Here is a 57671-nt window from a genome sequence, read left to right on the forward strand (position 1 = left end):
AAACGGCTCGCGGCAGCTCAAGCAGCGGTACAGGGCCTTGCAGGCGGTGGAGCCAAAAGCAGACAGCTTTTCGGTCTGCAGGCTGCCGCAGCGCGGGCAGGCCAGCTGGCTCAGCGAGGCGCGGTGCACCAGGCGAATCGGCTGCTCGGCACCCGCCGCCACCGGACCCGGTGGCGCAATGCCGTAAGCGCGCAGCTTCTCGCGGCCCTCGGCCGTGATCCAGTCGGTGGTCCAGGCCGGCGCGCGCTGCAGGGTCACCTGCACCGAGCCAAAAGCAGACAAGGCCGTGCGCACATCGTCCTGAATCAGCTCGGTCGCCGGGCAGCCGCTGTAGGTGGGCGTCAGCACCACCTCCAGGCCCTCGACCCCGTCCTCACGCAGGCGCAGATCGCGCACGATGCCGAGCTCGCAGAGCGAGATCACCGGCACCTCGGGGTCGGGAATCTGGCGCAGCACCTCCCAGGCGGCTTCCAGCCGACCGCAGGCGCTGCTTGAAGGCAGACTCATTACCACTTGCCCCCGGGGTAGGCGCGCTGCAGGTACTGCATCTCGGCCAGCAGATGGCCCATATGCTCGCTGTGCACGCCACGGCGGCCGGCGGACACGTAGGCGCTGGGCTTGGGATGGGCCAGGGTGGCGTCGGCCAGCACCTCGTCCATCTGCGCCTGCCAGTCGGCACGCAGCTCCGACCAGGCCGGGCCCAAGCCCTGGGCCACCGCCGCGGCATCGACCGCATCGGCGTCGAAGAGCTCATTGAACAAGGGCCAGAGCTGTGCCAGGGCTTCGCGCATGCGGGCGGCGGATTCATCCGTGCCATCACCGAGGCGCACCACCCAGTCGGCGGCATGCTGCTGGTGATAACGCGATTCCTTGACGGCCTTGGCGGCAATCGCCGCGACCTCGGCATCGCTGCTGGAAGCCAGGCGGCCCCAGAGCAGCTGCAGCCAGGTGGCGACGGCGAAGTTGCGCACCTGGGTGAAGGCGAAATCGCCGCGCGGCAGCTCCATCAGCACCGGGTTCAGGTACTGGCGCTCCTCGCGCAAGAAGGCGAGCTGGTCTTCGTCATGGCCCTGCCCGTCGAGATGCGCGGCATGGGTCAGCAGCGCGCGCGCCTGGCCGATCAGGTCCAGGGCCATATTGGCCAGGGCCAGGTCTTCCTCGAGGATGGGGCCGTGGCCACACCACTCGCCCAGGCGCTGGCCCAGGATCAGACAGCTGTCGGCGATGCGCAGCAGGTACTGCACTTGCGGGCTGGCGCCCACTTGAATCGATGCTTGCGTCATACCAGCGGCTTCTTTACATGTGGTTGATGGCATCGGGCAACTGATAGAAGGTCGGGTGGCGGTACACCTTGTCTTCAGCCGGATCGAAGTACATGCCCTTCTCGCCCGGGTCGGAGGCGACGATCTGGTTGGAGAGCACCACCCAGATGCTGCAGCCTTCCTGGCGCCGGGTGTAGACCTCGCGGGCCATCTGCACCGCCATCTTGGCGTCGGGCGCGTGCAGGCTTCCGCAATGCTTGTGGTCCAGGCCGGCCTTGCTGCGCACGAACACTTCCCACAGCGGCCATTCCTTGTTGATCGAACTCATGCGGCTTGCTCCTTCTTGTTCATGTGTTTGCGGGCGTGGGCCAGGGCGGCTTCGCGCACCCAGGCGCCGTCGTCCCAGGCCTTGACGCGGGTGGCCAGGCGTTCGCGGTTGCAGGGGCCGTCACCGCCAACCACGCGCCAGAACTCGGCCCAGTCGATGGCGCCAAAGTCATGCTCGCCGCGCTCTTCATTCCATTTGAGATCAGGGTCCGGCAGCGTGATGCCCAGGATCTGGGCCTGGGGCACGGTGGCGTCAACGAACTTCTGGCGCAGCTGGTCATTGCTGATTCGTTTGATGCCCCAGCGCATCGATTGCTCAGAGTTGGGCGAATCCTTGTCAGCCGGGCCGAACATCATCAGAGACGGCCACCACCAGCGATTGACCGCGTCCTGCACCATGGCTTTTTGCTCGGCCGTGCCTTCCTGCATCATCACCAGCAGGGACTCATAACCCTGACGTTGGTGGAAGCTCTCCTCGCGGCAGACGCGAATCATGGCCCGGGCATAGGGCGCATACGAGCAGCGGCACAGCGGCACCTGGTTCATGATGGCCGCGCCGTCGACCAGCCAGCCGATCACACCGACATCGGCCCAGGTCAGGGTCGGGTAGTTGAAGATGGAGCTGTACTTGGCCTTGCCACTGTGCAGGGCGTCCAGCATCTGATCGCGGCTGGTGCCCAGGGTCTCGGCGGCCGAGTAGAGGTAGAGGCCATGGCCGCCTTCGTCCTGCACCTTGGCCAGCAGGATGGCCTTGCGCTTGAGCGTGGGCGCGCGGCTGATCCAGTTGCCCTCGGGCAGCATGCCGACGATCTCGGAATGCGCATGCTGGCTGATCTGGCGCACCAAGGTCTTGCGGTAATGCTCGGGCATCCAGTCCTTGGCTTCGATGAAATCGCCTGCATCGATGCGGGCCTCGAAGGCGGCTTCGCGGGCCGCGTCCTCGGCGCTCTTGGCCTTGGTGGCCACATCCTGCGGGCCGACGCTCATGGCTTGGGTGTACATCTGCTTTGCTCCTGAAAGAGGCCGCCGCGGGGCTGAATCAGCGCGGGCGCTTGTCAATCACCCGGCGGGCTTTGCCCACCAAGGTGCGTTCAATCGAATCGGGCGCGCCGACATGGACCTTGGTGGACACACCCACCAGGGTCTTGATGCGGTGCTGCAAGGACTTGGCCACCTGGGCGACCTGGCTGCCATCGGCGGCTGCGGCGGCCGGCTGCAGCTCGCAGCGCACCTCCACCTCGTCGAGCGCACCTTCGCGCGAGACCACGATCTGGTACTGGCCCGAGAGCTGCGGCTCCTGCAGCACCAGTTCTTCGATCTGGGTCGGGAACATATTGACGCCGCGGATGATGAGCATGTCGTCGCTGCGGCCGACGATCTTGCCCATGCGCCGCATGCTGCGCGAGGTGGGCGGCAGCAGCCGGGTCAGATCGCGGGTGCGGTAGCGGATGATGGGCAGGGCCTGCTTGCTCAGCGAGGTGAAGACCAGCTCGCCCTCAGCACCATCGGGCAGCACGGCACCGGTCTCGGGGTCGATGATCTCGGGGTAGAAATGATCTTCCCAGATCACCGGGCCGTCCTTGCTCTCGATGCACTCGCTGGCCACGCCCGGGCCCATGACCTCGGACAAGCCGTAGATGTCCACCGCGTCGATGCCAGCCTTGCCCTCGATCTCGCGGCGCATGGCCTCGGTCCAGGGCTCGGCCCCGAAGATGCCGATGCGCAGCGACATCTCGCGCGCATCCAGGCCCTGGCGCGCAAACTCCTCGATGATCACCTGCATATAGCTGGGCGTGACCATGATGATGTCGGGCCGGAAATCCTGGATCAGCTGCACCTGCTTTTCGGTCTGACCACCAGACATGGGGATGACCGTGCAGCCCAGCTTTTCGGCGCCGTAATGCGCGCCCAGGCCGCCGGTGAAGAGACCATAACCATAAGCCACATGGACCAGATCGCCCGCGCGGCCGCCGGCGGCGTAGATGGAGCGGGCCACCAGACCGGCCCAGGTGTCGATGTCCTGCTGGGTGTAGCCCACGACCGTCGGCTTGCCCGTGGTGCCCGAGGAGGCATGGACCCGCGCCACCTGCTGGCGCGGCACGGCGAACATGCCGAAGGGGTAGTTGTCGCGCAGGTCCTTCTTGGTGGTGAAGGGAAACTTGGCCAGGTCGGCCAGGCTCTTCAAATCGGACGGGTGCACACCGGCCGCATCGAAGACGGCCTTGTAATGCGGCACCTGGTCGTAGGCATGCTGCAGGCTCCAGCGCAGGCGCGTCAGCTGCAGGGCTTGCAGCTCGTCCTGGCTGGCACTCTCGATCGCGTCCAGGCCGGGACGCGATGGCGTGCTGTTCGTCGTCACGTTCATGCCTCACCTTCCGAGGGTTCCAAATCCGGGGCCAGGGGCGAGAGCACCACCGGCTTGCCCTTGATGCGGTAGCTCTTGCCGCGGAACACGGCCACCAGCTGATCGGCCTGGTTCTTGACCGTGATGTCGTAGACGCCGGTGCGGCCGGCCAGCGAGACCTCGCGCGCCACCGCGGTCAGGCGGTCACCCAATCGGGCGGGCGCCACGATGTCGATGCTGAAGCCCGAGGCCACGGTCAGCTCGTTGTAGGAGTTGCAGGCGAAGGCAAAGGTCGAGTCGGCCAGGGTGGTGATCAAGCCGCCGTGGCAGATCTCAAAGCCGTTGAGCATGTCCTCGCGCACGGTCATGGCCAGGGTGGCGCCGCCGGGCGCAATGGCCAGCACCTCCATGCCCAAGCTCTGACTGGCCCGATCCTGGGCCCACATGCTGCGCTTCACGGCTTCAGCAATCTCTTGTGCATCCATGCTCATGGGCGGCTCCGTCTTGATGCTGGCGCTGGGGTTCTTCAGCGGTCGCTGAACTTGGGCGCACGCTTTTGCAAAAAGGCCGCGGCGCCCTCCAGATAGTCGGCCGAGAAGCCGAACTGGCTTTGCGTCACCGCCTCCAGGCGCAGAGCGTCGTCAAAGTCCAGCAGGCCGGCTTCATCAAACGCCATGCGGGTCTGGGCCATGGCGCGCACCGGCATCTGGCTGATCTTTTGCGCCAGGGCCTGGGCGCTGGCGGCGAGCTCTTCATCGGGCACGGCCTTGTAGATCAGGCCAATGGCCTGCGCCTCGGCGGCCGGCAGCTTCTCGCCCAGGAGGGCCAGTTGCAAGGCCTTGGCGCGCCCCACCAGGCGCGGCAGCAACCAGCTGCCACCGCAATCGGGCACCAGGCCGATCTTGGCAAAGGCCTGGATGAAGCTGGCGGAGTTGCCGGCGAGCACCAGGTCGCAGCCCAAGGCCAGATTGGCGCCAGCGCCGGCCGCCACGCCGTTGACGGCGGCGATCACGGGCACCGGCATGCTGCGAACGCGCTGGGCCAGGGGGATGTAGAAGCCGTCGAGCAAGGCACCGATGTCCTTGGGCGATTCGCCAGGTTTCAAATCGGGGTTGACCATGGGGTCGCTGAGGTCCTGGCCGGCGCAAAAGGCGCGGCCAGCGCCGGTGATCACCACGCAGCGCACGCTGGCATCGCCCGCGGCCGCATCCAGCGCCTCGCGCAGCTCGGCCAGCAGGCCCGAGGTGAAGGCATTGAGCGCCGCCGGGCGGTTCAGGGTCAGGGTGCGGACGGCACCGTCCTGCTGGCTCAAAAGTTGCGGTTCTTGCATGCGGGCCTCGGGGCGATGGAGCAACAAACAGGCTTGTGACACGGTCGGTGGGTGCAGCAAAACACTATTGACCGACCGGTCGGTAGATCGTAAGGTCCGCCTTGACTTGGCGCAAGACGGCGCCGATCAGCGTAAACCCTTGGAATGCAGTGAACAAGTGAATGGGTGAACAGGTGAATCAGCCACACTCGTCTGCATGCCCCACCCGTTCACCCGTTCACCCGTTCACCATCCCACCCCCGCCCATGCCCTCCTACTCCATCGACGGCGTCATCCCGGTCGTCCACCCCAGCGCCCATGTCCACCCCACGGCCGTGCTGATCGGCGATGTCCACATCGGCCCGGGCTGCTATATCGGCCCCCTGGCCAGCTTGCGCGGCGATTTCGGCCGCATCGAGATCCACGAGGGTGCCAATGTCCAGGACAGCTGCGTGGTGCACGGCTTCCCGGACTCGCTGACTGTGGTCGAGCGCAACGGCCACATCGGCCACGGCGCCGTTCTGCATGGCTGCATCGTGCGCCACGACGCCCTGGTCGGCATGAATGCCGTGGTCATGGACGCGGCCGAGGTCGGCGCCAGCAGCATCGTGGCCGCCTGCGCCTTTGTGCGCGCCGGGCTCAAGCTGCCCGAGCGCTCGCTGATCGCCGGCCTGCCGGCCAAGGTCATGCGCGAACTCAGCGAGGATGAAATCCGCTGGAAGCGCACCGGCACCGAGACCTATCAAGACCTGACCCTGCGCTGCCAAGCCAGCCTGCGCGAGGTTCAGCCACTGCCCGAGGCGGAAAGCCAGCGGCCACGCCTGCAAGTGGGCTCGCACCGGCCCAAGCAAGCCACCGCGGGGCCTGCGCCAGACAAGGCCTGAGGGAAACGCCCGTGGCGCGAAGCGCCGAGATCCTGGCCGCCATGCGAGCCTGCGCCGGTAGCCCAGCCTCAGCTCCGCGCTTAGATCCGAGCGCTTGGAACAGGACGTAAAGATTCCGCCGCCGCGCCATGCATGCGGGTAGACTCGAATTTGACAAACGTCAAGATAGGCGGGGTCGAGACTGGCGCTTGTGGCTGTCGTTGGTTCCCAGGGAGGAGCAGGCATGCAAATCGTTTCGTGTTCGAACCCAATGCCAACTTGGCGCCTGCGGGCCTCGTTTTCGCCGCATCCGGCCGGCGACCTGCCCGGCCGCTCGGGGTCTTCAGCGTGAGCGGGCCCACCGACAGCGCCGTGCTGGACACCTTGTTCGCCAGCGATATGCCGGTCGGCCTGGCCGTACTCGACCGCGAGCTGCGCTATCAACGGGTCAACCGCGCCCTGGCAGATTTCAACGGCGTGCCGGCCGAGCACTTGCTGGGCCGCAGCGTGGCCGAGGTCCTGCCCGAGGCCTATCCCCATCTCCAACCCTTGCTGCACGCGGTGCTGCACCAGGGCCAGGCGCTGGAAAAGTTCCGCATCCAGGTGCGCGTGCCCAGCCATCCGGGCGAGCTCTCGGAGTGGGAGGCCAGCTACCTGCCGCTGCGCGATGCAGAGCAGGCCATCGTGGGCATCCTGGTGCAGGCAGTCAACCTCAGCAGCCAGCGCCGCGCCGAAGAGGCCTTGCGCGAGAGCGAGGCCCAGTTGCGCCGCGTGCTGGACGGGCTGTTCGCGTTTGTCGGCCTGCTCAGCCTGGACGGCCTGCTGCTGGAGGCCAACCGCGCCCCCCTGGAGGCAGGCGGCATCGAGAAGGACGAGGTCTTGGGCCGCCCCTTCTACCAAACATATTGGTGGGGTCACGACAACGAGCTGCAAGCCTGGCTGCAATCCGCCATCGCCGACGCCGGGCGTGGCCAGGTGATCCGGCGCGACATCGTCGTGCGCATGCGCGGAGACACGCGCATGACCATCGATTTCATGCTCGCCCCGCTGCGCGACGGGCAGGAGCGCATCAGCCATCTGATTGCCTGCGGCATCGACATCTCGGACCGCGTGCACAGCGAGCGAGCGCTGCGCGCCAGCGAAGCGCGCTTTCGCAGCGCCTTCAACGCGGCGCCCGATGGCATGGCCCTGGTCAATGCCAACGGCCGCATCTTGCTGGCCAACACGGCCATGGACCGGCTGTTCGCCTGCCCCAGCAGCGGCTTGCAGGACAGTGATATCAACTCCCTCGTGCCGCTGGCGTCGCGCAGCGGCCACCCGGCTCTGATCAGCCATTTCTTCGGCCACCTCCAGACCCGGCCCATGGCCAAACGCCGTTCGCTGCAGGCACTGCGACGCGACGGCAGCCATTTCAATGTCGAGGTGGGACTCAACCCGATTGCCGACAGCGATCCGCCCGAGGTGCTGGCCACCGTGACCGACATCGACGAACGCCTGGCGGCGCAAGCCCAGGTCGAACGCGCGCTGCAAGAGAAAACCGCCCTGCTCAGCGAGGTGCACCACCGGGTCAAGAACAATCTGCAGATCATCTCCAGCCTGCTGCGCCTGCAATCGCGCCATGTCGACGAATCGGTCAAGTTGGTGCTGCGCGAGAGCAAGAACCGCATCCGCGCCATGGCCCTGACCCACCAGCTGCTCTACGAACGCAATGACTTCACCGAGCTGGAGCTGGGCCCCTACCTCAAGCGCCTGGCGGCCCTGCTGCGCGAAAGTTACAGCGATCCCCAACAGAACATCCAGGTGCGAGTGCTGGCGCCCGAATGCGGCCTGTCCATCCATTTGCAGGAGGCCATTCCCTGCGGACTGATCGTCAATGAGTTGGTCACCAATGCCTTCAAGCATGCCTTTCCCGAAGGCCGTGCCGGCAGCATCGAAATCCGTGCCGAACACGAAGCCGAAGGTCTGCTGCATCTCGATGTCTGCGACGACGGCATCGGTCTGGCGCAGCGCCCCGATTGGAAAGACAGCCGCACACTGGGCTTCCAGCTGATCCCCCTGCTGGCCGAGCAGCTCGACGGACAGCTCAGCCTGCTCGATGGGCCCGGCACCCGCATCCGCGTCCGCTTCGCCAGCCAGCCCGACCGCGCCTCGGCCATGCCGCCCAGCGCACCCTCACCGCTCACCCAGGTCAGCCCGGAATGAACGAACTCCTGAACCCGCCGCCACCCAGCCCGCCGACGCCCACACCACGTCTGGCCCGCATTCAGATCGTCGAAGACGAGCGCATCGTCGCGCTGGATCTCAAGCAGGACCTGGAATCCCTGGGCTACATCGTCAACGGCGTGGCGGCCTCCGAGCAGCGCGCCCTGGAGTTGGCCCGCAGCGATCGCCCCGACCTGGTGCTGATGGACATCAATCTCGGCAAGGGCGGCGACGGCACGCGCGCCGCACAGACCTTGATCAGCCAGCTGCGCATCCCCGTGGTCTACCTGACCGCCTATGCAGAGCCGGCCACGCTGGAACGGGCCGGTCTGACCGCGCCCTATGGCTACTTGCTCAAGCCCTTCGAGCTGCGTGAGCTCAATGCCACCATCCGCATGGCCCTGGCGCGGCGCGAGGTCGAACGCCAGGCCGAACGGGCCGAGCAGCGCTACCGTCTGGCCCTGGACGCTGCCCAGCTCGGGGTGATGGAGTTCCATCCAGAATCGGACCAGATCGAGCTGAACGGCCATGTCGACCCCTTGCAGCTCTCCACGGCACGCGGCTTTGCACTCTCGCGCCAGGCCTTCATGGCCTGCATCGAACTGTCAGCACGCGAGCAGCTGGCCGCCCTGCTGCAACCGGGTGGCTCGGCCCATTGCGTGACGCGCTGGAAGCCCGCCCAGGAACCACCGACCTGGCTGGAGATCCGCGCCTGTCACTTCAGCGAAGGCGTGCCCGGCGACGGCAAGATCATCGGCGTGTTCCGCGACATCAGCGTGCAGCTCGAGACCGAGGCCCAGCTGCGCCGCGCCGCCGTGGTGTTCGAATCCGCGGCCGACGCCATCGTCATCCTCGATACCCAGCACCGCGTGCGCGCGGTCAACCCTTCGTTCACACAGATGACCGGCTGGGCCCTGGAGCAGGTGCTGGGCCAGGACGTGCGCAGCTTTCTGCCCGCCCAGCGGCAGAACGATCAAGCCCCCTTCCATGCGGGCGCCAACTACACCAGCACTGATGAAGAGGGCAGCTCCGCGCGCGCCGCCGTCTGGCATGGCGAAACCATGTGCCGGCACCGCGATGGCCGCCTGTTTCCGGCCTGGCAACACCTGGCCCCGGTGCTCGATGCCCAGGGCCGGCTCAGCCACCAGGTGCTGACCTTCACCGACATCTCGGCCCTGCGCCGGGCCGAGACGCAGATCCAGCATCTCGCCTACCACGATGCCTTGACGGGCCTGGGCAACCGCCACCACCTCGAGGTCTGCCTGCGCCACTTCATCGGCAACGAGGGGCAACGTGATCGCGAGCCTGCGCGCTTCGCCCTGCTCTTCATGGATCTGGATGGTTTCAAAACCATCAACGACACCCTGGGTCACGGCGTCGGCGACGAGCTGCTGATCCAGATCGCGCGCCGGCTGGAGCTGTGCCTGCGCCGCTCGGATGTCTCGGTGCGCCTCGGCGGTGACGAGTTCATCATCCTGCTCAGCGACATTCACCGCACGGACGACGTCACCACTCTGGCCGAGAAGCTGCTGGCCCAGATCCGCCTGCCGGTGGAGCTCGCAGGGCGTGACCCGGTGTCCGTCTCCGCCAGCGTGGGCATCGCGCAGTTTCCGGAGCACGGCCGTTCGGCAGACGCGCTGATTCAAGCCGCGGACGCCGCCATGTACGAGGCCAAGTCCGCGGGCCGCAACCGTTATGAAGTGTTCAGCGCGCGGCTGTCCGACAAGGCTGTGGCCCGGCTGCAGATTGAACAAGGCCTGCGCCGCGCGCGCCTGGGCCAGGAGTTGATGTTGCACTGGCAGCCCATCGTCGACATGGCCCGGCAGCGCGTCATCGGCGCCGAGGCGCTGATGCGCTGGCAGCACCCGGAGCTGGGCGCCATCAGCCCCGATCGCTTCATCCCGGTGGCCGAGGACATCGGTCTGATCGAGGACTTCGGCCGCTGGGCCCTGGATCAGGCCTGTCGCCTGGGCGTGCGCTGGCTGGCCAGCGGCCGGCCGCTGGAGCGTCTGGCCGTCAACATCTCGGCGCGCCAGCTGCAACGCCCAGGCTTTGTCGATCTGGTGGCCGAGGCGCTGAAACGCCACGGCCTGCCGCCGGCCTGCCTGGAGCTGGAGATCACCGAATCGACCCTGCAGTCGGTGGACAGCGGCCGCGTGATCCTGGGCGAGCTGCGCCGCTTGGGCGTCAAACTGGCCATCGATGACTTTGGCACCGGCTTCTCCTCGCTGTCCCTGCTCAAGCATTTCCCGCTCGACCGGCTCAAGATCGACAAGAGCTTTGTTCGCGACCTGGAGCGCGAGGGCCATGATCTGGCCATTGTGCGGGCCATTGTGGCCCTGGCCAGCACCCTGGGCCTGGAACTCACGGCCGAGGGCGTCGAGACCCAGGCGCAGCGCGAGGTGCTGCTCAAACTCGGGGTCAGCGATGCCCAGGGATGGCTCTACAGCCGCGCCCTGCCCGAGGCCGATCTACTCAGCTTGCGTGAAAGCCTGGCGCCAAACCCTGCGGGCAGCGCTTGACTCAATCCGGCTTGATCTGGCTCAAGGGCTGGCCACCCCGGGCTGGCTAGAGTCGCTGCATTCCAATGACGGCTTCGTCCGCACGCGCGCCATGCCCATCGAACTGTTCCACCAGGATTCGCACCGCTGCCTGATGTTCTCCAAGCTCAGCGTGGAGGAAGGCGAGGCCGTGCAATCCAATCAGTTCCTGCTGGTACACGGCAACACCGGCGCCATCCTCGACCCGGGCGGCAATATCGCCTACAACGAGCTCTACCTGGGCCTGACCCAGTACATGGCGCCGCACAAGCTGGCCGCCATCCTGGCCTCGCATGCCGACCCTGACATCATCGCCTCACTGGACCGCTGGATGACGGCCAGCAGCGCGCCGGTCTACATCTCGCGCATCTGGGAACGCTTCGCGCCGCATTTCTGCAAGCCCGGCAAGACGGCCGGCCGCATCATCGGCCTGCCCGATTCCGGCCAACGCCTGCGCTTGGGCCAGGGCAGCGCCGACAGCTTCGAGCTCTGGGCCCTGCCCGCGCATTTTCTGCACGCCGAGGGCAATTTCCAGTTTTACGACCCAGTCAGCCGCATCCTGTTCTCGGGCGACCTCGGCGCCTCGCTGGGTGCCCAGCTCGACCCCGCCAAACCGGTGACCGAACTGGCCGGCCACATCCGCTACATGGAAGGCTTCCACCGCCGCTACATGGTCAGCAACAAGGTCATGCGCCTCTGGGCAGCCATGGTGCGCGAGCTGGACATCGCCATGATCGTGCCCCAGCACGGCAGCCCGATGAGCGGCCCGGCCGTGCAACAGTTCATCGCCTGGGCCGAGAACCTGGCCTGCGGCATTGACCTGATGGGGCCGGCCGACTACCGCATTCCGGATTGAGCGCAGACGTCATCCCGGTCCACCCCGGGCCGAGCCGGGCAGAATCCCAGCCCATGGACGCCACCGAACTAGCACGCGCCTGGATCCGCCAGGAGATCGCCGCCATCCCCGCCCCGGACGAAACCAGTGCGCGCGACCTTGAGGCCGCGCTGGCCTGGGTGGACTCGGGCGTCGAACTGTGCCGACGCGTCAAGCCGGCCACCCCTCCCGTGCATCTGGTGTCCTACTTCGTGGTCAGTGATGAAGCAGCCGGCGCCCTGCTGCTGGTAGACCACAAGAACGCCCAGCTCTGGCTGCCACCCGGCGGTCATGTCGAGCCCGGCGAGCATCCGCGCGACACGGTGCGCCGCGAGTTGCAGGAAGAGCTCGGCATCGCCCTGCCCCACGACCTGGGTCCGCCGCTGATGTTGAGCCGCAGCGACACGGTGGGCCGAACCGCCGGCCACACCGATATCTCGCTCTGGTATTGGCTGCGCATTCCACGCGAGCAAGCGCTGCAGTTTGACGCCGAGGAGTTTCACGGCCTGCGCTGGTTTGCACTCGATGCCTTGCCGCTGGCACGCAGTGACCCGCACTTGCCCCGCTTCGTGCACGCGCTGAGCACCCATCTAGGGCACTCCGCGTCCATGCTCACCCCCCCGTTTTGAGCAAGGCCCGGGCCGCCAGGGTGGCGACCAGGGCTTCCGAAGGCGGGCAGAAGCCGGCTGCGCTGCAGGCCGCGGCTTCTGCCGCCACGGCCCAGCGCAGGTGCTGTTGCACCGGCGCTTCGCGTTGGCGCAGGCAGCTGAAGATCAGCCCGGCCAGGCCCGACTCGCGCGCGCCCACAGGGTCGACCACGTCGTAATCGGCTATCTGCGCATGCCACTCCTCGCGGCCGCGGAACAGCGTGGCATGGCCGGCCACGCCGTGCTGGAGCAAGAGCATGGCGTCCGGGTTCCAGGCGCTGATCTGGGCCAGACCGACGCGGTAGTCCTGGGCGCGGAACAGACCGCGCAGCTCGACCTCCGAAATCTGGATCACATCGGCCAGGCGGCACATGCGCTCGAGGGTCTCGTCGTAGCGCGAATCCATCTGCAGGCTGAACTCGGGCGCATAGCTGAGCGTTTTGCCTTCGGCCTTGAGGCCCTCGGCCAGCGCCAGCAGGCGCAAGCCCAGAGGCTGACGCACCAGGCTCAAGCCCCCGAAATGGGCCCAGCGTAATCGCTTGAGCCAGCCGCTGGGCAGGCCCTCGGGGCGGAAGTGCAGGTCGGCGCTGTCCTGGCCGACAAAGAACTGCGGCGCCTCGTCGGGCCGGCTCAAGGCCATCAGCGGCGGCTTGGGCAGCTGCTGGATGAAGCGCAGGTCGAGATTGGCATCGCTGCTGTCGATCCAGATTTCCTGGCCGAAAGCATCCTGGCTGATGGCGCCGGCAAAGGCGCTGAGTTCGCCCAGGGTCGAGAGGGCCACCGCCACCTGCCAGGGCGCGCCGCGGTTGACGCTGCGCCAGAGGTCGGGGCCGCTGCGTTGCAGCTCGGTGTAGGCCGCACCGAAGGCGATGAAGCGAGGGAGGTCAGGATGGAGCACGCCGGTCATGTTGCGCATTCCAACTGCTGCAGGCGCCCAGGGCAAGCCCCCTCTTGTGGTGATAGTCACGGCCGTGCGAGCGCCGCCCCGGGCCGGGCCGGGCCGGGCCACGGCGCAAGAGGTTTTGTCGCTGGAGGCACAATCGGACGCATGCCCCCGCTCAAGAAGCCCGTGATCCCGATCGCCGACCAGCGCCAGCTGAGCGCCTTGCCGCTGCCACTGGACCCCGCCGAGCCCGCGCTGCCGCCGCGCGACCAGCTCGGCCGGCCGCTGCGCGATCTGCGCATTTCGGTCACCGACCGTTGCAATTTCCGCTGCAGCTACTGCATGCCCAAGCAGGTCTTCGACAAGCACTACGAGTTCCTGCCCCATGCCGACCTGCTCAGCTTCGAGGAGATCACCCGCCTGGCGCGCCAGTTCGTGGCCCTGGGGGTCGAGAAGATCCGGCTGACCGGCGGCGAGCCCCTGCTGCGCAAGAACCTCGAACGCCTGATCGCCATGCTGGCCGAGCTGCGCACGCCCGCGGGCCAGCCCTTGGACCTGACGCTGACGACCAACGGCTCCCTGCTGACCCGCATGGCCCAGCGCCTCAAGGACGCGGGCCTGGGCCGCGTCACGGTCAGCCTGGACGGGTTGGACGACGCCGTGTTCCAGCGCATGAACGATGTCGGTTTCCCGGTGGCCGAGGTGCTGGACGGCATTGCCGCCGCGCAAGCCGCAGGCCTGGGCCCGATCAAGGTCAATATGGTGGTCAAGAAAGGTGTCAACGACGCCGAGATCCTGCCCATGGCACGCCATTTCCTGGGCAGCGGTGTGCGCCTGCGTTTCATCGAGTACATGGATGTGGGCAGCAGCAATGGCTGGCGCATGGACGAAGTGCTGCCCTCGGCTCAGCTGCTGCAGCGCTTGCGTGAAGCCTTCACCGTGGAGCCGCTGAGCCGCAGCGTGGCCGGCGAAACCGCCGAGCGCTGGCGCATCAGCCAGGGCGGGCTGAGCAGCGAGATCGGCCTGATCTCCAGCGTCAGCCAGGCCTTCTGCGGCGACTGCAACCGCGCCCGCCTGTCGACCGAAGGCAAGCTCTACACCTGCTTGTTCGCCCACCGCGGCACCGATCTGCGCGCCCTGCTGCGCGGCCCTGCCAGCGATGCGCAGATCGCGGCCAGCCTGGCCGGCCTGTGGTCGCAGCGCAGCGACCGCTATTCGCAGCTGCGCGGTGCCGGTATGGGCACGGATGGCCAGGGCAACGCGGACACAGGCGAGCGCCGGGTCGAAATGCACTACATCGGCGGCTGAGGGCGGCGCACCGATGTCGGCCCCCGCCCGCGAGCAGATCACCGGCCTGGTGCTGGCCGGCGGCCGAGGCAGCCGCATGGGCGGCGTGGCCAAGGGCTTGCAAGTGCTGCACGGCCGGCCGCTGCTGGCCCATGTGCTGGAGCGGCTGCAGCCACAAGTCGGCCCGCTGCTGATCAATGCCAACCAGGAGCTGGAGCGGCATGCCCAGTTCGGCTGGCCCGTCATTGCCGACAGCAGCGATGACTACCTCGGCCCCCTGGCCGGCATCCTGGCCGGCCTGCGAGCCTGCGAGAGCGACTGGCTGCTCTGCGTGCCCTGCGACAGCCCGCGCCTGCCGCGCAATCTGGCCGCGCGCCTGTCCCGAGCCTGCACCGAAGCCCAGGCCGATCTCGCCTACGCCGTCTGCGAGGGCCAGGCCCAACCGGTGTTCTGCCTGCTGCGCCCTCACCTGGCCGACAGCGCGGCGCAGTTTCTCGCCGAGGGAGGCCGCAAGCTGGAACGCTGGCAGCAGATGCAGGCCCACTGCGCCCTGCACTTCGATCAGCCCGGCGATGCTGCAGCCTTCATCAACCTCAACAGCCTGAGTGAGCTGCACGGCCTGAATCCCGAAAGCCCAGAGAACCCCAACCATGGCTGAACCTTTTGCATCCAGCATCGCCCCGCGCATCGACTGCCAGATCCGCCTGATGCGCGAGGCCGATCTGCAGGACTACAAAACCCTGCGCGACGGCATGCTGGCCGGCCACCCCGAAGCTTTCACCTCGGACGCCCGCACCGAGCTGCTGCGCGATGCAGAGAGCTACCGCGGCCGTCTCAGCGGCGGCGACGGTGGCGCCAACCTCTTCACCCTGACGGCCTGGCTGGACGGACAGCTGGTGGGCGCCATCAGCTGCGAGCATGAGGCTCGCGTCAAGGTGCGCCACGTCGCCCACATCGTCGGCATGATGGTGCGCGACGAGGTCCATGGCCGCGGCATCGGCCGCCAGCTGCTGCAGCGCGCGCTGATGCTGCTGGAAGGCGAGCCGGTGCTGGAGCTGGTGACACTCAGCGTCACGGCCAGCAACCATGCGGCCGTGCGCCTCTACGAGAGCTGCGGCTTCATCCGCTACGGCCGCCTGATGGGCGCCATCAAGATGCCCGACGGCCGCCTGGTCGACAAGGATTTGATGAGCCGGCGTTTGCGCTGAAGTTTGCGCTGAAACATGCGCTGAAACATGCGCTGAGGCCGAGGCTTCAGCGCCCGCGCAGATCAAACTCCACCAGCAGCTCATCCCGCACCGCCAGCAAACCGCCGGCGACCGAAAAGGGCTGGAGGCCGAAGTCACTCTGGCGCAGCACCCAGGCACCGGTCACCCGAACCTGATCGGCCGACAGCTCGACGTGCAAGGGCACCTCGACCGTGCGGGTCGCGCCGTGCAGGCTCAGGCGCCAGCGGCCGATCAGCTTGGGCGGCTCACCGATCAGGCTCAGGCCCTGGATGCGCAGCTCCGGGAAACGCTCGGCCTGCAAGCCCTGCTCACCCAGCATATTGCGCCGGGTGGCGGCCACGGCTTCGGGGCTCAGCACCGAAGCCCAGCCAGGGCCGAGCGCCGCACGCAGCTCGGGTGGGTCCACCAACAGCTCGTCCAGGCGCAGCTGCAGCTCGAAGCGGGCCTCGCTACCGCCGCGTGGCTGCGGCAGCGCCTGCTCGTTCAGCGGCCACCAGAGCAGGCCCTTCAGGCGCGGTGCGTTCAAGACATGGTTGTGGCCCAAGGCCGCCGCGCGCCCGGCGCGAAACACATGGATGCGCAGCTGGCTGGCCTCGGCATCGAGGCGGTACAGGCGCCCGCCCACCTGGGCTCGCAGATCGCGCTCGGCCTCGGCAAACGGCGCCAGCACCGCGTCCGGACTCGACACAGCCTGGGGCGATGGCGCACTCGCACAGCCCAGCAGCACGAGGCTCAGCAAACCAACAGCCCAAAGCCGGGCAGGCGCGCGGTGACGAGACTCAGACATGCGACTTCTTTCTCTGGCCCGGGGAGAGCCCCGAAAACTTCGGGGCATTCTGACAGCGGCCCGCAGCGCCCCCAAGGGCGAGTGCGATAGCATCGGCACAAACACGATTTCACGCGCTTTCACGAGGAGCCACCATGGCCGCCAGCCCCTTCCGACCTGCCATCGAGCTGATGGCCCAGTACGCCAGCTACCACCGCGACCGCCGCAACATCGCCACCCATTTCGTCGGCATCCCGCTGATCGTGTTCGCGGCCGGCGTGCTGCTGGCACGCCTGCAGTTCGAGGCCCTCGGCCTGTCTTTCAACGGCGCCTGGGCCGTCTGGGGCCTGAGCACGGCCTGGTACCTGACCCGCGGCAATCTGGTGCTGGGCCTGGCCGTCAGCGCGGTCAACGGCCTGCTGATGGCCCTGGCCGAGCCGCTGGCGGCAGGCTCGACGGCACAATGGCTGAGCTGGGGCCTGGGCAGCTTTGTGCTGGGCTGGATCATCCAGTTCCTGGGCCATTACTACGAGGGCAAGAAGCCCGCCTTTGTCGACGACCTGGTCGGCCTGCTGGTGGGCCCAATGTTTGTCGTGGCCGAAGCACTGTTTGCCCTGGGTTGGGGCCGGGCCATGCTGGCCGAGATCGAGCGCCGCGTCGGCCCCACCCATCTGCGCGATCTGGCCCACCCGGTGGCCTGAGTTCTTGGGCCACGCCCACTCTGAGTCCCTGCCTGGCCTATGGCCTGGCTAGAGGGCCTGCCGAACCTTGCAAACTCAGGTGCCGCTGGAGATCGAGATGGTCGGGAACTTGGCCGAATAGTCCTTGGCCTGGGACGCAATCTTGATCGCCACCTGGCGGGCCAGGGTCTTGTACAGCGCGGCGATCTCGCCCTCGGGCTCGGCCACCACCGAGGGCCGGCCGGCATCGGCCTGCTCACGGATGGACAGGGCCAGGGGCAGGCCGCCGAGGTAATCCAGGCCGTACTGCGCAGCCATCTTCTTGCCGCCGTCGGCGCCAAAGATGTGCTCGGCATGACCGCAGTTCGTGCAGATGTGCACCGCCATGTTCTCGACCAGGCCGAGGATGGGCACGCCCACCTTCTCGAACATCTTCAGCCCCTTCTTGGCATCGATCAGGGCGATGTCCTGGGGCGTGGTGACGATGATGGCGCCGGTCACCGGCACGCGCTGGCTCAGGGTCAGCTGAATGTCGCCGGTGCCGGGCGGCATGTCCACCACCAAGTAGTCCAGATCCTGCCAGCGGGTCTGGCGCAGCAGCTGCTCCAGCGCCTGGGTGGCCATGGGGCCGCGCCAGATCATGGCCTGGTCGTCCTCGACCAGGAAGCCAATCGACATCAGCTGCAGGCCATGGGCCAGCTTGGGCTCCATCAGCTTGCCGTCCAGGCTGTCCGGCCGGCCCGAGGCGCCCAGCATCAGCGGCTGGCTGGGGCCGTAGATGTCGGCATCGAGCACGCCCACGCGTGCGCCTTCGGCGGCCAGCGCCAGCGCCAGATTGGCCGCGGTGGTGCTCTTGCCCACCCCGCCCTTGCCCGAGGCCACGGCGATGATGTTCTTCACGCCCGGCAGCAGCTGCACACCGCGCTGCACCGCATGGGCCACGATCTTGCTGGCGATGGCGATGTTCACCTGGCCGACACCGGACAGCGTGCGCACGGCGGTTTCCAGGGCGGCGCTCAGGGCGGCATGCTGGCTGGCGGCCGGGTAGCCCAGCTCCACATCAAAAGCCACATCGGCGCCATTCAGACGCAGATTCTTGATCTGCTTGCCCGACACCAGATCGCTGCCCGTGTTGGGATCGATCACGGCCTGCAGGGCTTGCAAGACTGTGGCTTCAGAGATAGGGCTGGACATGGCGATGGCTCGGGCTGCTGCGACGGGGCCCGCAGTCTAGCCGAGCCGGGAAAACCCCAGGCCGCCGGGGCCCGATGGGCCGCTCATGCCACCTGTTTGAATGCCATCACCGCCTGGTTGCGCAGTGTGCGCAGCAAGGCCAGTTCTTTCTCGCCCAGATCGATGGCGCCGGGCCGGGCCTTGTCGGCATAAATCATGGCGAAGGGCTGACCCTTGAGCATCATGGGCAGCAACAAAAAGCTGGGCGCCCGCACCGCACCCTGGTACCAGGGCGGCAGGCGTTCGGCGATATTGGGGGCCGAGGCATCGGCGATCAAGGTGTCGGCACCCTTGTGGCACACCGCGGTGAACAAGTCCGGCGCCCCGTGGCTGGGCAGGCGCAGCGGCACGCGGAAGGCCGGCACCACCGTCTCCACGCCCTCGCCCAGGCCGAAGCGGCCGGTCAGCTGCTCGCTCTTGGGGTCACGCAGGCAGAACACCACGCGCCGGAAACCGATGGCACGGAAGATGGTTTCCAGAATCATGCGCAGAACTTCGTTGAGCTTGAAGCTCTCGACCATGGCGTTGGTGATGTCCTGGATGCCCGAGGCCAGGGTCTCCACCGCCTGCTCGCGCGTCAGCGCCTGACCGGTGAGGCTGAGCGTGGGCTCCTCCAGCACCGTGGCCTGCAGCTGGTGCGGGCTCAGCGAATCGTCCGGCGCGGGCTGCAGCGGCGCCAGCAAGCGGCGTGCCGGCGAGCTCTTGGGCAGGGCGATACCCATGGCCTCGGCCATCTGGCTGAGGCGGGCGCGGGCCCGGTCGGCGGCCTGGTCGAAATCACTGGCGCTCAGGCCCAGGGCACGGGCATGACGCTGGGCCATGGCATGCACCTTGGCATGGGCCTGCTCCGGCTCGGTGTGCAAGATGACATCGGCCACGGCATTGGCGGCATGGGCCAGCCAGCGCTGACGCTCGGAGGGCTTGTCGATCCAGCGCTGGGGCGGCTCGCCGCTGGGCCGGCGCATGCTCTCCTGTAGGCCCTCGGGCAGGCCCCATTGCCGGGCCACGCCCAGGCCCAGCTGCTCATAGCTCATGCCCAGCACCTGGATGGAAGCACTGGCCTCGCTCAGGCCCGGCGCGATCTCCTCGCCGGCCGGTCCTTGCTCGGGCCGGCGCATGCGACGGATCTGGCGCGCCTCTTCGGGGAAGTAGAACTCGGTCAGCGAACGGCCCAGGTGGTAGAACAGGGCGGCCAGAAAGGCCTCTTCACTCTCCTGGCTGCTCGGGCCGTTGAGGCAGAGCTCGCGCGCCAGCGAGGCCGCCATCAGCGAACGCAAAAACTCTTCACGCAAGGCCTGGGCATGGGCCTTGTTTTCCATGCGCTCGAGCAGGATCAGGGACAGGGCCAGATTGCGGATGCCGCCAAAGCCGATCAGGGCCACGGCCCGCGACACCGTGCTGATGCCGCCGGCCTGAACCCCGCCGCCGGTGTGGCGGAACTGCACGGTGTTGACCAGGCGCAGCAGCTTTTGCGTCAGCGCCACATCCTTGAGGATCTCGTTGGACAGGCTGGACAGGCTCTCATGCTCGGACTGGGTCAGGCGCTGGATGCGGCTGATGGCCTGGCTCATGGCCGGGAAGTCGCTCTTGATGCGCATGCGGCGCAACAGAAACTCCAGCGCCGCGCCCTCGCCCTGGGCTGCAGCCCCTTCGGGCGCGGCCTCGGGGCGCAGCCAGCGGGCCAGGGCGTCGTGCATGGCCAGGGCACTGGGCCAGCGCTGGGCCGGGTCGCGGGCCAGGCCGCGCTGCACGATGGCGCGCAAGGCGTCGTCCACCTCGGGCCCGAGGCCGGGCGGCAGCTGCAGCTCTTCGTCCTTGACCCGGCGCACCGATTTCCAGGGATCGGGGTCATGGTTGAGGCGCTGGCCACTGAGCATTTCGGCCAGCAGCACGGCCGCGGCGAAGACATCCATGGACGGTGTCGGCAGCTCGCCGCGCGCCGCCTCGGGCGAGAGGTAGGCCGGGGTGCCGACGATGCGCGGGCCGATTTGCCCCGGCCCGCTGTTCGCCGAGGGCACGCTCAGCCGCCCGGCGATGCCGAAGTCCATCACCCGCGGCCGGCCCTTGGCATCGATCAGGATGTTGCTGGGCTTGAGGTCGCGGTGCACCACGCCGGCCTGGTGGGCGGCCTGCAAGCCATCGAGCAGGCCCAGGCTCAGCTCCACCGCCACCCGGGCCGGCAGGGCGCCGCCGCTGTCCACCTGGCGGCGCATGCGGTCGGCCAGCGAGCCGCCGGCAACGTACTCGAAGACCAGATAGGCCTGGCCATCCTGGATGTCGGCCTCGAAGACCGGCACGATATTGGGGTGGTGGAGGCGGCTGACGGCGCGCGCCTCGTGCAGCCACTCGTCCACGCTGCGGCCATCGCTCGGCGGGCGCAGCACCTTGAGCGCCACTTCGCGGTCCAGGCGCGGGTCATGGGCCAGCCAGACGGTCGCCTGCGCGCCCTCGCCCAGGCGCTTGAGCAAGTGAAAGCGCCCCAGCTGCGGCACGTGCAGATCGGCCAGCGGCGCCGGCATGGTGTAGCCGCCGAATTCGGACGTCGCTGCTTCTTCCGCAGACTCCTGGATCAGATCACTCGGTTCGTCGGCGGGCAGCGTGGGCAGCATGGTGGGGGCGCGAATCTCGGGCAGGTCTCAGCACCGGAGCACCGGCGTGAAAGCGAAGGACGGACACAGGCCGGCGCGCATGGCCGCTAGCCGGTGGCGCCGCCGGTCAGGCGCTTGCGCAGGGCCGAGGCGCGGGGCGCATCGACCAGGGCCGGCGGCTGCTGGGCGTCGAAGGTGGGGGGCGGCGGCGTCTCGGGGTTGAGCGCCTGCTTGATGTCCTGCAGGCCCAGGCCCAAGGCGCGGGCGTAGCGGCGCGTGGCCGCCTCGACGGCAGGCTGGCGGCGCGCCTCGACCTGGGTCAGGGCGTCGACCAGCTCATTGGCCAGGCTGCAGGTCAGGCGCAGCAGGTCGGCGTCGTTGCTGGGGTGGCGCACGGCCGCCTCGGGCGGCTGGCGGCGGATCATGTGGACCAGCTCCTCGCCCAGGCTCCAGTGCTTGGCCACGGCCGCGCCCAGCGCTTCCAGATCGCAGCCCAGCACCGCGTAGGCGGCGGCTTGCTCGGTCATGCCCTGAGGATGGGGCTGGTCTTCGGTGGGCTCGGGCGGCTGCATCAGCTGGCGGATCTGCTGAGCATCGTCCGGGAAGTGGTACTGCAGCAGCAGGCGGCCGAGGTTCTGCATGACCGTGATCAGGTAGACCACCTCGCCGTCGTAGCCGGCCGGACGCAGCACCTGGGCGATCTGCCCGGCGCGGTGCACCCGCTTCATCAGGCTGCGCAGCATGGTGGCCTGCAGCTCGCTGAGCGGCCCGGGCCAGGGCTTGAGCGCGCGGGCGGCCTGCTGCACGCCGTCCAGGCCCAGCATGGCGATGGCGCGCTGCATATTGAGCACGGTGCCGTCCACCGGCGCGCCGTTCTGCTTGAGCGAGAGGTTGACGCGGCGCAGCAGCTCCAGGCTCAGGGCCATGTCCTGCAGCACCAGGGCCGACAAGGTGCTGCTGTGCTGGCGCTCCAGGCCAGCACCGATGCGGCTGAGATTGGGGCTGGTGCTGGGCAGGTGGCCGATGCGCTGCAGCTTGTCCATCAGCAGGGCGATCGGGCCGCCCTGATCGCTGGCGGCGGTGGTGCGCCAGCCATCGAGGGCGCGCAGCAGGCTGCGGGCGATGTGGTAGCGCTGGCGGGCCTGGCGGTCGCTGGCGCGGTTGCAGATGGCACGCAGCGGGTCGGGAATGGGGTGCGGCGTCTCCCAGCCCAGGCGCACCAGCTCGCGGCCCAGGGGCTGCATCTGCTGCACCACGGCTTGCAGATCGTTCTGCTCCAGCACCGGCCGGCCGCTGAGGATGCGGTGCAGCAAGAGGCCGACGCAGAGCACATCCTCCGCCGCCGACTCGCGCACCGCGCGGCGGGTGACGGTGTTGAAATCCACGGTGGCCGGAAACACCTCTTGCGCCACCTCCAGGCCCAGCACACGGACCTGGTTGTTGGCGCCGATGATGAGGGTGGAGCACTGCACATCGCGGTGGGCATGGCCGGCTTCGTGGGCGAAGGCCAGGCCCTCCAGGTACTGGCACACCCACTCGGCCGCTTCGACCGGCAGCGGTGCGCTCTGGCGGGCCAGGCGTTCATCCAGGGTTTCGCCGAGGGCACGGTCGTAGGCCACAAACGGCCATTGCTCGACCTGGCCGATCTCGATCACATGGGCCAGATTCGGGTGCTGCACGCGCGAGGCGGCCTGGGCCATCTTCTGCCAATGCTCCATGGCTGCAGCGCTGTTTGGCGCCACGCGCGGCATGCACAGGTACAGCTCCTGGCCCAGACGCGCGTCGTAGACCACCCACAGCATGCTGCGCGCGCTCTTGTTGAGCAGGGCGCGCAGCTCGAAGCGGCCGAAGCGGCGCATGGGCGCCGCGGCGACCGTCTTGTCGGCGGGGGTGGATGAAGAGGCGGAGGCGTCTGACACGGACAAAGCGGGACCCAACAGGACCGAGATCGTTATCGCCCTATTGGACACAAACTGCAACAACTGCAGGCCACAAGCTGAGCGGGAAAGGCGGTTTATTTCCGCTCAGCCCCCCCCTACTGCCCCCTGCCCTCCTGCCCTCCTCACCTGCTCCCGAGTTCTCAAGCCTGCAGCTGGGCCCAGACCTTCTCCAGCCGCTTGACGCTGACCGGCTGCGGCGTGCGCAGCTCCTGGGCAAAGAGGCTGACGCGCAGCTCCTCCAGCTGCCAGCGGAAATCGGCCAGGCGGGCGTCAGCCGTGCCCTTGAGCTCGATGACGCGGCGCAGATAGCGCTGCTCCAGGGGCTTGAGTTCGGCCATCAGCTTGGCGTCGCGGGCGGCATCGGCGCGCAGCTTGTCCAGGCGGGCGGTCACAGCCTTGAGGTAGCGCGGCAGATGCTGCAACTGGGCCCAGGGCGTGGTGAGCACAAAGTTCTTGGGTGCCAGGCGTTGCAGCTGGGCGGTGATGTCCTCGGCCACGTCCTTGGCGGCGCGGCTGTCCTTGAGCTTCTTCTGCGCGGCATGGAGCTCCTGCAGCACCACGCCGGTCTGGCGCGCCACTTCCTGGGCGATCAGGTTGAGGCGGCTGCGGCCTTCTTCGATGCGGGCTTTGAAGCTGAACTCATCCTTGGGCAAGGGTTCGGCCAGGAAGGCGCGGTCCAGGGCCACGCCGATGATCTGGTCGCGCAGTTCCTCGGCCGTGCCCAGGTTCATGAACAGCACCGACATTTTTTGCAGATCGGGGATGTTCTTCTCCAGGAATTTGAGCGGCTCCTTGAGCTGCAGCGCCACCAGGCGACGCAGGCCCTGGCGGTGCTTGGCAGCGGCCACATCGGGCTCGTCAAACACCTCGATCTCGACATGGCTGCTGCGGTCGATCAAGGCCGGGAAACCGATCAAGGTCTGCGAACCGCGGCTGACCTCCATCAGCTCGGGCAGCTCGCCGAAGGTCCAAGCGGTGTAGGTCTTGGCGGTTTCTTGCACCGGCTTCTTGGCTGGCACCACCTCGGCGCGAATGCCACCTTTCGCCACGGGCGGCAGCGGCTCGGTCGCAGGCGCCGATGACGGCAGCTTGAGCGCAGCCAAGGCCTGGAAGGCCGAGCGCGCCTGGCCGCCCAGCTCCGACTTCAGCGCCGCCAGATTGCGGCCCTGGCCGAGCTGGCGGCCATGTTCGTCCACCACGCGGAAGTTCATGAACAGATGCGGCTGCAGCTGTTCGAGCTTGAAGTCATTGCGCTGGATGGCCAGCTGCGTGCGCTCGCGCACCGCCTTGAGCAGCACCTCGATCAGGGCGCCTTGGGCAAAAGGGTGGCTGGCGATGAACTCGGCGACGAAGTCGGGCAACGGCACCAGGCGCGAGCGCGGGCGCTGGTGCAAGCTCTTGAGCAAGGCGGTGATCTTGGGCGCCAGCATGCCGGGCACCAGCCACTCGCAGCGCTCCTCGCTGACCTGGTTGAGCGCGAAGATGGGCACGTTGACGGTGACACCGTCGCGCGCATCGCCAGGCTCGTGCAGATAGCTGACCGTGCAGTCGACGCCGCCCAGGCGCAGGGTCTTGGGGAAGGCCTCGGTGGTGACCCCGGCGGCCTCGTGGCGCATCAGCTCCTCGCGGCTCAGATGCAGAAGCTGTGGGGCTGCCTTGCTGGCCTGGCGGTACCAGCGCTCCAGCGTGGCGCCCGAGCAGACCTCGGCCGGCAGCTGGCTGTCGTAGTAGGCGTAGATCAGCTCGTCGTCGACCAGCACATCCTGGCGGCGAGATTTGTGCTCGAGCTCCTCGACCTTCTTGATCTGGCGCTCGTTGTGGGCCAGGAAAGGCAGGCGGGACTCCCATTCGCCATTGACCAGGGCCTCGCGGATGAAGATCTCGCGCGCCGCTTTGGCATCGACATTGCCGAAGTTCACGCGCCGGTTGGCGTAAATGACGATGCCGTAGAGCGTGGCGCGCTCGAGCGCGATCACCTCGGCCGCTTTTTTCTCCCAGTGCGGCTCCAGCAGCTGGGTCTTGATCAGGTGACCGGCGATGCCGGGCAGCCATTGCGGCTCAATCGCCGCAATGCCGCGGCCGAACAAGCGCGTGGTTTCCACCAGCTCGGCGGCGACGATCCAGCGGCCCGGCTTCTTGCTCAGGTGGGCGCCGGGATGGCGCCAGAACTTGATGCCGCGCGCGCCCAGGTACCACTCATCCTCATCGCTCTTGAGGCCGAGATTGCCCAGCAAGCCAGCCAGCATGGACAGGTGCAGCTGCTCGTAGGTGGCGGGGCTGCCGTTGAGGCGCCAGCCCTGCTCGGCCACCACGATGTGCAGCTGGGAGTAGATGTCCTTCCATTCGCGCACGCGGCGCGGGCTGATGAAGTTTTCGCGCAAGAGGGCTTCGTAGCGGCGGTTGCTGAGCTTGTGCTCGCCGTGGCCGCCTTTCGCTTCCTCGATCCACTTCCAGAGCTTGAGGTAGCCGAGGAACTCGCTCTTCTCGTCGTCGAACTTCTTGTGCTTCTCGTCGGCCGCTTGCTGCTGCTCCATGGGCCGGTCGCGCACATCCTGGCCGGACAGGGCGCTGGCGATGATCAGCACCTCGTTGAGCGACTCGCGCTTGCGCGCTTCCAGAATCATGCGGCCCACGCGTGGGTCCAGCGGCAGGCGCGACAGCTCCTTGCCCAGGGGCGTGAGCTCGTTGAGATCGTCCACCGCGCCCAGTTCCTGCAGCAGCTGGTAGCCATCGGCGATGGCCTTGCGCGGCGGCGGCTCGATGAAGGGGAACTCGTCAACCTGGCCCAGGCCCAGGGACTTCATGCGCAGGATCACGCCGGCCAGCGAGCTGCGCAGGATTTCCGGGTCGGTGAAGCGCGGTCGCTCGTTGAAGTCCTTCTCGTCGTAGAGACGGATGCAGATGCCGTTGCTCACCCGGCCGCAGCGGCCGGCGCGCTGGTTGGCCGAGCTCTGGCTGACCGGCTCGATCTGCAGCTGTTCGACCTTGTTGCGGTAGCTGTAACGCTTGACCCGCGCGGTGCCGGGGTCGATGACGTAGCGGATGCCGGGCACCGTCAGCGAGGTTTCGGCCACATTGGTGGCCAGCACGATGCGGCGCTGGCCGTGAGGCTCGAACACGCGGTCCTGCTCCTGCTGCGACAGGCGCGCGAACAGTGGCAGCACCTCGACGCCAGGCGGGTGGTGCTTGCGCAGGGCCTCGGCCGCTTCGCGGATCTCGCGCTCGCCGGGCAGAAAGACCAGCACATCGCCGCCACCCTCGCGCCAGAGCTCGTCCACCGCGTCGCAGATCGCGTTGTTGAGGTCGTACTCACGCGACTCTTCAAACGGCCGGTAACGCTGCTCGACCGGGAAGGTGCGGCCCGAGACCATCAAGACGGGAGAGGGCCCCTTGGCGGACTCGAAATGCTTGGCGAAGCGGTCGGCGTCGATGGTGGCCGAGGTGACGATGACCTTCAGATCCGGCCGGCGCGGCAGCACCTCGCGCAGATAGCCGAGCAGGAAATCGATGTTCAGCGAGCGCTCATGGGCCTCGTCGATGATGAGGGTGTCGTAGGCCTTGAGCAGCGGGTCGGTCTGCGTCTCGGCCAGCAGGATGCCATCCGTCATCAGCTTGACGCTGGCGCCGGGCTGCAGGCGGTCCTGGAAGCGGACCTTGTAGCCGACGATCTCGCCCAGCGGCGTCTTCAGCTCGTCGGCAATGCGCTTGGCCACGCTGCTGGCGGCAATGCGCCGCGGCTGGGTGTGGCCGATCAGCTTGCCGGTGTTGGCGCGGCCGCGGCCCAGAGCCAGGGCGATCTTGGGCAGCTGGGTGGTCTTGCCCGAGCCGGTCTCGCCGCAGACGATGATGACCTGGTGCTCGGCCAGGGCCTGGGCGATGTCATCGCGCCGGCTGGACACCGGCAGCGATTCGGGGAAGGTGATGGGCGGCAGCGGGTTGGCCGGCGGCAGGGGCCGCTCGCTCTCGGACCGCGGGGGCCGCGGTGGGCGCGGCGGGCGTGGAGGACGCGCCGCTTCGGCCGGCTCGGGCGCGCCGGCGGCCGGGCGGTCCACCGATCGATCCAAGGAGCGGGGGACCGGGCGGGCCGCGGGCTGAGCCGGGCGCGGAGTGTCAGGGCGGGCAGTGCCCGGTGGACGAGGGGGATGGGGGGGCTTGGCGTTCACGAGGCGCGGATTATCCGTGCTGCGCGCATTCCCGCCCGAGTGGCTGGCCAAGCGCTCAGGCCGAAGCTGAAGCCTGGCACCGTTCACGCGCCGGATCCGCAGCGCGCCTCACCTCGGGAAGACCCGCGGCTGCGGCACAATCCCGGGCCATGAGCCTTGTCTTCCCCCACACCTTCGTCCCCTGGTTTCGCGCCGTGGCGCCTTACATCCACGCTTACCGAGGCGAGACCTTTGTGGTGGGCATGCCGGGTGAGCTGGTGGCGGCCGGCAAGCTCAATGCCTTTGTGCAAGACCTGTCCATCCTGCATGCCATGGGCATCAAGATCGTGCTGGTGCACGGCTTTCGCCCGCAAGTGAACGAGCAACTGGCCGCCAAGGGCCAGAAAGCCATCTACAGCCACGGCATGCGCATCACCGACGCCGTGGCCCTGGACTGCGCCCAGGAGGCCGCCGGCCAGCTGCGTTTCGAGATCGAAGCGGCCTTCTCCCAAGGCCTGCCCAACACGCCCATGGCCAATGCCACGGTGCGGGTGGTCTCCGGCAATTTCCTGACGGCCCGCCCGGTGGGCATCGTCGACGGCACCGACTTTCAGCACAGCGGCCTGGTGCGTCGCGTCGATGCGGCGGCCATCCAGCGCGCCATCGACAGCGGCGCGGTGGTGCTGCTGTCCCCCTTCGGCTTCTCGCCCACGGGGGAGGCCTTCAACTTGTCGATGGAAGATGTGGCCACCAGCGCTGCCATCGCCCTGCAGGCCGACAAGCTGCTCTTCGTCTGCGAAGTGGCCGGGGTGCGCGAAGACCCCAGCGACCCGGACAGCCCGGTCGACACCGAACTTGCCCTGGCCGACGCGGTGCGCATGCTGGCGCGCTCGAACAAGCCGGCCGCCGGCGCCACGCCGCCCATCGATGTCGATTTCTACCTGCAGCACTGCGTCAAGGCCTGCCAGTCGGGCGTCGAGCGTTCGCACATCGTGCCCTTCGCGGTAGACGGCGCCCTCTTGCAGGAGGTCTACACCCACGACGGCATCGGCACCATGGTGGTCGATGAAAAGCTGGAAAGCCTGCGCGAGGCCGACTCCGACGACATCGGCGGCATCATCGCCCTGATCGAACCCTTCGAGCGCGACGGCACCCTGGTCAAGCGCGACCGGACCGAGATCGAGCGCGACATCGAGCTCTACACCGTGATCGAGCACGACGGCGTGATCTTCGGCTGCGCCGCGCTCTACCCCTATGTGGAAGCGCGCACGGCCGAGATGGCGGCCTTGACGGTCTCGCCCGATGTGCAGGGCCAGGGCGACGGGGACCGCATCCTCAAGCGCATCGAGCAACGCGCCAAGGCGCAGGGCCTGAGCAGCATCTTTGTGCTGACCACCCGCACCATGCATTGGTTCATCAAGCGCGGCTTCCACCCGGTGGACCCAGAATGGCTGCCCGAAGAGCGCAAGCGCAAATACAACTGGGACCGCCGCTCGCAGGTCCTGGTCAAAAAACTGGGCTGAGCCCACTGAAAAAACTCGCCGCTGACACGGCCATTGCTCGCACGCTAGAGTGCGCCACCCTGAGCCCTCGGGCCACACACCTTTTTGTTTCGCTTCGTTTTCACGACCCCACAAGGATTCACCCATGGCACGCACCATCCACTGCACCCATCTGAACAAGGAAGGCGAAGGCCTGGATTTCGCGCCCTACCCGGGCGAGCTGGGCAAGCGCATCTACAACAACATCAGCAAGGAAGCCTGGGCGCTGTGGATGAAGCACCAGACCATGCTGGTCAATGAAAACCGCCTGAACCTGGCCGATCTGCGCGCCCGCCAATACCTGGCCCGCCAGATGGAGCAGTTCTTCTTCGGATCTGGCGCCGAAGCAGTGGCGGGCTACGTCCCGCCCGCAGCCTAAGCGCGGCACCGCTTTGCGCGGAACCTCCGCCGACGGGGCCTGACAGCCCGGCACTGGCCGATTTGCCCTCGCGCCTGCAAACACAACCCGCTTCGCGCGGGTTTGTTTTCAATCTCAAACAAGAATAATTCTTGTTCAATGTACACTTTCACGCATTCTCAAGGACCGGAGTTGTCTCTCATGCGAAACCTCACCCCCACCCTGCGTCAACGCGTTTTCTCGCCGCTGCAACGCCCCCTGCTGGCCCTGAGCCTGCTGGCCGGTTTGTGCGGCGCAGGGACCTCGGCTTCAGCCCAGGAACAGCTGAATTTGTATTCGGCCCGTCATTACCAAACCGACGAGGCCCTGTATTCGAATTTCACCAAGGCCACCGGCATTCGCATCAACCGCGTCGATACCGATGACGCCGGCCTGCTGGCCCGTTTGAAGAGTGAAGGCGCGGCCAGCCCCGCCGATGTGGTTTTGCTGGTCGATGCCGCGCGTTTGTGGCGGGCGGAAGAAGAAGGTTTGTTCCTGCCGATCAAATCGGCCGTGCTGGAACAACGAATCCCCGAGCAGCTGCGCGCCAAGGAAACTGCCCAGGGCACCACTTGGTTTGGCCTGTCGACCCGCGCCCGTGTGGTGGTTTACAACAAGCTGAACGTCAAGAAAGATGAGGTGCTCAATTACGAAGACCTGGGCGCCGCCAAAAACAAGGGTCGGGTTTGCACCCGCTCGGGGTCGCACCCTTACAACCTCTCCCTGTTTGGCTCGGTGTATGAACATTTGGGCGCGGCGGCCACCGAGCAATGGCTCAAAGGCATGGTCGCCAATATGGCGCGCGAGCCCAAGGGCGGTGATACCGACCAAATCAAGGCCGTGGCCAGCGGGGAATGTGGTGTGGCCATCACCAACACCTACTATCTGGCCCGCATGATGCGTTCCGACAAACCGGAAGATCGCAGCGCCGTGGAAAAGATCGGCGTGGTGTTCCCGAATCAGCAAAGCTGGGGCACCCACATCAATATCGCCGGCGGCGCGGTGGCCCGCCATGCCAAAAACCGCGCCAACGCGATCAAGTTCCTCGAGTATCTGGCCAGCAACGAAGCGCAAGCCTATTTCGCCAACGGCAACAACGAATGGCCGGCCGTGCCCTCGGTGCGCCCGGCCAACCCGGCGCTTGACGCCCTGGGGCGCTTCAAGAGCGAAACCATCCCGGTGGCCGTGGTGGGCAGCCACCAACCGCAGGTGCAGCAGATTCTTGACCGCGTCGGTTACAAATGAAGCACCTCGGGCCAGGGGTTTGATGAATCTCACTTGAGTATCCAAGGATACTGAGGATCAAATCACAACAGGGTTTGAACGGACTTGTTTGATTTTGGGCGGTCATGCCTATAATCAAACCGACCATTTGGGTTGGACACCAAACCTTGCGAGGATTTGCACCGATGTCATCATTGAAAGACCTCCTGGCCCAACGGGCTGCACTCGACCAACAAATCGCCGAAACCAAGGAACGCGAGCGCGCCGATGCCATCGCCAAGGTGCGCTCCCTGATGGCTGATTTTGGTTTGACCGCCGCCGATTTGAGCACCCGCGCGCCCAAGGTTGCGAAATCCGCCTCCAAAGTGGCCGTGAAATACCGCAATCAAGCCACCGGTGAAACCTGGAGTGGCCGTGGCCTGCAACCCAAGTGGTTGAAAGCTGCCATTGCCGGCGGTGCCAGCCTGAACGATTTCCACGTTTGAGGGTTTGAGCCCTTGCCGAGGCTTGAAGCTCGGCCGGCGTTTTGCGCTGAAACTCCGAAGCAAACCCAACGCTCCCGGCGCTGGCACAGCCCACCCGATTTCAGTCTCGAGTTCGCCCGCAGCACCGCCTGCCAGTTTCTAAAACGCGCCTCGTCGCACATCTCAAAAAGCCGCCGCTTCGGGCGGCTTTTTTTTGGGCCGCAGGCAGCGCCACGCCACACTGAAACTCGGCTTGGCCTCGGGTGAAATTGATGCCTGGCCGCACCGCCCACCCCGTTTGAAGGGGCAGAAAACCCTGGCAAGCCTCGCCATGACTGCTAGCATCGCCGCGCCACTGAAAATCCAATCCAAAGCGGACGGAGTTTCAGGGTGAATGGAGCGTCTCTTGCGCCTCGAAACCGGCCGCGGGACGCCTCGATACATAGACCGCACGCCTTCACCTTGGCCCGTTTTCACGCGTATTGATTTGGACGACATCGCTGCCCTTCCCCACACGCCAGCGCTGCATCAGTCGCAAGTGGCCCGACGCGTACGCCTGCTGGCCCAACAGGTGGGCGTCCTCATGGCCGGCCTGCTCTGGGCCTGGCTGCTGCTGGCCGCAGATCTCAAGCCCTCTCAGCTGGGCCTGAGCTGGTTGCCGGCCGGCATGAATGGTCTGATCTGGGCACCCGCCGCGGTGTCACTGGTTGCCCTTTGCCTGTGGGGGCCGCGCCTCTTGCCCGCGTTATGGCTGTCGCAGTTCGCCACGTCCTGCTTGATGCAAACCCCGCCGGCTCTCGCTGCCGGCCTGGCGGTCACCCAGCTTGCCGGCACCTGGATCGCCGTACAAGGTCTGCATGCCGGAGGCTTTCAAAGCCGGCTACAGCGACGCCGTGATGTCGCGCAATGGCTGCTGTTGGCAGCACTGGGTGGCGGCGGCCTGAGTGCTCTGCTGAGCTGTCTGTTGCTGCAATTCACCGGCGGAATCCCCGAACATGGCGCCTGGTCCGCCCTGCTGATGAGTTGGCTGAGCCAGAGTTTGGGCGTGTTGAGTCTGGCACCCCTGCTTTTTCAAGGCTTGCATGCCTTGGCCTCGCCGAACAAGTCCGCCGAGCCAGGCTCGCGGCTGTGGCCGCAAAACGCCAGGCCCTTGATTCCCGCCCGCAACTGGAAGCGAAGGGTGCTGAGCGCGGCCTTGGCTGCAGCCTGCGCGCTGCTCCAAACCGGCCTGCTGTGGCGGCATGAAGGCCTGGACGCTGGCAGCCTGAGCCTGATGTTGGCGGTCCTGCTGCTCTTCAGCCTGCTGACCCTTGTGCATCGACGCGGCTGGCTGACCGCAGCGTTGCTGCCCTGGCTCCTGGGCAGCTTGAGCCTGAGCTGGGCGCAAGGCTGGGGGCCACTGCAAGGCTTGAACCTGTTTGAGTTGTGCGCCGTGATGGCAAGCCTGGGCCTGGCCATGAGTCTTCTGCCGGCACTGCTGCAAGCTCAGAACTGGGAGACGCGCAGCGAACGCCACCACTGGCAAGGCCTGCTGGCCGCCACCGGCATGGGCCTGGCCGAATGGCGGCTGGAGCGCAGCACGAAAGGCTCACGCGGCCTGGATGTCAGCCACCAGGCCTGTCCGACCTGGCTGCGCTACACCGGCGCCGCCGCCGCACAAGATGCTGCGGCCTGGCCCAGCGATTGGCTGGCCATCTGCCACCCGCTGGACCGCGAGCGTTGCCGCCAGGCTCTGGAAGGCCTGCTGCCGCCGGGCGGGCCCGATGAATTCATCGCCTCGCTGCGCCTGCCCAGCCTGGGTGGCGAGCCCGGGCTCTGGCACTGGTACGAGCTCAAAGGCAGCGTGCAGGCGCGCGACCCGCAAGGCCATGCCCTGCGCCTGCTGACCCTGCTGCGCGACATCAACTGGCAACACCAGGCCGAGGAGCGCCAGCGCATGAGCGTGGCCTTGTTCCAGCATCTGCACGAAGGTCTGGCCGTCACCGACACCGAAGACCGGCTGCTGGACGCCAACCCGAGCTTTTGCCGCATGCTGGGCCACAGCCGCGAAGCCCTGGTCGGCCAGACCGCGCCGCCGCTGCAGATCCAGGTGCTGCGCCAATCGGGCCACAGCCCGGAACAGCTGCAGCTGGCCTTGCAGAGCGAGGGCTTCTGGCAAGGCCGCGTGCATGCCCAGCGCGCCGACGGCAGCCCTTGTCATTTGCAGCTGACGGTGTCCACCATTCCCGAGCCTGACGGCCCGCTGCGCTACCGGGTGCTGACCATGTCCGACCTGACCCTGGCCCTGCAGCAGCAGGACCGGCTGGACCGGCAGTCGCGCTTCGACCCCCTGACCGGCCTGCCCAACCACGACGAGTTCATGCGCCTGCTGCAAGGCGGCCTGGAGGCCAGCGAGCGCGATGGCTTCCACCTCAGCATCTGCCGCCTCGACCTGGATCAGTTCAAGCGCATCAATGCCGAGCATGGCCCCGAACGGGCCGACCTGCTGCTGCTGCAGGTGGCCGAGCGCTTGCAAGGCGCTTTGCGCAGCAGCGCGCAATGGTCGGATGTGGTGGCGCGCCTGGGCGGCGACGAGTTTGCCCTGCTGCTGCGCGCAAAAAACCAGGACGAGGCCGAGCAGGCGCTGGAGCGGCTGCTGGCCGTGGTGGCCCAACCCTACAAACTGGCCGCCGGCCAGCCGGGCCTGGCCGACACCTTGATCCTCGACCTCAGCGCCAGCATGGGCGCCACGCTCTACCCGCAGGACGACAGCGACGCCGAGACCCTGATGCGCCATGCCGGCCATGCGCTCTACCGCGTCAAGCACACCGGGCGCAACGGTTACCGGCTGTTCGACACCGCCAAGCGCCTGCGCAACGAAGCCAGCCTGATCGCGCTGGCGCGCGTGCAGCAGGCCCTGGATGCCAGCGAGCTGCAGCTCTACTTCCAGCCCAAGATCGATATGCAGACCGGCCAGGTGCTGGGCATGGAAGCCCTGCTGCGCTGGCAGCACCCCGAACGCGGCCTGCTGGGCCCGGCCCATTTCCTGCCGCTGATCGAACCCACCGGCCTGGGCGTGCAGGTCGGCGACTGGGTGATGGAACAAGCGCTCAAGCACAGCGAGCAATGGCTGGCCGAGGGCCTGGGCCTGAACATCAGTGTCAACGTCACCGCCCGCCAGCTGCAGATGCCCGAGTTTGCCCAGCGCCTGCAAGAGCTGCTGCAGCGGCACAGCGAGCCGGTGGCACGCCACCTGAGCCTGGAGGTGCTGGAATCCGCCGCCCTGGCCGACATCAATGCCACGCAAGCCCTGATCAAGCGCTGCCGCGGCTACGGCGTGAGCTTCGCCCTCGACGACTTCGGCACCGGCTACTCCACCCTGACCTATCTGCAGCGCCTGCCGGTCGATGCGCTCAAGATCGACCGATCCTTTGTACAGAACATGCTGATCAACAGCCAGGACAGCGCCCTGGTCGAGGGCGTGATCGGCCTGGCCCACAACTTTGGCTGCAGCGTGGTGGCCGAGGGCGTGGAGACCGCCGCCCATGCCCGCGCCCTGCTGCGCCTGGGCTGCATCCAGGGCCAGGGCAATGGCATCGCCGAAGCCATGCCGGCCACCGAGGTGGCAGCCTGGGTGCGCGCCTTCCCGCAGTCCGGCTGGATGCAAGCGCTGCGGGCGCGCGAGGCTGCAGGGGCCGCGGTCACACCGGGCGCGGCCCGAGGCTTGCCTTAGACTCGCCGCGTGATCCCACCTGGCTTTATTCAAGACCTTCTCTCCCGCACCGACATCGTCGAGGTCGTGGGCCGCCATGTCGAGCTGAAAAAAGCCGGCATCAACCACAAGGGCCTGTGCCCTTTCCACGGCGAAAAATCGCCCAGCTTCATCGTCAGCCCGACCCGGCAGACCTACCACTGCTTCGGCTGCGGCGTGCACGGCAATGCCGTGGGCTTCCTGATGGAGCACAGCGGCCTGGGCTTTGTCGAGGCGGTGCAGGAGCTGGCCCAGCAGGCCGGCATGCAAGTGCCGCAGGACGAACGCTCGGCCGAGGAACGCGAACGCGCCGCCGCGCAGAAAAAGCGCCAGGCCACGCTGACCGATGTGCTGCTGCGCGCCAGCGACCATTACCGCGGTCAGCTGAAGAAATCGCCGCGCGCCATCGATTACCTCAAGAAGCGCGGCCTCACCGGCCAGATCGCCGCCCATTTCGCCCTCGGCTACGCACCGGAAGGCTGGCGCGCCCTGGCCAGCGCGTTTCCGGCCTACGACGACCCACTGCTGGCCGAGGCTGGCATGGTGATCGTCTCCGGCGAAGAAGGCGAAGAACAAAAGCGCTACGACAGATTCCGGGATCGCATCATGTTCCCGATCCGAAATGTCCAGGGCGACACCATCGGCTTCGGCGGCCGGGTGCTGGACAAGGGCGAACCCAAGTACCTGAACTCACCGGAGACCCCGGTCTTCAGCAAGGGCCGCGAGCTCTATGGACTGTTCGAGGCCCGAGCCGGCTTGCGCCAGCGCGGCTACGCCCTGGTGGTGGAAGGCTATATGGACGTGGTGGCCCTGGCGCAGAGCGGCTTCAACAATGCCGTGGCCACACTGGGCACGGCCTGCACGGCCGAGCATGTGCACAAGCTGTTTCGCTTCACCGAATCGGTGGTCTTCAGCTTCGACGGTGACGCGGCAGGACGCCGCGCTGCCGGCCGAGCGCTGGAAGCCGCCCTGCCCCATGCCACCGACACCCGCAGCGTCAAGTTTTTGTTCCTGCCGGCCGAACACGACCCCGACTCCTACGTCCGCGAGCTCGGCGCCGAGGCCTTCGAGCGCTGCGTGCAGGAGGCGATCCCGCTGTCGCGCCAACTGATGGAAGCCGCGGCCGACGGCTGCGACATGAGCAGTGTCGAAGGCCGCGCCCGCATGCTCTCCAATGCCCGGCCGCTCTGGCAAGCCTTGCCCCAGGGTCTGCTCAAGCGTGCGCTGCTGGGCGAGCTGGCCAAGCGCGCGCAGCTCAGCGACCAGGATTTGATGAGCGCCTGGCAGGTGCAGGCCGAAGGCAACCGTGGCGGCGGCCGCAGCGAGCAGCGCCCACCGCGCAACCCGGCGCCTAGCAGCCACTCGCCACGCAGCAGCTTCGAAGACGGCGACGAGCCGCCGCCCGACTACGGCCCGGCCGACTACGAGCCCGCCGACTACGGCGATTTCCATCCCGACCCCAGCCATGGCGATGCTGCCGCGGGCGGCGGATCCTCGGCCGGGGAGCGCAAGCCCTGGCAGGGCAAGAAGGAATGGAAGCCCAGCGGCGACTGGAAGGACAAGAAAGACTGGAAAGGCAAAGGCAGCTGGAAACGCCGCGGCGAGGACGAAGCGCCGCAGCTGCCGCGCCGCGCGCCCAGTTCCCCCATGGACAACGCCCTGCGCATGCTGCTGCTCAACAGCGCCTGGTGGGAGCGGCTGAGCGCCGAGGACCACCAGCTGCTGCACCAGCTACCCGGCGTGCACGGCGAACTGGTGACCTGGCTGGAGCGCTATCTGGTGCACCACGGCGCCGGCCCCTGGTCGGCACTGGAGGCTAGCATGTCGGAGGACGGCGTGCTCGATTCGGCGCGCGGCCTGCTGGTCGACCTGTTCACCGAGGACGAGCCGCAGTTCGAAGTCTTCCAGCTGGCCCTGCGCCAGCTCTGGATCGCCCGACTGGAGGGCGAGGCCCAGAAACTGGTGCAAGGCACGCCCAGCAGCGAGGACCTGCGCCGCTTCACCCAGATCCGCGCCCAGATCAAGCAGCTCAAGGACACCCCGCTCAGCCAGGAAAGCACGGCCTGAGAGGGCCCGCCCGCCGCGTAGTCCGTTGACAGCACGGCCAGCTTGTCACGGCGATTTTTGTAGCCACCTCGGCTTTGGGCGATAATGTGGGGTTTTCGCGCGCGTCTCAAGAGTGACGGCATGTGCTTCCGGACCCGGCCACCCAGCGACACTGGGCACCCACAGCGGTATCAAGGCCACCTGTATCCGCCAAGCCTTGCATTGACAAACGTACACGCTAGCTTGGTCGCGCCACGTTGCTGACAACGCTGACAAGAAGCTCAGCGAGGAATGCAGCGTCTGAATGCCACCTGGGTCGAACTCCGCCTTGAAAAGCGCAGTGAACGCCCCCAGGTGGCTGCTGCATGTCCGGCACACTGCAGCGCACCGGTTTCAGCGAATAAATATTTCAGTTTCCCGCTTTCCCTAGCTTTTCGGCCCGCCCGCCCACCATCCACCCGAGGATCTGCATGACTGCCAAGAAGACCGCGCCCACCGCACCCGAAGCCGAAGAAACCAAAAAGCCCGCCGCCAAGGTCGTGCGGGTGGTCAAGGCCGTGAAGGCCGACGCAGCCACTGCCGAAAAAGCCGAGAAGCCGGCCAAGGCCGTGAAGGCGCCCAAGGCCGCAGCGGCCACGGCAGAGGGCGAGGACAAGCCCAAGCGCGGCCGCAAGCCCAAGGCAGCCACCGAGACCAAGAAGGCCGCGGGCAAGAAGGCCGCCGAGGTCGAGGAAGAAGACTTCTCGGACCTCGAAGCCGATCTGGAAGGCGAGCCCGAAGCCGAAGCCGAAGTGGCCGAAGCTGCCGAGGACAAGCCCAAGGCCAAGCCCCTGCGCATGAAGGTCTCGCGCGCCAAGGAGCGCGCGCTGATGCGTGAATTCGGCCTGGAAGAAACCGCGCTGACGGAAGAAGAAGCCGCCAAGCGCCGCCACGAGCTGAAGACCCTGATCAAGATGGGCAAGACGCGTGGTTTCCTGACGCACCAGGAAATCAACGACCACTTGCCCGAGAAGCTGGTCAACGAGGAAATCCTCGAGGCCATCATCTCCATGTTGAATGACATGGGCATCGCAGTCTACGAGCAGGCACCAGATGCCGCCACCCTGCTGATCCAGGGCAGTGCCACCGCCACCTCGACCGAGGAAGAAGCCGAAGAAGCGGCCGAAGCCGCCCTGTCCACCGTGGACTCGGAATTCGGCCGCACCACCGACCCGGTGCGCATGTACATGCGCGAAATGGGCACGGTCGAACTGCTGACCCGCGAAGGCGAAATCGAAATCGCCAAGCGCATCGAGGGCGGCCTGCAGGCCATGATGCTGGCCATCTCGGCCTCGCCCACCACCATCGCCCACATCCTCGACCTGGCCGACAAGATCCGCGCCGGCGAGAAGACCATCTCGGAAGTGGTGGACGGCTTCGTCGCTGCCGATGAGGCCGACGACTATGTGGCCGAAGAAGACTTCGACGAGTTCGACGAAGAAGACGACGACGACGGCAACGGCGGCTCCAAGGCCCTGACCAAGAAGCTGGAAGAGCTGAAGAACGCCGCGCTGGTCAAGCTGGATTCGCTGGCCGTCAACTTCGACAAGATGCGCAAGGCTTTTGAGAAGGACGGCTACAAGTCGCCGACCTACAACAAGGCCCAGCAAGCCATCAGCGCCGAGCTGATGACCATCCGCTTCACCGTCAAGACGATTGAAAAGCTCTGCGATCTGCTGCGCTCGCAGGTGGACGATGTGCGCCGCTACGAGCGCGAACTGCGCAAGATCGTGGTCGACAAGTGCGGCATGCCACAGGAGTACTTCATCAAGAACTTCCCGCCCAATGCGCTGAACCGCGCCTGGGCCGAGAAGGAAGTCGCCGCCGGCAAGCCTTACTCTGCCGTGCTGGCCCGCAACCTGCCGCCGGTGCAGGAACTGCAGCAAAAGCTGATCGACATCCAGAGCAAGGCCGTCGTGCCGATTGATGACCTCAAGGACATCAACAAGAAGATGAACGAGGGCGAAAAGGCCTCGCGCGACGCCAAGAAGGAAATGATCGAGGCCAACTTGCGCCTCGTGATCTCCATCGCCAAGAAGTACACCAACCGCGGCCTGCAGTTCCTGGACCTGATCCAGGAAGGCAATATCGGCCTGATGAAAGCGGTGGACAAGTTCGAATACCGTCGCGGCTACAAGTTCTCGACCTATGCGACCTGGTGGATCCGTCAGGCCATCACCCGTTCGATCGCCGATCAGGCCCGCACCATCCGTATCCCGGTGCACATGATCGAAACGATCAACAAGATGAACCGCATCTCGCGCCAGCATCTGCAGGAATTCGGCTTTGAGCCGGATGCGCCGACCCTGGCCGAGAAAATGGAAATCCCCGAGGACAAGATCCGCAAGATCATGAAGATCGCCAAAGAGCCGATCTCCATGGAAACGCCGATCGGTGACGATGACGACAGCCACCTGGGCGATTTCATCGAGGACACCAACAACACCGCGCCAATCGAAGCAGCGATGCAAGCCGGCCTGCGCGATGTGGTGAAGGACATCCTCGACTCGCTGACCCCGCGCGAAGCCAAGGTGCTGCGCATGCGCTTCGGCATCGAAATGAGCACGGACCACACGCTGGAAGAAGTCGGCAAACAGTTCGACGTCACCCGCGAACGCATCCGCCAGATCGAAGCCAAGGCCATCCGCAAGCTCAAGCATCCGAGCCGCTCGGACAAGCTGCGCACATATCTGGACAACCTGTAAGCTTGGCCAGATGCGTAGCCCGCTACGGCGGGCTGCCGCGCAGCGGCGACGCGGCTTGAGCCGCAGGCACAAGCTGCGCACGTACCTGGGCAAGCTGTCATCAGGCGAGTCTGAAGAGCCAAGGGCTGGAGCGATCCAGCCCTTTTTATGGGCGCATCAGGGACACGGATTCGAGGCCGGCGCGCACACGAAACCCTGCCCACTGCCCTGACCATCCACCATCATGTGGGGCGGCTACACTGCCAAGAACTTCACGCACTTTCGCCCCTTCTGATCTGACATGGCCGACATCCGGGAACGCACTGTTTTGTTTGCCGATTTGCGCGGCAGCACAGCACTGTTCGAGACCCTGGGCAATGCCGAAGCCTCGGCCCTGGTCACCCACACCGTGAACCTGATCGCGCGTGCGGTCGACGAGTGCAATGGCCGCCTGATCAAGACCCTGGGCGACGGGCTGATGGCGGTGTTCGAGGTGCCGCGCGATGGCGTCAAGTCCGCCATCCGCATGCACGAGTTTCTGGAGCACCTGGTGGCGCGCGGCAAGCAGCAGGGTTCGGCCAGCCTGCGCGCCCTGCGCATGCAGGTGGCCCTGGCGCGCGGCGAGGTGGTGGAGCTCAACGGTGACTGCTTCGGCGATGCCGTCAATGTGGCCGCCCGCCTGCTCGACCACGCCGGCGACAACGAAACCCTGATCACCGCCGAGGTGCTCGCCGGCCTGCCCAGCACGCAAAAGCTGCGCTTTCGCAGCCTGGATCTGATCGCTCTGCGCGGCCGGGCCGAGCCGGTGCATGTCCATGTGCTGGACCAACCCAACCAGAGCGATATGGCGGCCACGCAGTTTGGCGAGGTGGTCCATGCGGTAGAGCCCGACGGCATCCGCCTGGTGTGGATGGATCTGGACCGCGTCTTCGACATCGACAGCATGCCCATCGTGCTGGGCCGCAGCGTGCAGGCCACCTACTGCATCACCGATGGCCGGGTGTCGCGCTCGCATGCCCGCATCGACTGGCATGGCGGCAGTTTTTCCATCACCGACCTCAGCTACAACGGCACCTTCGTGCGTTTCGGCCTGGACGGCGAGATCGTCAGCCTCAAGCGCGGCAGCTGCACCCTGCACGGCAGCGGTGCCATCGGCCTGGGCAGCCCGCCGGTGGACCCGACCTCGCCGACCGTGCGCTTCGAAGTGCTGCACTTCGCCGATACCGAGCCGCTGCAGCTGGGCAGCGCCAGCAGCAAACCCGGCAGCAACGCCAGCCAACACTGAGCTCGCCCCCTTGCCTGCAGCCCCACAGCTGCAGGCACTCAGACCAAGCCCTATCATGCCCGGATGAGCATGATGAAGCCTGAACCCGCCTACCGCCACGGTAGCGCCCCCAAGACCGCCCTCCTCTTCTGCAACCTCGGCACGCCCGAGGCGCCCACGGCCGCTGCGCTGCGCACCTACCTCGCTCAGTTCCTGAGCGACCCGCGGGTGGTTGAGATCCCGCGCTTGATCTGGATGCTGATCCTGCACGGCATCATCCTGCGCGTGCGCCCGGCCAAGTCAGCGGCCAAGTACGCCACCGTCTGGCTGCCAGAAGGCTCTCCGCTCCAGGTCTGGACCGAGCGTCAGTCCAAGCTGCTGCAAGGCCTGCTGGGCGAGCGTGGCCACCGCCTCAGCGTGCGCTACGCCATGCGCTACGGTCAGCCGTCCATCGCTGCCCAGCTTGATGCCCTGCGTACCGAAGGCGCCACCCGTGTGCTGGTGCTGCCAGCCTACCCGCAGTACTCGGGCGCCACCACCGCCAGCGTGATCGACGACGTGGCGCGCTGGAGCTTGCAGACCCGCCACCTGCCCGAGCTGCGTTTCATCAACCGCTACTACGACCAGCCCCAGCACATCGCCGCCCTGGCGGACAGCGTGCGCCGCCACTGGGCCGAGCACGGCCGCAGCGACAAGCTGGTGATGAGTTTCCACGGCATGCCGGCCCGCACCCTGGCCCTTGGTGATCCCTATCACTGCGAATGCCTGAAGACCGGCCGCTTGCTGGCCGAGGCCCTGGGGCTCAGTCGCGAGCAATGGCTGGTGACCTTCCAGAGCCGCTTCGGCAAGGCCAAATGGCTGGAGCCCTACACCGAACCCAGCCTGATCAAGCTGGCCCAGGAGGGCCTGAAGAGCGTCACCCTGATCTGCCCCGGATTCAGCGCCGACTGCCTGGAGACGCTGGAAGAAATCAACCAGGAAGCGCGCGAAGCGTTCCTGCACGCGGGCGGCCAACGCTTCAGCTATGTGCCCTGCCTGAACGACGACCCGGCCGGCATGCGCGCCCTGGCCGACCTGGCCGAACAGCATCTGCAAGGCTGGCCCACGCGCGAGGTGGCCGATGCCTCCGCCCTGGCGGCACAGCGCGAACGCGCGCTGGCCCTGGGCGCCAAGGACTGATCAGGGCGCGAGCCACTGATCAGGAGAAGGTCAGGTGGTGTGCGCCGCATTGCGCTGTGCCGCCAACCTCACCTCACGCCAGCGCACCACCCGCGGCCACAGCCGCGGCAAGACCAGCACCAGCACCACCAGCGCCAGCAGGCCGGCCGACATGGGCCGCTGCACGAATACACCCCAGTGACCCTCGCCGATGGACAGGGCATTGCGCATCTGCGCCTCGGCGATCGGGCCCAGAATCATGCCCACCACCACCGGTGCGGTCGGAAAGTCAAAGCGGCGCATCACCACGCCCAGCAGGCCGATGGCCAACATGACGACCAAATCGAAGACACTCTGGCGCATGCCGTAGACCCCCACGGTCGCGAAGATCAGGATGCCGGCGTAGAGCTGCGGCTTGGGGATCTTGAGCAGCTTGACCCACAGGCCCACCAGGGGCAGGTTCAGCACCAGCAGCATCACATTGCCGATGTAGAGCGAGGCAATCAAGGCCCAGACCAGGGTAGACGAGGTCTGGAACAGCTGCGGCCCGGCCTGGATGCCGTAGTTCTGCAGAGCCGAGAGCATGATGGCCGCGGTCACCGAGGTCGGGATGCCCAGGGTCAGCAGCGGCACCAGCGTGGCTGTCACCGAGGCGTTGTTGGCGGCCTCGGGGCCGGCCACGCCTTCGATGGCGCCGGCGGTGCCGAACTCTTCGGGGTGCTTGCTCAGCTTGCGCTCGGCGGCATAGCTCAGAAAGGTCGGAATCTCCGAACCGCCGGCCGGGATGGTGCCGAAGGGAAAACCGATCACCGTGCCGCGCAGCCAGGCCGGCCAGGAGCGGCGCCACTCGCTGCCGGTCATGTGCACGCTGCTCATCTTGTTGATCTCTTGCGTGCTGCGGCCCTCGTAGAGCGCGTTGTACAAGGTTTCGCCCACCGCAAACAAGCCCACGGCCACCAGCACCGCCTCGAGGCCGTCCATGAACTCGGGCACGCCGCCGGTGTAGCGCACCTGCGCGGTGATCTGGTCCAGGCCGACCAGGCCCATGGCCAGGCCGATGAACAAGGCCGTCATGCCGCGCAGCGTGCTCTTGCCCAGCACCGCACTGACGGTGGTGAAGGCCAGCAGCATCAGGCAGAAGTACTCCGGCGGGCCGAGGGTCACGGCGAACTCGGCCATGACCGGCGCGAACAGGGTCACCAGCACGGTGGCGATCGTGCCGGCCACAAAGGAGCCGATGGCCGAGGTGGCCAGGGCCGCACCGGCACGGCCGCTCTTGGCCATCTTGAAGCCCTCCAGCGCCGTCACCATGGTGCCGGTCTCACCGGGCGTGTTGAGCAGGATGGAGGTGGTGGAGCCGCCGTACATGGCACCGTAGTAGATGCCGGCGAAGAAGATCATCGAGGCTGTGGGCTCGACCTGGGCCGTGATGGGCAGCAACATGGCCACCGTCACCGCCGGGCCGAGACCCGGCAGCACGCCGATGGCCGTACCGATCACACAACCCAGAAAGGCCCAGAGCAGGTTGACCGGCGTGCCGGCCGTCATGAAGCCGCCGAGCAGCTGATTCCAGAGTTCCATGGCGTTGTCGTCCTCAGAGCCAGCCGCTGGCCGTCAGGCCGGGCAGCTGGATGGCCAGCAGTTTGGTGAAGAGCCAGAAGACCGGCGCGGCAATCAGCACGCCGCTGACGCCGTCAATCACGGTCTGGCGAAGATCGCCGCCGGGGCGGCCTTCCGACATGCGCAGGCCACGCACGGCCAGGGTGAAGCACAGGGCGCAGGCCAGGATGAAGCCGACCACGGTGATCAGGCCGGCATTGGCGAGCACACCCGCCACCACCCAGGCCACCGCCTTCCAGTCACCTTGGGCCGCGCCCGAGGGCGTCTCCATGGCGCGGTAACCGCCGCTGCGCGCTTCCCAGATCAGCCAGGCGCCGCAAATCATCAGCACCACCGAGACCAGCCAGGGCAAGGCATTGGGGCCGACACCGGCATAGCCGGCATCGGAGGGAATGAAGGTGGCGCCGTACGCCATCAGCGCACCGATCAGCAGCGCGCCGCCGCCCACCAGGCTCTGGTGCAGCACGGAGGAAGAAGAAGTTTCGGTCGCCATAGGACCCTCGCTAACAGATGAACTCAGCGCCATCCCGCCTGGCTCCCGCCCGGCCGGATGCGCGTGCGGCGCCTTGCCGGCGCGTGATCGCTCAGATCATTCCGGACTTGACCATCACGGCCCGCAGCATGGCGAACTCCTGGTCCACGAAATCGGCAAAGGCCTTGCCGGTCAGCAGTGCCGGGGTCCAGCCGTTCTTTTCCAGTGCCTCGATCCAGCTCTTGTTGCGGAAGACCAGAGTCATCATGTCAGTCAACGCCTTGTGCTGTTCCGGGCTGATGCCTGGGGGCGCGTAGACGCCGCGCCAGTTGCCGATCTCGACGTTGATGCCCAGCTCGCGCAGCGTCGGCACGTTCAGGCCCTTGAGCCGGGTCGGTGCGGTCACGGCGATGGGGCGCATCTTGCCGCTCTCGATGTACTGGGCGAACTCGCTATAACCGCTGCCACCGACGGTGACATTGCCACCCAGGATGGCGGCCGTGGCTTCGCCGCCGCCGCGGAAAGGCACGTAGTTGATCTTGGCCGCGTCCACACCGACATCGCGGGCGATCATGGCCGCCGCCACATGCTCGGTCGAGCCGCGCGAGCCGCCGCCCCATTTCACGCTGCCGGGGTCTTTCTTCATCTGCTCGACCACGTCCTTCATGGTCTTGAGCGGCGAGTTGGCCGGCAGCACAAAGACGTTGTACTCGCTGGTCAGGCGCGCGATCGGGGTGGCTTGGCTGAGGCTGACCGGCGGCTTGCCGGTGATGATGCCGCCCAGCATGACCGCGCCCATGACCATCAGCGCATTGCCGTCGCCCTTGCTGGCATTGACAAACTGGGCCAGACCGATGGCACCGGCCGCGCCACCCTTGTTCTCGTACTGCACCGAAGCTGCCAGGCCGGCGTCCTGCAAGGCCTTGCCCAGGGCACGGCCGGTGGTGTCCCAGCCACCGCCAGGGTTGGCGGGAATCATCATCTTGAAGTTGGCGCTGGCGCTGGCCAGCTCCGGCAAGGCGCCGGCGGCCGCCAGCGCAGCCAGGGATTTCAGAAAGGTGTCGCGACGCATGGTGCTTGTCTCCTGTGTTTTTGCTGTCGTGCGGGTCGCCTCTGCGCCGCGGCGGCCGAGGCCTGCCGCGGCCTGAGACCGATCAGAACGAGTGATAGATGCCCAATTCCGTGCCGGTCGAGCTCTGCCCTGCCAGCACGGCCGAGCCGCCGGGGATCAGGAACTTGCCGGTCGCGCTGTTCTGCACCCGCGAGGTGGTGGCGTAGATCGAGCTGCGCTTGGACAGGTTGTAGACATACCCCAGGGCCAGCAGCTTGCCACTGTAGTCGCTGCCGTTGGCGCTGTCGCGATTCTTGGAGCGCACATGGCTGAAACGCAGCACATGGGCGCCCTGGGTGTAAGTGCCACCCAGCACCCAATTGGTCTGCTCGCGCGTGGCCTGTTTGCTGACGTGATACAGGCCCAGCAGCTTGAAGGCATCAACCGTGTAGCTGCCGCCCAGATTGCCGACCTTGAACTTGGCGCCAGCCGCGGTGTTGGTGGTTTCCGACCAGGCGCCGGCCACGTCAAGAGCACCTGCTGCATAACCCAGGCGGGCGCCGACGTACTTGCCCGTCGAACCCTCGCCTGCAGCCATCATGGCCTGGCCGTAGATGCCGCCCAGATTCGAGGGAAGGAAGTAGCCGACCGAGTTGTCCGAGCGGATCACCGTCTTGGCCGTGGACGAGGCGCCGTCGAAGCCATAGACCAGATTGCTGGCGGCGCCGACACCGTTGGTGCCGAAGGCATTGAAGCGACTGATGCTCCAGAAGGTGGGCACATAGTCGCGGCCCAGACGCACCTCACCGGCCGCCTTGTCGCTGAGGCTGACGGTCGCGCGGCGGCGCCAGTCACCGCCCGAACCCACATCGGGACCCACCGCGCCTTCGAGGTGGAAGCTGGCGCTCAATCCATTGCCCAGATCCTCGGTGCCGCGAAAGCCGATGCGGCTGGTCTGCATGCCGTCGATGCTGACCAGGGACAGGTTCTTGCCGCCGTTGGACAGGCGCTGCACGCCCACGTCCATGACGCCGAAAATCGTCACCGAGCTCTGCGCAGCGGCCAGGCCGGCGCTGCTGCACAGCACGGCCAGAGCCAGGCCGCGGCCCAGGACTTGAGATCCACGCTTCGTTTTCATAGGTCTTGTCTCCGTCATTTTTGGGTTTGGTTTTGGACGCAGGCGGGGCGGCTCGCCCAGCGTGCACCGCCATGGTGCTGAGCCAGGCTGTCAAATGCCTGTCCAAAGCCCTGGGGCAAAACCCGAGGCGGCCGAGGCCCGGCGGCGCGGGGGCGCTCTGCTATCGTTGCCCGCATGAAACTCTTGGTGATCGAGGACAACCTGGCGATGCAAACCACGCTGCAGCGATCCTTCGAGCGCCGCGGTTTTCGCGTCAGCACCTGCGACGATGGCGAGCGCGCCCTCTCGCGCTGGCGCGCCAGCCTGCCCGATGTCGTGCTGCTGGACCTGTCCATGCCGGGCCGCGATGGCCTCGATGTGCTCAGCGAAGCGCGCGCCGAAGGCCTGGACACCCCCGTCATCATCATCACCGCGCGCGGCACCCTGGGTGACCGCATCCTCGGTCTCAACATCGGGGCCGACGACTACCTGCCCAAACCCTTTGACCTGGACGAGCTGGAAGCCCGCGTGCGCGCCTTGGTGCGCCGGCGCGGCCCGCAAGGCAGCAACCCGCACGGCGCCGACGACCGGCCCCTGACGCCCGAGTTCTGCGGACTGCGCGCCGACCCCGACAGCGGTGCCGTCTACCTGCGCGGCCAGCCCCTGGACCTGGCCCCGCGCGAGGCCGCCCTGCTGCGCGCCCTGCTGGCCAAGCCCGGCCAGGCGGTGGCCAAGGAGCGCTTGTTCGACCTGGTGTTTGCCGGTGCCAGCGAGGCGCTGCCCGATGCCATCGAGGTGGTGGCCTATCGCCTGCGCAAGAAGCTGGCCGCCAGCGGCAGCAGCGCCCGCCTTGCCACCTTGCGCGGCCTGGGTTATCTGCTGCAGGCCGAAGCGGGCGATGCCTGAGTCTTCAAGCGTTTCCAGCGAAGCGAGCTCACGCTGGAGCCGGCTGTCCATGCGCAGCCGCCTGCTGCTGGGCATCTTGCTGCCGGTGGGCCTGCTGGTGGCGATCAACACGGTCAGTCTCTACCGCGAGGCTCTGAGCGCTGTCGACACCGCCTACGACCGCACCTTGCTGGCCTCGGCCAAGGCCATCGGTGAGCTGCTCAGCGTCGAAGGCACGCCGCAGGGTCCACGCCTGCGCGCCAGCGTGCCCTATTCGGCGCTGGAGGCTTTCGAGTCGGGCAACAGCACGCGGCTGTATTTCAAGGTCAGCGGTTTCCAGGGCGAGATGCTGGCCGGCTACGAAGACCTGCCGGCCTGGAAGGGCCACCTGCCCCAGCGCAGCAAGTACGCCGCCCTGGTGGATTTTTACGATGGCTTCTACCGCGGCGAGCCGGTGCGCATGGCCGTGCTGCTGCAGCCGGTGGCCGGCCAGGCCGGCATTGGCCAGGCCACCATCCAGGTGGCCGAAACCCTGGACCTGCGCCACGCCCTGGCCCGCCAGGTGCTGCTGGACACGCTCTGGCGCCAGGCCACCATGCTGGCGGTGATTGCCGGTGTGGTCTGGCTGGTGGTGCAGCGCTCAACGCGGCCGGTGCGCGCGCTCAGCGAGCTGATCCAGTCGCGCGAGGCCGATGACCTGCGCCCGCTGCCCAGCGCTCCGAGCGGCCTGCCGGCCGAGCTGCAGCCGCTGATCGCGGCCACCAACGAGGCCCTGACCCGCCAGGCCCGGCTGTTGGAGCACCAGAAGCGCTTTGTGCGCGATGCCTCGCACCAGCTGCGCACGCCGCTGGCCGTGCTCAAGGTGCAGGTGCAATCGGCCCGGCAAGGCGATGTCGAGCCCATGCAGGCCCTGGCCGAGATCGACACCACCGTGGCCCGCGCCACCCAGGTCGCCAACCAGATGCTGGCCCTGGCCAAGGCCGAGCAGATGCGCCAGCAGGGCGACCAACCCCATGCCGCCATGCCGCGCCAGGACTGGGCCGAGGTGACACGCGCCGTGGCCCTGGACCTGGCGCCGCTGATCGTGCAGCGCGGCCTGGATTTCGACATCAGCACCGAGCCCGCCCCCATCGCCAGCCACGAATGGGCCTTGCGCGAGCTGACCCGCAATCTGCTGCACAACGCCATCCTGCACACGCCCGCTGGCGGGCGGCTGACGATCGAGCTGCGCGGCCTGGACGAGCTGGCACGGCTGACCATTGCCGACAGCGGCCCGGGCCTCTCGCCGGCGCAGCAGGCGCGCCTCTTCCTGCCCTTTGCCAGCGGCGACAACCCCTCCGGCTCGGGCCTGGGTCTGGCCATCTGCCACGCCCTGGTGATGTCGCTGAACGGCCGCATCACGCTCAGCAATCGACTCGGGTCGGAGGGACAGGTGGGCGGGCTGGATGCGGTGGTGGAACTGCCCCGGGCCGGCACCTGAGCGAAAGCCTGAGCGAAAATCGCCGGCATGAAGAACAAGGGCAAAGAAGAACACGACGCCGCCGAGACCGGCGTGCGCCTGGACAAATGGCTCTGGGCGGCGCGTTTCTTCAAGACCCGCTCGCTGGCCGCCGAGGAAATTGGCAAGGGCCGGGTGCAGGTGAACGAGCAGGTGGCCAAGGCTTCGCGCGAGCTCAAGCTCGGTGACCTGCTGCATTTCCGCCAGGGCGTGGTGGATCGCGAGGTGCGCGTGCTGGGCCTGAGCCCGCAGCGCGGCCCGGCCAGCCAGGCGCAGGGCATGTACGAAGAGACGCCCGAGAGCATCCGGCGCCGCGAGCTGGCGGCCGAGCGCCGCCGTCTGGCGCCCGAGCCGGCCGCCACCATCACCCAGGGCCGCCCCACCAAGCAAGACCGCCGCCGCCTCAGCGACTGGGACCGCTGGTCGGCCAGCGCTGACTCAGAATGAGAAAATAGCGGGTTAACCCGGCCTATTTCCTTCGAAAAGCCCTCTTGAAATCGAGGGCATGGGGCCCATATGCGCCCCATTGCTTCTTTTTGCATCATGACCACAGACACTCCCACCCCCCAAGAGCCGATCCCCGAGACCTCTGCCGCCGAGACCGGCGCGGACAGCGCTGCGACCAAGCTGGCCGAGGTGGAAGCCCGCCTGGCCGAGATGTCGGACGCCTACCTGCGCGCCAAGGCCGAGGTGGAAAACATCCGCCGCCGCTCGGAAGAAGAAATGTCCAAGGCCCGCAAGTTCGCCGTAGAGTCCTTCGCTGAATCCATGCTGCCCGTGATGGACAGCATGGACGCCGCCATCGCCCTGCCCGACGCCAAGGTCGAGACGGTGCTGGAAGGCGTGCACGCCACCCGCCGCCAGCTGGCCTCGGCCCTGGAGCGCAACAAGGTGCTGGAGATCAACCCCAGCGCCGGCACCAAGTTCGATCCGCACCAGCACCAGGCCATCTCGGTCGTGCCGGCCGAGCAAGAGCCCAACACGGTGGTCATGGTCCTGCAAAAGGGCTACTCCATTGCCGAGCGCGTGCTGCGCCCGGCCCTGGTGACCGTCACCGCCCCGAAATAAAAACAAAACTGCACGAAATGCTCGGTCGGCCGGGCTTGAAAGCCCGACCGCCAGCCGCAGCTAAGAACCATCCGGCCGCCGCGCCAGCGCTTTCACCAGCCATCAGCGCGCCGCCAGCAACGCATCAAAATTCTTCAGGAGTAAGACCATGGGAAAGATCATTGGCATTGACTTGGGCACCACGAACTCGTGCGTGGCCGTCATGGAAGGCAACACGACCCGCGTGATCGAGAACGCCGAAGGCGCTCGCACCACCCCGTCCATCATTGCCTACCAAGAAGATGGCGAGATCCTGGTCGGCGCCTCGGCCAAACGCCAGGCCGTGACCAACCCCAAGAACACCCTGTACGCGGTGAAGCGCCTGATCGGCCGCAAATTCACCGAGAAGGAAGTGCAAAAGGACATCGAGCTGATGCCTTATGCCATCGCAGCCGCCGACAACGGCGACGCCTGGGTGGAAGTGCGCGGCAAGAAGCTGGCCCCGCCGCAAATCAGCGCCGAAGTGCTGCGCAAGATGAAGAAGACCGCCGAGGACTACCTCGGTGAAGAAGTGACCGAAGCCGTGATCACGGTGCCGGCCTACTTCAACGACGCCCAGCGCCAAGCCACCAAGGACGCCGGCCGCATCGCCGGCCTCGACGTCAAGCGCATCATCAACGAGCCCACCGCCGCGGCCCTGGCCTTCGGCCTGGACAAGCATGGCAAGGGCGACCGCAAGATCGCGGTGTATGACCTGGGCGGCGGCACCTTTGACGTGTCCATCATCGAAATCGCCGATGTGGACGGCGAAATGCAGTTCGAAGTGCTGTCGACCAACGGCGACACCTTCCTGGGCGGCGAAGACTTTGACCAACGCATCATTGACTACATCGTCACCGAGTTCAAGAAAGAGCAAGGCGTCGACCTGACCAAGGACGTGCTGGCCCTGCAGCGCCTGAAGGAAGCCGCAGAAAAGGCCAAGATCGAGCTGTCCAACAGCTCGCAAACCGACGTCAACCTGCCCTACATCACCGCCGACGCGACCGGCCCCAAGCACCTGAACGTCAAGCTGACCCGCGCCAAGCTGGAGTCGCTGGTGGACGAGCTGATCGAGCGCACCATCGCCCCCTGCCGCACCGCCATCAAGGACGCGGGCGTGGCCGTGGGTGCCATCGACGACGTGATCCTGGTCGGCGGCATGACCCGCATGCCCAAGGTGCAAGAGAAGGTCAAGGAGTTCTTCGGCAAGGAACCGCGCCGTGACGTGAACCCGGACGAAGCTGTGGCCGTGGGGGCTGCGATTCAAGGCCAGGTGCTGGGCGGCGACCGCAAGGACGTGCTGCTGCTGGACGTGACCCCGCTGTCCCTGGGCATCGAAACCCTGGGTGGCGTGATGACCAAGATGATCGCCAAGAACACGACCATCCCGACCAAGTTCAGCCAGACCTTCTCCACCGCCGACGACAACCAGCCGGCCGTGACCATCAAGGTCTACCAAGGCGAGCGCGAGCTGGCCTCGGGCAACAAGAGCCTGGGTGAGTTCAACCTCGAAGGCATCCCGCCGGCACCGCGCGGCACGCCGCAGATCGAAGTGTCCTTCGACATCGACGCCAACGGCATCCTGCACGTCGGCGCCAAGGACAAGGGCACCGGCAAGGAAAACAAGATCACCATCAAGGCCAACTCCGGCCTGTCCGAAGCCGAGATCGAAAAGATGGTCAAGGACGCCGAAGCCAACGCCGGCGAGGACAAGAAGAAGGTTGAGCTGGTGCAGGCCCGCAACCAGGCCGATGGTCTGGTGCACAGCGTGCGCAAGTCGCTGACCGAGCATGGCGACAAGCTGGAAGCCGGTGAGAAGGAAAAGATCGAGGAAGCCATCAAGGCCGCCGAAGAATCGATCAAGTCCGACGACAAGGCCGACATCGAAGCCAAGACCGAAGCCCTGATGACCGCCAGCCAGAAGCTGGGCGAGAAGATCTACGCCGACGCACAAGGCGCGCAAGCTGCGCAGGCGGCGGCAGCCGGTGCCGCCGGTGGCGAGCAGCCGCAGGCTCAGCAAGCTTCCGCCAAGCCGGCCGACGACAATGTGGTCGACGCCGAGTTCAAGGAAGTCAAGGACTCGAAGTAAGAAAGACCTTGGGCGCGCCGGTCTCCAATGAGAAACCGGCCGTCTTCGCCGCCGCGCCGCAGCCAAGGAGGTTTGATGCCTCCCCCGCTCGACGCGGCGCTGTTGTTTTGAACCGCACGGACCCCGCCCATGGCAAAGCGTGACTATTACGAGATCCTCGGCCTCGCCAAAACGGCAACCGAAGAAGAGATCAAGAAGGCCTACCGCAAGCTGGCCATGAAGTACCACCCCGACCGCAACCAGGGCGAGGGTGCGAAGAAGGCCGAAGAACAGTTCAAGGAGGCCAAAGAGGCCTACGAGATGCTGTCCGACGCGCAAAAGCGCGCGGCCTATGACCAATACGGCCATGCCGGCGTCGACCCGAATATGGGCGGCCGCGGCGGCCCGGGTGCCGAAGGCTTTGGCGGCTTCGCCGAGGCCTTTGGCGACATCTTTGGCGACATCTTCAACGGCGGCGGTGGTGGCCGGCGCGGCGGCGGCCAGCAGGTCTACCGCGGCAGCGACCTGTCCTACGCCATGGAGATCACGCTGGAAGAAGCGGCCCGCGGCAAGGAATCGCAGATCCGCATCCCCAGCTGGGACAACTGCGAGACCTGCAGCGGCACCGGCGCCAAGCCCGGCACCAGCGCCAAGAGCTGCGGCGCCTGCAATGGCTCGGGCACGGTGCACATGCGCCAAGGCTTTTTCTCGGTGCAGCAGACCTGCCCGCACTGCCACGGCACCGGCAAGATCATTCCGGACCCCTGCACCGCCTGCAACGGCCAAGGCAAGGTCAAGAAAAGCAAGACGCTGGAAGTCAAGATCCCGGCCGGCATCAACGAAGGCATGCGCATTCGCTCGGCCGGCAATGGCGAACCCGGTGTCAACGGCGGCCCCTCGGGCGACCTGTACATCGAGATTCGCATCAAGCAGCACGAGATCTTCGAGCGCGACGGGGATGACCTGCACTGCACCATGCCGGTGGGCCTGACCACGGCCACCCTGGGCGGCACGATCGAAGTGCCCACCCTGGGCGGCAAGGCCGAAATCGAGCTGCCCGAAGGCACCCAGCATGGCAAGACCTTCCGCCTGCGCGGCAAGGGCATCAAGGGCGTGCGCTCGAGCTACCCCGGCGATCTGTACTGCCACATCAGCGTGGAAACCCCAGTCAAGCTGACCGAGTACCAGCGCAAGCTGATGAAGGAGCTGGACAAGAGCTTCCGCGAAGGCGGCGAGAAGCACTCGCCCAATGCCAAGAGCTGGACCGACCGGGTCAAGGACATCTTCAAGTAAGCCCTCGGGAGGGCCCTCCGGCCCCTCCCCCAGCGCCCGCCATCAGGTCCCACCGGGCCTGATCCGGGCGCTTTTTCTTGCCCGCCTCGGCATGCGCTGGGCTCAGAAATGCCGGGCAAACACCGAGCTGTTGTGGCCTTGGGGGCACTCAAGTCGGCCGGCCGGCGCGCCGATACTCCCGGTGTGAGAAGCCCGATGCCCACCGCCCCACGCCCCGCCCGCCCCGCCCGCCCTGACCGCGGCGGCCGCGCCGCGACCTGCTTGCGCCGGGAGGCCCCATGGCCTTGATGGACCGCGAGATCCAGAACGCCAGCGCGCTGATCATCGACAGCAACTCGACCTCGCGCAGCCTGCTCTCGGCCCAGCTGCGCGATCTGGGTGTGCAGCAGGTGCGCCAGGCCTCGCGCGTCAGCGACGCCCGCGTCATCCTGGAGCACAAGACCTACGACATCGTGCTCTGCGACTACCACTTCGACGGCACCGAGATGTCCGGCCAGGATCTGCTGGACGAACTGCGCCGCGAGCACCTGCTGCCCTACTCCACCGTCTTCGTCATGGTCACCGGCGAAGCGTCCTATGCCAAGGTGGCCGAGGCCGCCGAGGCGGCGCTCGACGCCTACCTGATCAAGCCCTACACCAGCGCCTCGCTGGCCGACCGCCTGGCCCATGCGCGCCACCGCAAGCGTGTGCTCAAGGACATCTTCGAGGCGATCGAAAAACAGGAATTTGAAGCCGCCGCCGCGCACTGCATGAAGCGCTTCAATGCGCGCGCTGAGTTCTGGCTCTACGCCGCCCGCATCGGAGCCGAGCTCTTGCTGCGCCTGAACCGCCACGAAGAAGCCCACAAGCTCTACGACGCCATCATCGAGGCCAAGACCGTGCCCTGGGCCCGCCTGGGTGTGGCGCGCTCCGAGCTGGCCGCTGGCAATCTGGTGGCGGCGCGGCGCACGCTGGAAACCCTGATCGGCGACATCCCCGACCACGCGGATTCCTACGATGTGATGGGCCGGGTGCAGATGGAACAGGGCGAGTTGGAAGCCGCCCTGGAGACCTACCGCACCGCCGCCAAGCTCACCCCCGGCTGCCTGCTGCGCCAGCAGCGCTGCGGCAGCCTGGCCTTTTACGCCGGCCAGCGCGAAGAGGCCCTGAAGATGATGGAGCGCACCATGGCCCAGGGCCTGCGCTCCAAGCTCTTTGACATGCTGAGCCTGGTGCTGATCGGCTTCATGCGCTTTGACAACAAGGACACCAAGGGCCTGAAGTACGCGCACGACGCCATGGTGCAGGAGCTGGAGCGGCGGCCGCAGTCCAAGCGCCTGCAGCGATTCGAGGCCGTGTTCCGCGGCCTGCGCCATCTGGCCGATCACAAGGTCGGCAATGCCCTGGAGCTGGCCCGCCAGCTCAGCGCTGAGGCGGACGGCGAAGATTTCGACCTCGAAGCCGCCAGCCTGCTGGTGGGCCTGTGGATCCGCCTGTCCAAGCTGGCCATCCAACTGGACGAGATGGGGCCGGTCATGTCCCAGCTGGGCCTGCGCTTTTGCACCTCCAAGGCCAGCTCGGAGCTGCTGGTCTCGGTCAGCGAGGACAACGAGGCCGTGGCCAACGAGTTCCGCAGCTGCCACACCCGCATCTTCGGGGTGGCCGAAACGGCCATGCGCCATTCCATGCGCGGCTCGGCCCGCACCGGCGTGGAGTTGCTGATCCAGCAAGGCGAAAGCACCCGCAATGCCAAACTCATCGACATGGCCAGCCTGGTGCTCAAGCGCCATGCCGAGAAGATCGACGACGCCGAACAACTGGCCGAGCGCATCAGCGAGCTGCAGGCGCGTTACGTCATCCCCATCGCCTCGCTGAACAACCGCAACCGCGCCGCCGGCGGCCTGGCCTTGCGCACCGGCGCCCCGAGCTGAGCGCCCCTCAAGCGGATCAGAACAGGCGGCCCTGGCTGGAGGGCTCGGTTGCCGACGATGCCGGGCGCTGAGTTGCTGGCCGCTGAAAGCGCGTCAGGTCGAGCGGATAGCGCTCACGCGACAGGCCCAGGCGGGCACAGGCCTTGTGCAGGCGCTGCGACAGCAGCTGGGCCCAGATGCCCTCGCCGCGCATGCGGCTGCCGAAATTCGGGTCGTTGTCACGGCCGCCACGCATATCCCGCACCCGGGCCATGATGCGCGCGGCCCGCTCGGGCACATGGCGCTGCAGCCAGTCCTGGAACAGCGGGTTCACCTCCCAGGGCAGGCGCAGCGGGATGCAAAAGGCCGAGCGTGCGCCCAGCGCCGCCGCCGCTTCCAGGATCTGCTCCAGCTCCGGCTCGTTGAGAAAGGGAATCAAGGGCGACACGCTCACCCCCACGGGCACCCCGGCCTCGGCCAGGGTCTGCAAGCTGCGCAGGCGCCGCTGGGGCGAGGCGGCACGCGGCTCCAGGATGCGGGCCAGGGCTGGGTCCAGGGTGGTGATGGAGATGTAGCAGGACACCAGCTGCTGCTCGGCCATGGGCTGGAGCAGATCCAGATCGCGCTCGATGCCCGAAGACTTGGTCACCACCGAGAAGGGGTGGCGATGCGCCTGCAGCACCTCGATCAAGGCCCGCGTGATGCCCAGCTTGCGCTCGATGGGCTGGTAGGCGTCGGTGGCCGTGCCCAGGCAGGTCAGGCGCGGCACATAGCGCGGGCTGGCGAAGCTGGCCTGCAGGCGCTCGGCGGCGTTGACCTTGGCGATGATGCGGGTCTCGAAATCCAGCCCGGGCGAGAGGTTGAGATAGCTGTGCGTCGGCCGGGCGAAGCAGTAGACACAGCCATGCTCACAACCCCGGTAGGGATTGATGGACTGGTCAAAGGGGATGTCGGGCGATTGGTTGCCCGAGAGGATGCGCTGGGCGCGCTCCTCGATGATTTGGGTGCTGGGCGGCAAGGCCTCGGGATCGAAGCTCTGGGCCAGCGAGCCCCAGCCATCATCGAACTGCTCGCGCTGTTCGCTCTGGAAGCGGTGCGCCAGCGCCCAGGCCGTGCCCCGCCCTTTCAGGGTGTCGGCGGCGATGTAGAGCGGCTGGTCCGTCGGAACCGGCGGCAGCGGGCGCTTGGGGCGGCTTGGTGGGAGGGGTGGCATACTGTACGTTTATACAGCATTTCGCGCATCCCGTTCGCACAGTTCGCCCCTGCCGCCGTCGCCCCTCACTCAGGCGCTCAGCACCCCGGCCTCGATCAAGAAACGCGAGGGCGAGGCCGGGTTGTAAGCCAGACTCAGTCGCTGGCGCGCGCGCGTCATGGCCACATACAGCAGGTTGCGGTTTTCGGCGGCGCTGACCTCGCCAACAAACTCGCCGCGCGAGAGATGCGGGATCAGCACATGGTCGAACTCCAGGCCCTTGGCGGCCTCGATGCTGGACAGGCTGACCCGCGGATCGGCGCGCATGCGCGCCTGGCCGGCTTCCAGCAGATGCAGCAGGCGGAAGGCCTGCTCCAGCCCCTCGCCTTCGGCCACGATCATCTGCACCAGCTGGGCAATGTTGTCGCGCACCTGCTGGATGTCTTCCTTGCGCACCAGCACCGAGGCCGCCAGGCCGCTGGGGTCGAGCGCGCGCACAAAGCCCTCGCCAAAGACCTGCAGATCCTCGGCCTTCAACACCGCCAGGGCCGCGCGCAGACGCGCCAAGGCCCGCGGCGAGGCATTGCGCAAGACCTGGCCCTCGATGAAAGGCCGCATGCCGTCGATGTGCGAGGCCGCGTCGGCAATCGCGCGGCGCTGCGCGGTGACCGCGTCGAGATGGCGCAGCTCCGGGCTTTCGATCAAGGCGCCCGCGAACAGCATCAACGCGGCCAAGGTCTGCTCGCGCAAAGGGCGGCTGGCAAAGCTGCTGAAATCGTCGCGCGCAAAGGCATGGAGCGCGCGCACCAGCAGCACCTCCGGCCGGCGCAGGAAGGACTCAAAGCCATCGACGCGGTAGTCCACCCCCAGCTTGAGCAGCTCGCGCTCCAGCAGGATGGACTGGGCCGGGCGGCGCAGCAGGATGCGCAGCTCGTGGCGCTCGGCCTGGCGCAGATGGGCCTGGGCCAGACGTGCCACCTGCTGCGCCATCACCCGCGCCGATTCACAAGGCAGCAGCTCGATCTCGGTGGCGCAATGCGCGGCCGCGGCATAGGCCTTGTTGTGGGCCAGGCGGCCGGCCATCAGCGCCAGCTCAGGGCCGAAGCGGTGGCTGGCCGTCAGCGGCAGGCGCACCGGCCGGCCGATCTCCTGCTCGAAGCTCTGGTGCATGAAAGCGGCTTCGGCGCCGGCCTGTGAGTGGATCACCTGATCGCGGTCACCCACGCCGACGAAGGCTGCACGGCGGTTCGCCTCCAGCACCGCTTTGAGCACGGTGAACATGGCCCGGTTGGTGTCGTGCATTTCGTCCACCACGATCAAGGCCAGGCCCTGGGCCAGGGGCGAGCCCTCGCGCGGGATCTCATCGCGCAGCAGGGCGCGGGCCAGGTCGTAGCAGGCGTCGCCCTCGCAGCGGAACTCTGGACGGTCCGGGTGTCCGCCGCGGCGGATGAACTCATAGGCCGAGCGCACGCGCAGGCTCAGGTAGTCAAAGCCCAGGTCCTCGGCCAAGGCGGGGCTCATGGCCTCATCCTCATCGAGCTGCTCGATCAGCATGCGGCCCTTAAGCACAGCAAAGGTCTGCAGCAAGCCCTCGGCCAGCGCCGCCGGCGAGCCGTCGATGCTGAGCTCCTCGGGGTGTCGCTCACCCGGCAGGGTCTGCGCCCTCTCGACCGCGCGCAGCAGATAAGGCTTGACCTGCTCCAGGCGCTGCAGGGACAGGGCACGCCCGCCTTCGAGGTGCTCCAGCACCTCAAGACTGAAAGCCTCGAAGCTCTGCACGCGGATCGCCTCGACCAGCTCGGCCGGCAAGCCCACCCAGCGCAGTTGCGCGCGCAAG

Annotated in this window: 44 protein-coding genes (2 of these 44 running past the window's edge); 25 read left to right on the plus strand and 19 right to left on the minus strand. The window is 67.0% G+C overall.

Annotated elements, in window-relative coordinates; genetic code table 11:
* The 7 genes in view from paaD to OOB33_RS19915 are tightly spaced (at most 37 nt apart) and all read right to left on the minus strand, a layout consistent with a single transcriptional unit that may run on beyond the window.
* Positions 1 to 507 carry the 5' portion of a 1,2-phenylacetyl-CoA epoxidase subunit PaaD gene (paaD, locus tag OOB33_RS19885; protein WP_171825858.1) on the minus strand. 21 nt of this gene lie to the left of the window's left edge, so the window shows 507 of its 528 coding nt (coding positions 1-507); its start codon is at positions 505 to 507; the stop codon falls past the left edge of the window.
* Complete coding sequence (gene paaC / locus OOB33_RS19890; RefSeq protein ID WP_271009907.1) at positions 507 to 1283, minus strand: 1,2-phenylacetyl-CoA epoxidase subunit PaaC; 777 nt, start codon at positions 1281 to 1283, stop codon at positions 507 to 509. Before paaC ends, paaD begins: the two co-directional genes overlap by 1 nt.
* A 13-nt stretch (positions 1284 to 1296) precedes the next feature.
* A complete protein-coding gene (gene paaB, locus OOB33_RS19895) occupies positions 1297 to 1590 on the minus strand; it encodes a 1,2-phenylacetyl-CoA epoxidase subunit PaaB (protein WP_171825856.1) in 294 nt (97 codons plus the stop codon).
* Positions 1587 to 2591, minus strand: coding sequence for a 1,2-phenylacetyl-CoA epoxidase subunit PaaA (paaA, locus tag OOB33_RS19900; RefSeq protein WP_171825855.1), 1005 nt, complete (start codon positions 2589 to 2591; stop codon positions 1587 to 1589). Before paaA ends, paaB begins: the two co-directional genes overlap by 4 nt.
* Positions 2592 to 2628: 37 nt before the next feature.
* On the minus strand, positions 2629 to 3954 hold the full coding sequence (paaK, locus tag OOB33_RS19905; protein ID WP_271009908.1) for a phenylacetate--CoA ligase PaaK: 1326 nt from the start codon (positions 3952 to 3954) through the stop codon (positions 2629 to 2631).
* Entirely contained in the window at positions 3951 to 4424 is a 474-nt protein-coding gene (gene paaI / locus OOB33_RS19910) for a hydroxyphenylacetyl-CoA thioesterase PaaI (RefSeq protein ID WP_102767365.1), read from the minus strand. The genes paaK and paaI overlap by 4 nt, the downstream gene beginning before the upstream one ends.
* A 35-nt stretch (positions 4425 to 4459) precedes the next feature.
* The gene (locus OOB33_RS19915; RefSeq protein ID WP_271009909.1) at positions 4460 to 5263 is read right to left on the minus strand and encodes an enoyl-CoA hydratase-related protein; all 804 of its coding nucleotides are present in this window, start codon (positions 5261 to 5263) and stop codon (positions 4460 to 4462) included.
* A 245-nt stretch (positions 5264 to 5508) separates the two neighbouring features.
* Between OOB33_RS19915 and OOB33_RS19920 the strand changes: the two genes are divergently transcribed.
* The 5 genes from OOB33_RS19920 to OOB33_RS19940 all read left to right on the plus strand — a co-directional run bounded on the left by OOB33_RS19920 (position 5509) and on the right by OOB33_RS19940 (position 12350).
* A complete protein-coding gene (locus OOB33_RS19920; protein WP_102767366.1) occupies positions 5509 to 6126 on the plus strand; it encodes a phenylacetic acid degradation protein PaaY in 618 nt (205 codons plus the stop codon).
* 327 nt (positions 6127 to 6453) lie between these two features.
* Positions 6454 to 8307 carry a PAS domain S-box protein gene (locus OOB33_RS19925; RefSeq protein ID WP_165794528.1) on the plus strand — a complete coding sequence of 618 codons (1854 nt, stop codon included), beginning with the start codon at positions 6454 to 6456 and terminating at the stop codon, positions 8305 to 8307.
* Positions 8304 to 10829, plus strand: a complete 2526-nt coding sequence (locus tag OOB33_RS19930) for a two-component system response regulator (protein WP_271009910.1) — start codon at positions 8304 to 8306, stop codon at positions 10827 to 10829. The genes OOB33_RS19925 and OOB33_RS19930 overlap by 4 nt, the downstream gene beginning before the upstream one ends.
* A 91-nt stretch (positions 10830 to 10920) precedes the next feature.
* Entirely contained in the window at positions 10921 to 11703 is a 783-nt protein-coding gene (locus OOB33_RS19935; protein ID WP_271009911.1) for an MBL fold metallo-hydrolase, read from the plus strand.
* Between the two features lie 53 nt (positions 11704 to 11756).
* On the plus strand, positions 11757 to 12350 hold the full coding sequence (locus OOB33_RS19940; RefSeq protein ID WP_271009912.1) for an NUDIX hydrolase: 594 nt from the start codon (positions 11757 to 11759) through the stop codon (positions 12348 to 12350).
* Here OOB33_RS19940 and OOB33_RS19945 read toward each other — a convergent pair.
* The gene (locus OOB33_RS19945; protein ID WP_271009913.1) at positions 12334 to 13284 is read right to left on the minus strand and encodes a PfkB family carbohydrate kinase; all 951 of its coding nucleotides are present in this window, start codon (positions 13282 to 13284) and stop codon (positions 12334 to 12336) included. The two genes, OOB33_RS19940 and OOB33_RS19945, sit on opposite strands and share 17 nt — an antisense overlap.
* Positions 13285 to 13416: 132 nt before the next feature.
* Here OOB33_RS19945 and moaA point away from each other — a divergent pair, with 132 nt between their 5' ends.
* From moaA to OOB33_RS19960, 3 genes are read left to right on the plus strand one after another with little or no spacing between them, the layout of a single operon-like run.
* Positions 13417 to 14559: a GTP 3',8-cyclase MoaA gene (gene moaA / locus OOB33_RS19950; protein WP_271009914.1), complete on the plus strand. Its 1143-nt coding sequence runs from the start codon at positions 13417 to 13419 to the stop codon at positions 14557 to 14559.
* Between the two features lie 13 nt (positions 14560 to 14572).
* On the plus strand, positions 14573 to 15196 hold the full coding sequence (gene mobA / locus OOB33_RS19955) for a molybdenum cofactor guanylyltransferase MobA (protein WP_271009915.1): 624 nt from the start codon (positions 14573 to 14575) through the stop codon (positions 15194 to 15196).
* A complete protein-coding gene (locus tag OOB33_RS19960; RefSeq protein WP_271009916.1) occupies positions 15189 to 15746 on the plus strand; it encodes a GNAT family N-acetyltransferase in 558 nt (185 codons plus the stop codon). The genes mobA and OOB33_RS19960 overlap by 8 nt, the downstream gene beginning before the upstream one ends.
* Positions 15747 to 15792: 46 nt before the next feature.
* Here OOB33_RS19960 and OOB33_RS19965 read toward each other — a convergent pair whose 3' ends face one another.
* Positions 15793 to 16554: a YceI family protein gene (locus OOB33_RS19965; protein WP_271009917.1), complete on the minus strand. Its 762-nt coding sequence runs from the start codon at positions 16552 to 16554 to the stop codon at positions 15793 to 15795.
* A gap of 134 nt (positions 16555 to 16688) precedes the next feature.
* Between OOB33_RS19965 and OOB33_RS19970 the strand changes: the two genes are divergently transcribed.
* Entirely contained in the window at positions 16689 to 17234 is a 546-nt protein-coding gene (locus tag OOB33_RS19970) for an Mpo1 family 2-hydroxy fatty acid dioxygenase (RefSeq protein ID WP_102767374.1), read from the plus strand.
* A gap of 75 nt (positions 17235 to 17309) precedes the next feature.
* On the opposite strand, the gene apbC is transcribed toward OOB33_RS19970, so the two are convergent.
* From apbC to hrpA, 4 genes are all read right to left on the minus strand, one after another.
* Complete coding sequence (gene apbC / locus OOB33_RS19975; RefSeq protein WP_271009918.1) at positions 17310 to 18407, minus strand: iron-sulfur cluster carrier protein ApbC; 1098 nt, start codon at positions 18405 to 18407, stop codon at positions 17310 to 17312.
* Between the two features lie 83 nt (positions 18408 to 18490).
* Positions 18491 to 21055, minus strand: coding sequence for a serine/threonine protein kinase (locus OOB33_RS19980; protein WP_271009919.1), 2565 nt, complete (start codon positions 21053 to 21055; stop codon positions 18491 to 18493).
* Positions 21056 to 21141: 86 nt separating this feature from the next.
* A complete protein-coding gene (locus OOB33_RS19985; protein ID WP_271009920.1) occupies positions 21142 to 22953 on the minus strand; it encodes a serine/threonine protein kinase in 1812 nt (603 codons plus the stop codon).
* Positions 22954 to 23114: 161 nt separating this feature from the next.
* Complete coding sequence (gene hrpA, locus OOB33_RS19990; protein WP_442953028.1) at positions 23115 to 27188, minus strand: ATP-dependent RNA helicase HrpA; 4074 nt, start codon at positions 27186 to 27188, stop codon at positions 23115 to 23117.
* A 98-nt stretch (positions 27189 to 27286) separates the two neighbouring features.
* Between hrpA and argA the strand changes: the two genes are divergently transcribed.
* The 9 genes from argA (at position 27287) to hemH (ending at position 41684) form a co-directional block, all read left to right on the plus strand.
* A complete protein-coding gene (argA, locus tag OOB33_RS19995; RefSeq protein WP_102767378.1) occupies positions 27287 to 28639 on the plus strand; it encodes an amino-acid N-acetyltransferase in 1353 nt (450 codons plus the stop codon).
* A 124-nt stretch (positions 28640 to 28763) separates the two neighbouring features.
* Positions 28764 to 29036 carry an oxidative damage protection protein gene (locus OOB33_RS20000; RefSeq protein ID WP_171825840.1) on the plus strand — a complete coding sequence of 91 codons (273 nt, stop codon included), beginning with the start codon at positions 28764 to 28766 and terminating at the stop codon, positions 29034 to 29036.
* A gap of 180 nt (positions 29037 to 29216) precedes the next feature.
* On the plus strand, positions 29217 to 30299 hold the full coding sequence (locus OOB33_RS20005) for an extracellular solute-binding protein (RefSeq protein WP_171825839.1): 1083 nt from the start codon (positions 29217 to 29219) through the stop codon (positions 30297 to 30299).
* A gap of 164 nt (positions 30300 to 30463) precedes the next feature.
* The gene (locus tag OOB33_RS20010; RefSeq protein ID WP_102767381.1) at positions 30464 to 30763 is read left to right on the plus strand and encodes an H-NS histone family protein; all 300 of its coding nucleotides are present in this window, start codon (positions 30464 to 30466) and stop codon (positions 30761 to 30763) included.
* Positions 30764 to 31280: 517 nt separating this feature from the next.
* On the plus strand, positions 31281 to 34454 hold the full coding sequence (locus OOB33_RS20015; RefSeq protein WP_271009921.1) for a bifunctional diguanylate cyclase/phosphodiesterase: 3174 nt from the start codon (positions 31281 to 31283) through the stop codon (positions 34452 to 34454).
* A 9-nt stretch (positions 34455 to 34463) separates the two neighbouring features.
* A complete protein-coding gene (gene dnaG / locus OOB33_RS20020; RefSeq protein ID WP_271009922.1) occupies positions 34464 to 36539 on the plus strand; it encodes a DNA primase in 2076 nt (691 codons plus the stop codon).
* 449 nt (positions 36540 to 36988) lie between these two features.
* Entirely contained in the window at positions 36989 to 39262 is a 2274-nt protein-coding gene (gene rpoD, locus OOB33_RS20025) for an RNA polymerase sigma factor RpoD (protein ID WP_102767384.1), read from the plus strand.
* A 280-nt stretch (positions 39263 to 39542) separates the two neighbouring features.
* Entirely contained in the window at positions 39543 to 40526 is a 984-nt protein-coding gene (locus OOB33_RS20030; protein ID WP_102767385.1) for an adenylate/guanylate cyclase domain-containing protein, read from the plus strand.
* Between the two features lie 63 nt (positions 40527 to 40589).
* Positions 40590 to 41684, plus strand: coding sequence for a ferrochelatase (gene hemH / locus OOB33_RS20035; RefSeq protein WP_442953029.1), 1095 nt, complete (start codon positions 40590 to 40592; stop codon positions 41682 to 41684).
* A 30-nt stretch (positions 41685 to 41714) separates the two neighbouring features.
* Here the strand turns inward: hemH and OOB33_RS20040 are convergent, their stop codons facing one another.
* From OOB33_RS20040 to OOB33_RS20055, 4 genes are all read right to left on the minus strand, one after another.
* Positions 41715 to 43244, minus strand: coding sequence for a tripartite tricarboxylate transporter permease (locus tag OOB33_RS20040; RefSeq protein ID WP_271009923.1), 1530 nt, complete (start codon positions 43242 to 43244; stop codon positions 41715 to 41717).
* A 13-nt stretch (positions 43245 to 43257) separates the two neighbouring features.
* Positions 43258 to 43776: a tripartite tricarboxylate transporter TctB family protein gene (locus OOB33_RS20045; RefSeq protein ID WP_271009924.1), complete on the minus strand. Its 519-nt coding sequence runs from the start codon at positions 43774 to 43776 to the stop codon at positions 43258 to 43260.
* 91 nt (positions 43777 to 43867) lie between these two features.
* Positions 43868 to 44827, minus strand: a complete 960-nt coding sequence (locus OOB33_RS20050) for a Bug family tripartite tricarboxylate transporter substrate binding protein (RefSeq protein ID WP_271009925.1) — start codon at positions 44825 to 44827, stop codon at positions 43868 to 43870.
* Positions 44828 to 44909: 82 nt separating this feature from the next.
* Positions 44910 to 45944 carry a porin gene (locus tag OOB33_RS20055; RefSeq protein WP_271009926.1) on the minus strand — a complete coding sequence of 345 codons (1035 nt, stop codon included), beginning with the start codon at positions 45942 to 45944 and terminating at the stop codon, positions 44910 to 44912.
* A gap of 174 nt (positions 45945 to 46118) precedes the next feature.
* On the opposite strand from OOB33_RS20055, the gene OOB33_RS20060 reads away from it, so the two are divergent.
* The 7 genes from OOB33_RS20060 (at position 46119) to OOB33_RS20090 (ending at position 54663) form a co-directional block, all read left to right on the plus strand.
* Positions 46119 to 46829, plus strand: coding sequence for a response regulator transcription factor (locus OOB33_RS20060; RefSeq protein WP_271009927.1), 711 nt, complete (start codon positions 46119 to 46121; stop codon positions 46827 to 46829).
* The gene (locus OOB33_RS20065; RefSeq protein WP_171825830.1) at positions 46822 to 48288 is read left to right on the plus strand and encodes a sensor histidine kinase; all 1467 of its coding nucleotides are present in this window, start codon (positions 46822 to 46824) and stop codon (positions 48286 to 48288) included. Before OOB33_RS20060 ends, OOB33_RS20065 begins: the two co-directional genes overlap by 8 nt.
* Before the next feature lie 27 nt (positions 48289 to 48315).
* Positions 48316 to 48753, plus strand: a complete 438-nt coding sequence (locus OOB33_RS20070) for an RNA-binding S4 domain-containing protein (protein WP_102767392.1) — start codon at positions 48316 to 48318, stop codon at positions 48751 to 48753.
* Positions 48754 to 48849: 96 nt separating this feature from the next.
* Positions 48850 to 49374 carry a nucleotide exchange factor GrpE gene (grpE, locus tag OOB33_RS20075; RefSeq protein ID WP_102769540.1) on the plus strand — a complete coding sequence of 175 codons (525 nt, stop codon included), beginning with the start codon at positions 48850 to 48852 and terminating at the stop codon, positions 49372 to 49374.
* 148 nt (positions 49375 to 49522) lie between these two features.
* Positions 49523 to 51481 carry a molecular chaperone DnaK gene (gene dnaK / locus OOB33_RS20080; RefSeq protein WP_102767393.1) on the plus strand — a complete coding sequence of 653 codons (1959 nt, stop codon included), beginning with the start codon at positions 49523 to 49525 and terminating at the stop codon, positions 51479 to 51481.
* A 129-nt stretch (positions 51482 to 51610) separates the two neighbouring features.
* Positions 51611 to 52753 carry a molecular chaperone DnaJ gene (gene dnaJ / locus OOB33_RS20085; RefSeq protein WP_102767394.1) on the plus strand — a complete coding sequence of 381 codons (1143 nt, stop codon included), beginning with the start codon at positions 51611 to 51613 and terminating at the stop codon, positions 52751 to 52753.
* A 278-nt stretch (positions 52754 to 53031) separates the two neighbouring features.
* On the plus strand, positions 53032 to 54663 hold the full coding sequence (locus tag OOB33_RS20090) for a response regulator (RefSeq protein ID WP_271009928.1): 1632 nt from the start codon (positions 53032 to 53034) through the stop codon (positions 54661 to 54663).
* 16 nt (positions 54664 to 54679) lie between these two features.
* Here the strand turns inward: OOB33_RS20090 and OOB33_RS20095 are convergent, their stop codons facing one another.
* Together OOB33_RS20095 and OOB33_RS20100 are read right to left on the minus strand one after the other, a co-directional pair.
* Positions 54680 to 55855, minus strand: coding sequence for a PA0069 family radical SAM protein (locus tag OOB33_RS20095; RefSeq protein WP_271009929.1), 1176 nt, complete (start codon positions 55853 to 55855; stop codon positions 54680 to 54682).
* Positions 55856 to 55924: 69 nt separating this feature from the next.
* Positions 55925 to 57671, minus strand: partial view of a 3'-5' exonuclease gene (locus OOB33_RS20100; protein WP_271009930.1) — the 3' portion only. 296 nt of this gene lie beyond the right edge of the window; the window shows 1747 of its 2043 coding nt (coding positions 297-2043); its start codon lies off the right edge, out of view; the stop codon is at positions 55925 to 55927.

The organism is Paucibacter sp. B51 (genome assembly GCF_027863535.1).
GTDB classification, from domain to species: Bacteria; Pseudomonadota; Gammaproteobacteria; order Burkholderiales; family Burkholderiaceae_C; genus Paucibacter_A; species Paucibacter_A aquatilis.

Excerpts from the sequence above, each read along its gene's own strand:
- OOB33_RS19915 (WP_271009909.1), bottom strand. The coding sequence starts at position 5,263 with ATGCAAGAACCGCAACTTTTGAGCCAGCAGGACGGTGCCGTCCGCACC.
- OOB33_RS20095 (WP_271009929.1), bottom strand. The coding sequence starts at position 55,855 with ATGCCACCCCTCCCACCAAGCCGCCCCAAGCGCCCGCTGCCGCCGGTT.
- paaA (WP_171825855.1), bottom strand. The coding sequence starts at position 2,591 with ATGTACACCCAAGCCATGAGCGTCGGCCCGCAGGATGTGGCCACCAAG.
- dnaJ (WP_102767394.1), top strand. The coding sequence starts at position 51,611 with ATGGCAAAGCGTGACTATTACGAGATCCTCGGCCTCGCCAAAACGGCA.
- OOB33_RS20010 (WP_102767381.1), top strand. The coding sequence starts at position 30,464 with ATGTCATCATTGAAAGACCTCCTGGCCCAACGGGCTGCACTCGACCAA.
- OOB33_RS20000 (WP_171825840.1), top strand. The coding sequence starts at position 28,764 with ATGGCACGCACCATCCACTGCACCCATCTGAACAAGGAAGGCGAAGGC.
- OOB33_RS20065 (WP_171825830.1), top strand. The coding sequence starts at position 46,822 with ATGCCTGAGTCTTCAAGCGTTTCCAGCGAAGCGAGCTCACGCTGGAGC.
- rpoD (WP_102767384.1), top strand. The coding sequence starts at position 36,989 with ATGACTGCCAAGAAGACCGCGCCCACCGCACCCGAAGCCGAAGAAACC.
- OOB33_RS20050 (WP_271009925.1), bottom strand. The coding sequence starts at position 44,827 with ATGCGTCGCGACACCTTTCTGAAATCCCTGGCTGCGCTGGCGGCCGCC.
- OOB33_RS20030 (WP_102767385.1), top strand. The coding sequence starts at position 39,543 with ATGGCCGACATCCGGGAACGCACTGTTTTGTTTGCCGATTTGCGCGGC.
- paaC (WP_271009907.1), bottom strand. The coding sequence starts at position 1,283 with ATGACGCAAGCATCGATTCAAGTGGGCGCCAGCCCGCAAGTGCAGTAC.
- OOB33_RS20070 (WP_102767392.1), top strand. The coding sequence starts at position 48,316 with ATGAAGAACAAGGGCAAAGAAGAACACGACGCCGCCGAGACCGGCGTG.
- paaK (WP_271009908.1), bottom strand. The coding sequence starts at position 3,954 with ATGAACGTGACGACGAACAGCACGCCATCGCGTCCCGGCCTGGACGCG.
- OOB33_RS20040 (WP_271009923.1), bottom strand. The coding sequence starts at position 43,244 with ATGGAACTCTGGAATCAGCTGCTCGGCGGCTTCATGACGGCCGGCACG.
- paaB (WP_171825856.1), bottom strand. The coding sequence starts at position 1,590 with ATGAGTTCGATCAACAAGGAATGGCCGCTGTGGGAAGTGTTCGTGCGC.
- OOB33_RS20005 (WP_171825839.1), top strand. The coding sequence starts at position 29,217 with ATGCGAAACCTCACCCCCACCCTGCGTCAACGCGTTTTCTCGCCGCTG.
- OOB33_RS19980 (WP_271009919.1), bottom strand. The coding sequence starts at position 21,055 with ATGCTGCCCACGCTGCCCGCCGACGAACCGAGTGATCTGATCCAGGAG.
- OOB33_RS19935 (WP_271009911.1), top strand. The coding sequence starts at position 10,921 with ATGCCCATCGAACTGTTCCACCAGGATTCGCACCGCTGCCTGATGTTC.
- OOB33_RS20090 (WP_271009928.1), top strand. The coding sequence starts at position 53,032 with ATGGCCTTGATGGACCGCGAGATCCAGAACGCCAGCGCGCTGATCATC.
- apbC (WP_271009918.1), bottom strand. The coding sequence starts at position 18,407 with ATGTCCAGCCCTATCTCTGAAGCCACAGTCTTGCAAGCCCTGCAGGCC.
- grpE (WP_102769540.1), top strand. The coding sequence starts at position 48,850 with ATGACCACAGACACTCCCACCCCCCAAGAGCCGATCCCCGAGACCTCT.
- moaA (WP_271009914.1), top strand. The coding sequence starts at position 13,417 with ATGCCCCCGCTCAAGAAGCCCGTGATCCCGATCGCCGACCAGCGCCAG.
- OOB33_RS20055 (WP_271009926.1), bottom strand. The coding sequence starts at position 45,944 with ATGAAAACGAAGCGTGGATCTCAAGTCCTGGGCCGCGGCCTGGCTCTG.
- paaI (WP_102767365.1), bottom strand. The coding sequence starts at position 4,424 with ATGAGCATGGATGCACAAGAGATTGCTGAAGCCGTGAAGCGCAGCATG.
- argA (WP_102767378.1), top strand. The coding sequence starts at position 27,287 with ATGAGCCTTGTCTTCCCCCACACCTTCGTCCCCTGGTTTCGCGCCGTG.
- OOB33_RS20045 (WP_271009924.1), bottom strand. The coding sequence starts at position 43,776 with ATGGCGACCGAAACTTCTTCTTCCTCCGTGCTGCACCAGAGCCTGGTG.
- OOB33_RS19965 (WP_271009917.1), bottom strand. The coding sequence starts at position 16,554 with ATGTCTGAGTCTCGTCACCGCGCGCCTGCCCGGCTTTGGGCTGTTGGT.
- OOB33_RS19930 (WP_271009910.1), top strand. The coding sequence starts at position 8,304 with ATGAACGAACTCCTGAACCCGCCGCCACCCAGCCCGCCGACGCCCACA.
- OOB33_RS19970 (WP_102767374.1), top strand. The coding sequence starts at position 16,689 with ATGGCCGCCAGCCCCTTCCGACCTGCCATCGAGCTGATGGCCCAGTAC.
- dnaK (WP_102767393.1), top strand. The coding sequence starts at position 49,523 with ATGGGAAAGATCATTGGCATTGACTTGGGCACCACGAACTCGTGCGTG.
- OOB33_RS19945 (WP_271009913.1), bottom strand. The coding sequence starts at position 13,284 with ATGCGCAACATGACCGGCGTGCTCCATCCTGACCTCCCTCGCTTCATC.
- OOB33_RS19960 (WP_271009916.1), top strand. The coding sequence starts at position 15,189 with ATGGCTGAACCTTTTGCATCCAGCATCGCCCCGCGCATCGACTGCCAG.
- OOB33_RS19920 (WP_102767366.1), top strand. The coding sequence starts at position 5,509 with ATGCCCTCCTACTCCATCGACGGCGTCATCCCGGTCGTCCACCCCAGC.
- hemH (WP_442953029.1), top strand. The coding sequence starts at position 40,590 with ATGAGCATGATGAAGCCTGAACCCGCCTACCGCCACGGTAGCGCCCCC.
- OOB33_RS19940 (WP_271009912.1), top strand. The coding sequence starts at position 11,757 with ATGGACGCCACCGAACTAGCACGCGCCTGGATCCGCCAGGAGATCGCC.
- OOB33_RS20060 (WP_271009927.1), top strand. The coding sequence starts at position 46,119 with ATGAAACTCTTGGTGATCGAGGACAACCTGGCGATGCAAACCACGCTG.
- mobA (WP_271009915.1), top strand. The coding sequence starts at position 14,573 with ATGTCGGCCCCCGCCCGCGAGCAGATCACCGGCCTGGTGCTGGCCGGC.